Annotated in this window: 60 protein-coding genes (1 of these 60 running past the window's edge); 25 read left to right on the forward strand and 35 right to left on the reverse strand. The window is 33.0% G+C overall.

What is annotated here, in order from left to right:
* Positions 1-282: 282 nt before the first annotated feature.
* The 3 genes from ACFSR1_RS03510 to ACFSR1_RS03520 form a co-directional block, all read right to left on the reverse strand.
* Complete coding sequence (locus ACFSR1_RS03510) at positions 283-510, reverse strand: hypothetical protein (RefSeq protein WP_378289692.1); 228 nt, start codon at positions 508-510, stop codon at positions 283-285.
* A gap of 15 nt (positions 511-525) precedes the next feature.
* Complete coding sequence (locus tag ACFSR1_RS03515) at positions 526-987, reverse strand: hypothetical protein (protein WP_378289694.1); 462 nt, start codon at positions 985-987, stop codon at positions 526-528.
* Between the two features lie 190 nt (positions 988-1,177).
* Positions 1,178-1,798, reverse strand: coding sequence for a hypothetical protein (locus ACFSR1_RS03520; RefSeq protein ID WP_378289696.1), 621 nt, complete (start codon positions 1,796-1,798; stop codon positions 1,178-1,180).
* Between the two features lie 283 nt (positions 1,799-2,081).
* Between ACFSR1_RS03520 and ACFSR1_RS03525 the strand changes: the two genes are divergently transcribed.
* Positions 2,082-3,137, forward strand: coding sequence for an IS110 family transposase (locus ACFSR1_RS03525; protein ID WP_378289697.1), 1,056 nt, complete (start codon positions 2,082-2,084; stop codon positions 3,135-3,137).
* A 339-nt stretch (positions 3,138-3,476) separates the two neighbouring features.
* On the opposite strand, the gene ACFSR1_RS03530 is transcribed toward ACFSR1_RS03525, so the two are convergent.
* The 5 genes from ACFSR1_RS03530 to glyA form a co-directional block, all read right to left on the reverse strand.
* Positions 3,477-4,061 carry a hypothetical protein gene (locus ACFSR1_RS03530; RefSeq protein WP_378289699.1) on the reverse strand — a complete coding sequence of 195 codons (585 nt, stop codon included), beginning with the start codon at positions 4,059-4,061 and terminating at the stop codon, positions 3,477-3,479.
* Positions 4,062-4,313: 252 nt separating this feature from the next.
* Positions 4,314-5,279 carry an SH3 domain-containing protein gene (locus tag ACFSR1_RS03535; RefSeq protein ID WP_378289701.1) on the reverse strand — a complete coding sequence of 322 codons (966 nt, stop codon included), beginning with the start codon at positions 5,277-5,279 and terminating at the stop codon, positions 4,314-4,316.
* A gap of 80 nt (positions 5,280-5,359) precedes the next feature.
* On the reverse strand, positions 5,360-6,238 hold the full coding sequence (locus tag ACFSR1_RS03540) for a DUF4238 domain-containing protein (RefSeq protein WP_378289703.1): 879 nt from the start codon (positions 6,236-6,238) through the stop codon (positions 5,360-5,362).
* 207 nt (positions 6,239-6,445) lie between these two features.
* A complete protein-coding gene (locus tag ACFSR1_RS03545) occupies positions 6,446-7,030 on the reverse strand; it encodes a hypothetical protein (RefSeq protein ID WP_378289705.1) in 585 nt (194 codons plus the stop codon).
* Positions 7,031-7,279: 249 nt separating this feature from the next.
* Positions 7,280-8,554 carry a serine hydroxymethyltransferase gene (gene glyA, locus ACFSR1_RS03550; RefSeq protein ID WP_378289707.1) on the reverse strand — a complete coding sequence of 425 codons (1,275 nt, stop codon included), beginning with the start codon at positions 8,552-8,554 and terminating at the stop codon, positions 7,280-7,282.
* 204 nt (positions 8,555-8,758) lie between these two features.
* Between glyA and fahA the strand changes: the two genes are divergently transcribed.
* Together fahA and ACFSR1_RS03560 are read left to right on the forward strand one after the other, a co-directional pair.
* Positions 8,759-10,039, forward strand: coding sequence for a fumarylacetoacetase (gene fahA / locus ACFSR1_RS03555; protein ID WP_378289709.1), 1,281 nt, complete (start codon positions 8,759-8,761; stop codon positions 10,037-10,039).
* Between the two features lie 105 nt (positions 10,040-10,144).
* Positions 10,145-11,332, forward strand: coding sequence for a hypothetical protein (locus tag ACFSR1_RS03560; RefSeq protein WP_378289711.1), 1,188 nt, complete (start codon positions 10,145-10,147; stop codon positions 11,330-11,332).
* A gap of 72 nt (positions 11,333-11,404) precedes the next feature.
* Here the strand turns inward: ACFSR1_RS03560 and ytxJ are convergent, their stop codons facing one another.
* A complete protein-coding gene (ytxJ, locus tag ACFSR1_RS03565; RefSeq protein ID WP_378289713.1) occupies positions 11,405-11,800 on the reverse strand; it encodes a bacillithiol system redox-active protein YtxJ in 396 nt (131 codons plus the stop codon).
* 200 nt (positions 11,801-12,000) lie between these two features.
* On the opposite strand from ytxJ, the gene clpB reads away from it, so the two are divergent.
* Positions 12,001-14,601: an ATP-dependent chaperone ClpB gene (gene clpB / locus ACFSR1_RS03570; protein WP_378289715.1), complete on the forward strand. Its 2,601-nt coding sequence runs from the start codon at positions 12,001-12,003 to the stop codon at positions 14,599-14,601.
* A 212-nt stretch (positions 14,602-14,813) separates the two neighbouring features.
* Complete coding sequence (locus ACFSR1_RS03575) at positions 14,814-15,467, forward strand: hypothetical protein (RefSeq protein WP_378289717.1); 654 nt, start codon at positions 14,814-14,816, stop codon at positions 15,465-15,467.
* A 3-nt stretch (positions 15,468-15,470) separates the two neighbouring features.
* Here ACFSR1_RS03575 and ACFSR1_RS03580 read toward each other — a convergent pair whose 3' ends face one another.
* Positions 15,471-17,441 carry an endonuclease gene (locus ACFSR1_RS03580; RefSeq protein WP_378289719.1) on the reverse strand — a complete coding sequence of 657 codons (1,971 nt, stop codon included), beginning with the start codon at positions 17,439-17,441 and terminating at the stop codon, positions 15,471-15,473.
* Positions 17,442-17,614: 173 nt separating this feature from the next.
* On the opposite strand from ACFSR1_RS03580, the gene ACFSR1_RS03585 reads away from it, so the two are divergent.
* The 6 genes from ACFSR1_RS03585 (at position 17,615) to ACFSR1_RS03610 (ending at position 22,197) form a co-directional block, all read left to right on the forward strand.
* On the forward strand, positions 17,615-18,211 hold the full coding sequence (locus ACFSR1_RS03585; protein WP_378289721.1) for a TetR/AcrR family transcriptional regulator: 597 nt from the start codon (positions 17,615-17,617) through the stop codon (positions 18,209-18,211).
* Positions 18,212-18,263: 52 nt separating this feature from the next.
* Complete coding sequence (locus ACFSR1_RS03590; RefSeq protein ID WP_378289723.1) at positions 18,264-18,749, forward strand: acyl-CoA thioesterase; 486 nt, start codon at positions 18,264-18,266, stop codon at positions 18,747-18,749.
* 55 nt (positions 18,750-18,804) lie between these two features.
* The gene (locus ACFSR1_RS03595) at positions 18,805-18,930 is read left to right on the forward strand and encodes a hypothetical protein (RefSeq protein ID WP_255424795.1); all 126 of its coding nucleotides are present in this window, start codon (positions 18,805-18,807) and stop codon (positions 18,928-18,930) included.
* 286 nt (positions 18,931-19,216) lie between these two features.
* Positions 19,217-20,482 (forward strand): cellulase family glycosylhydrolase, encoded by a 1,266-nt coding sequence (locus ACFSR1_RS03600; protein ID WP_378289725.1) that lies wholly within the window; start codon positions 19,217-19,219, stop codon positions 20,480-20,482.
* 72 nt (positions 20,483-20,554) lie between these two features.
* The gene (locus ACFSR1_RS03605) at positions 20,555-21,673 is read left to right on the forward strand and encodes an esterase-like activity of phytase family protein (RefSeq protein WP_378289727.1); all 1,119 of its coding nucleotides are present in this window, start codon (positions 20,555-20,557) and stop codon (positions 21,671-21,673) included.
* 2 nt (positions 21,674-21,675) lie between these two features.
* A complete protein-coding gene (locus ACFSR1_RS03610) occupies positions 21,676-22,197 on the forward strand; it encodes a SixA phosphatase family protein (RefSeq protein ID WP_378289729.1) in 522 nt (173 codons plus the stop codon).
* On the opposite strand, the gene ACFSR1_RS03615 is transcribed toward ACFSR1_RS03610, so the two are convergent.
* Positions 22,194-22,946 carry a DUF6503 family protein gene (locus ACFSR1_RS03615; protein ID WP_378289731.1) on the reverse strand — a complete coding sequence of 251 codons (753 nt, stop codon included), beginning with the start codon at positions 22,944-22,946 and terminating at the stop codon, positions 22,194-22,196. The genes ACFSR1_RS03610 and ACFSR1_RS03615 overlap by 4 nt on opposite strands.
* A gap of 230 nt (positions 22,947-23,176) precedes the next feature.
* Between ACFSR1_RS03615 and ACFSR1_RS03620 the strand changes: the two genes are divergently transcribed.
* Both ACFSR1_RS03620 and smpB read left to right on the forward strand, forming a co-directional pair.
* Positions 23,177-23,533, forward strand: coding sequence for a DUF3887 domain-containing protein (locus ACFSR1_RS03620; protein ID WP_378289733.1), 357 nt, complete (start codon positions 23,177-23,179; stop codon positions 23,531-23,533).
* Positions 23,534-23,627: 94 nt separating this feature from the next.
* Positions 23,628-24,089 (forward strand): SsrA-binding protein SmpB, encoded by a 462-nt coding sequence (gene smpB, locus ACFSR1_RS03625; protein WP_378289735.1) that lies wholly within the window; start codon positions 23,628-23,630, stop codon positions 24,087-24,089.
* Between the two features lie 74 nt (positions 24,090-24,163).
* On the opposite strand, the gene ACFSR1_RS03630 is transcribed toward smpB, so the two are convergent.
* Entirely contained in the window at positions 24,164-25,186 is a 1,023-nt protein-coding gene (locus ACFSR1_RS03630; protein ID WP_378289737.1) for an ankyrin repeat domain-containing protein, read from the reverse strand.
* A 51-nt stretch (positions 25,187-25,237) separates the two neighbouring features.
* Entirely contained in the window at positions 25,238-25,885 is a 648-nt protein-coding gene (locus tag ACFSR1_RS03635) for a protein-L-isoaspartate(D-aspartate) O-methyltransferase (protein WP_378289739.1), read from the reverse strand.
* Positions 25,886-26,029: 144 nt separating this feature from the next.
* On the opposite strand from ACFSR1_RS03635, the gene ACFSR1_RS03640 reads away from it, so the two are divergent.
* From ACFSR1_RS03640 to miaA, 10 genes are all read left to right on the forward strand, one after another.
* Entirely contained in the window at positions 26,030-26,998 is a 969-nt protein-coding gene (locus tag ACFSR1_RS03640; RefSeq protein ID WP_378289741.1) for a Gfo/Idh/MocA family oxidoreductase, read from the forward strand.
* A gap of 123 nt (positions 26,999-27,121) precedes the next feature.
* A complete protein-coding gene (locus ACFSR1_RS03645; protein WP_378289743.1) occupies positions 27,122-28,009 on the forward strand; it encodes a 3-hydroxybutyryl-CoA dehydrogenase in 888 nt (295 codons plus the stop codon).
* Positions 28,010-28,069: 60 nt separating this feature from the next.
* The gene (locus ACFSR1_RS03650) at positions 28,070-28,684 is read left to right on the forward strand and encodes a M23 family metallopeptidase (protein WP_378289745.1); all 615 of its coding nucleotides are present in this window, start codon (positions 28,070-28,072) and stop codon (positions 28,682-28,684) included.
* A gap of 14 nt (positions 28,685-28,698) precedes the next feature.
* Positions 28,699-29,817, forward strand: coding sequence for a redoxin domain-containing protein (locus ACFSR1_RS03655; protein ID WP_378289747.1), 1,119 nt, complete (start codon positions 28,699-28,701; stop codon positions 29,815-29,817).
* Positions 29,818-29,831: 14 nt separating this feature from the next.
* Positions 29,832-30,977 (forward strand): redoxin domain-containing protein, encoded by a 1,146-nt coding sequence (locus tag ACFSR1_RS03660; RefSeq protein WP_378289749.1) that lies wholly within the window; start codon positions 29,832-29,834, stop codon positions 30,975-30,977.
* Between the two features lie 23 nt (positions 30,978-31,000).
* Positions 31,001-32,239 carry a DUF1015 domain-containing protein gene (locus ACFSR1_RS03665; protein WP_378289751.1) on the forward strand — a complete coding sequence of 413 codons (1,239 nt, stop codon included), beginning with the start codon at positions 31,001-31,003 and terminating at the stop codon, positions 32,237-32,239.
* Positions 32,240-32,520: 281 nt separating this feature from the next.
* Positions 32,521-33,186: a YggS family pyridoxal phosphate-dependent enzyme gene (locus tag ACFSR1_RS03670; RefSeq protein WP_378289753.1), complete on the forward strand. Its 666-nt coding sequence runs from the start codon at positions 32,521-32,523 to the stop codon at positions 33,184-33,186.
* Between the two features lie 67 nt (positions 33,187-33,253).
* The gene (locus tag ACFSR1_RS03675; protein ID WP_378289912.1) at positions 33,254-34,624 is read left to right on the forward strand and encodes an exonuclease domain-containing protein; all 1,371 of its coding nucleotides are present in this window, start codon (positions 33,254-33,256) and stop codon (positions 34,622-34,624) included.
* Between the two features lie 37 nt (positions 34,625-34,661).
* Positions 34,662-35,498 carry an ion transporter gene (locus ACFSR1_RS03680; RefSeq protein WP_378289755.1) on the forward strand — a complete coding sequence of 279 codons (837 nt, stop codon included), beginning with the start codon at positions 34,662-34,664 and terminating at the stop codon, positions 35,496-35,498.
* Positions 35,491-36,408, forward strand: coding sequence for a tRNA (adenosine(37)-N6)-dimethylallyltransferase MiaA (gene miaA / locus ACFSR1_RS03685; protein ID WP_378289757.1), 918 nt, complete (start codon positions 35,491-35,493; stop codon positions 36,406-36,408). The genes ACFSR1_RS03680 and miaA overlap by 8 nt, the downstream gene beginning before the upstream one ends.
* Before the next feature lie 25 nt (positions 36,409-36,433).
* On the opposite strand, the gene ACFSR1_RS03690 is transcribed toward miaA, so the two are convergent.
* The 22 genes from ACFSR1_RS03690 to ACFSR1_RS03795 all read right to left on the reverse strand — a co-directional run bounded on the left by ACFSR1_RS03690 (position 36,434) and on the right by ACFSR1_RS03795 (position 56,965).
* A complete protein-coding gene (locus ACFSR1_RS03690) occupies positions 36,434-37,147 on the reverse strand; it encodes a response regulator transcription factor (protein WP_378289759.1) in 714 nt (237 codons plus the stop codon).
* A 3-nt stretch (positions 37,148-37,150) separates the two neighbouring features.
* Complete coding sequence (locus ACFSR1_RS03695; protein WP_378289761.1) at positions 37,151-38,719, reverse strand: sensor histidine kinase; 1,569 nt, start codon at positions 38,717-38,719, stop codon at positions 37,151-37,153.
* Positions 38,720-38,803: 84 nt separating this feature from the next.
* Positions 38,804-39,385, reverse strand: coding sequence for a dephospho-CoA kinase (gene coaE / locus ACFSR1_RS03700; RefSeq protein ID WP_378289763.1), 582 nt, complete (start codon positions 39,383-39,385; stop codon positions 38,804-38,806).
* Positions 39,386-40,345 (reverse strand): CdaR family protein, encoded by a 960-nt coding sequence (locus tag ACFSR1_RS03705; RefSeq protein WP_378289764.1) that lies wholly within the window; start codon positions 40,343-40,345, stop codon positions 39,386-39,388.
* A gap of 5 nt (positions 40,346-40,350) precedes the next feature.
* The gene (locus ACFSR1_RS03710) at positions 40,351-41,355 is read right to left on the reverse strand and encodes a glycosyltransferase (protein WP_378289766.1); all 1,005 of its coding nucleotides are present in this window, start codon (positions 41,353-41,355) and stop codon (positions 40,351-40,353) included.
* 140 nt (positions 41,356-41,495) lie between these two features.
* On the reverse strand, positions 41,496-42,314 hold the full coding sequence (locus tag ACFSR1_RS03715; RefSeq protein ID WP_378289768.1) for an enoyl-ACP reductase FabI: 819 nt from the start codon (positions 42,312-42,314) through the stop codon (positions 41,496-41,498).
* A gap of 78 nt (positions 42,315-42,392) precedes the next feature.
* The gene (gene recN / locus ACFSR1_RS03720; protein ID WP_378289770.1) at positions 42,393-44,054 is read right to left on the reverse strand and encodes a DNA repair protein RecN; all 1,662 of its coding nucleotides are present in this window, start codon (positions 44,052-44,054) and stop codon (positions 42,393-42,395) included.
* A 76-nt stretch (positions 44,055-44,130) separates the two neighbouring features.
* Positions 44,131-45,018 carry a type IX secretion system protein PorD gene (porD, locus tag ACFSR1_RS03725; RefSeq protein WP_378289772.1) on the reverse strand — a complete coding sequence of 296 codons (888 nt, stop codon included), beginning with the start codon at positions 45,016-45,018 and terminating at the stop codon, positions 44,131-44,133.
* Positions 45,011-46,225: a bifunctional phosphopantothenoylcysteine decarboxylase/phosphopantothenate--cysteine ligase CoaBC gene (coaBC, locus tag ACFSR1_RS03730; protein ID WP_378289774.1), complete on the reverse strand. Its 1,215-nt coding sequence runs from the start codon at positions 46,223-46,225 to the stop codon at positions 45,011-45,013. The genes porD and coaBC overlap by 8 nt, the downstream gene beginning before the upstream one ends.
* A 2-nt stretch (positions 46,226-46,227) precedes the next feature.
* Complete coding sequence (locus tag ACFSR1_RS03735) at positions 46,228-46,560, reverse strand: DNA-directed RNA polymerase subunit omega (protein WP_027393591.1); 333 nt, start codon at positions 46,558-46,560, stop codon at positions 46,228-46,230.
* Positions 46,561-46,575: 15 nt separating this feature from the next.
* The gene (locus ACFSR1_RS03740; protein ID WP_378289776.1) at positions 46,576-47,367 is read right to left on the reverse strand and encodes an outer membrane protein assembly factor BamD; all 792 of its coding nucleotides are present in this window, start codon (positions 47,365-47,367) and stop codon (positions 46,576-46,578) included.
* Positions 47,368-47,484: 117 nt separating this feature from the next.
* A complete protein-coding gene (locus tag ACFSR1_RS03745; RefSeq protein ID WP_378289778.1) occupies positions 47,485-48,411 on the reverse strand; it encodes an ion channel in 927 nt (308 codons plus the stop codon).
* 10 nt (positions 48,412-48,421) lie between these two features.
* Positions 48,422-49,297 carry a 4-hydroxy-tetrahydrodipicolinate synthase gene (gene dapA / locus ACFSR1_RS03750; RefSeq protein WP_378289780.1) on the reverse strand — a complete coding sequence of 292 codons (876 nt, stop codon included), beginning with the start codon at positions 49,295-49,297 and terminating at the stop codon, positions 48,422-48,424.
* 1 nt (position 49,298) lies between these two features.
* Positions 49,299-49,823: a DUF6913 domain-containing protein gene (locus ACFSR1_RS03755; protein ID WP_378289782.1), complete on the reverse strand. Its 525-nt coding sequence runs from the start codon at positions 49,821-49,823 to the stop codon at positions 49,299-49,301.
* 162 nt (positions 49,824-49,985) lie between these two features.
* Entirely contained in the window at positions 49,986-50,537 is a 552-nt protein-coding gene (locus tag ACFSR1_RS03760; protein WP_378289784.1) for a hypothetical protein, read from the reverse strand.
* 217 nt (positions 50,538-50,754) lie between these two features.
* Positions 50,755-51,450: a hypothetical protein gene (locus tag ACFSR1_RS03765; protein ID WP_378289786.1), complete on the reverse strand. Its 696-nt coding sequence runs from the start codon at positions 51,448-51,450 to the stop codon at positions 50,755-50,757.
* 19 nt (positions 51,451-51,469) lie between these two features.
* On the reverse strand, positions 51,470-52,165 hold the full coding sequence (locus ACFSR1_RS03770) for a hypothetical protein (RefSeq protein ID WP_378289788.1): 696 nt from the start codon (positions 52,163-52,165) through the stop codon (positions 51,470-51,472).
* Between the two features lie 123 nt (positions 52,166-52,288).
* Positions 52,289-52,972 carry a lysoplasmalogenase family protein gene (locus ACFSR1_RS03775; protein WP_378289790.1) on the reverse strand — a complete coding sequence of 228 codons (684 nt, stop codon included), beginning with the start codon at positions 52,970-52,972 and terminating at the stop codon, positions 52,289-52,291.
* Positions 52,972-54,966: an NAD-dependent DNA ligase LigA gene (ligA, locus tag ACFSR1_RS03780; protein ID WP_378289792.1), complete on the reverse strand. Its 1,995-nt coding sequence runs from the start codon at positions 54,964-54,966 to the stop codon at positions 52,972-52,974. Before ligA ends, ACFSR1_RS03775 begins: the two co-directional genes overlap by 1 nt.
* A gap of 51 nt (positions 54,967-55,017) precedes the next feature.
* A complete protein-coding gene (locus tag ACFSR1_RS03785; protein WP_378289794.1) occupies positions 55,018-55,608 on the reverse strand; it encodes an LOG family protein in 591 nt (196 codons plus the stop codon).
* Positions 55,605-56,477 (reverse strand): peptide chain release factor N(5)-glutamine methyltransferase, encoded by an 873-nt coding sequence (gene prmC / locus ACFSR1_RS03790; RefSeq protein WP_378289796.1) that lies wholly within the window; start codon positions 56,475-56,477, stop codon positions 55,605-55,607. The genes ACFSR1_RS03785 and prmC overlap by 4 nt, the downstream gene beginning before the upstream one ends.
* 2 nt (positions 56,478-56,479) lie before the next feature.
* Positions 56,480-56,965, reverse strand: coding sequence for a GNAT family N-acetyltransferase (locus tag ACFSR1_RS03795; protein WP_378289798.1), 486 nt, complete (start codon positions 56,963-56,965; stop codon positions 56,480-56,482).
* A gap of 94 nt (positions 56,966-57,059) precedes the next feature.
* Here ACFSR1_RS03795 and ACFSR1_RS03800 point away from each other — a divergent pair, with 94 nt between their 5' ends.
* Together ACFSR1_RS03800 and ribD are read left to right on the forward strand one after the other, a co-directional pair.
* A complete protein-coding gene (locus tag ACFSR1_RS03800; protein WP_378289800.1) occupies positions 57,060-57,524 on the forward strand; it encodes a hypothetical protein in 465 nt (154 codons plus the stop codon).
* A 1-nt stretch (position 57,525) separates the two neighbouring features.
* Positions 57,526-57,671, forward strand: the 5' portion of a protein-coding gene (ribD, locus tag ACFSR1_RS03805) for a bifunctional diaminohydroxyphosphoribosylaminopyrimidine deaminase/5-amino-6-(5-phosphoribosylamino)uracil reductase RibD (RefSeq protein WP_378289802.1). The gene runs 898 nt beyond the window's last position; only the first 146 of its 1,044 coding nucleotides appear in the window; the start codon lies at positions 57,526-57,528; its stop codon lies beyond the right edge, outside the window.

Raw genomic sequence — 57,671 nt, forward strand, 5'->3', positions numbered from 1 at the left:
TCACTTTTTCAATTGATCTAAAACAGTATTTTTTAAATGAGCGAGGACTATAGGTTTCAGCTTTATTTTCTTTCAAGAGTGTTGCTTTCGCACTGCTGATTACATCCTTAATTATTGTTTACAACGCCAAATATATGAATCGGAGCAAGGCAAGTATACCTGAATCAATTGATCTATCTGCGCATTTTTATTTCTTATTAAACTTATAAAAATTTAGCGCCACTGCAAAAAAGAAAAAACCTTTTGATCTAGCACTAAATTGCTCTAATTTCATATATAATGTTAGCCACTGGCTTTTTCCGTTACTTTATTCACTTTTACATAAAACCAAGGTGAAGATTCAAATCCGTTTTTCTCGTCATTCATATATTCCACCATTTCAGTCCATTTATCATTTTCATTAATCAGTCCGTATTCGTTTATTTCAATTCCGAATTTTTCTATTAGGTCATTTGCCAAATCGTGGCAATGAAAACTGTGAAATTCACTACTATCTTCAATTCCGATCAAGTCGTATCCTAAAGTTTATTCGTCATTATTTTCGGGAATTCCAGTTTTTAGATTTATTGAAAGTCCGATTTCTCCGAGATTTGTCTTTTCAGGATTGAATATTTTTAGTAATTCATTTCTTTCTGATTCTGGAAAGTTTATACTCAAAATTTCACTCTCTGAATTGGGAAAAAATGAGTTTTTGTATTCAGTTAGAGTTTTTAAATCAGCAAATGTGCAAATCCATCCGATTTTGTTTTCCTCCATTTTTTTGTCCGTCCAATTTTGAACTTCTTTTATCAGTTTCTCGTTAAGATTAAAATCTGATTTTGTTTCTGAATCAATTTTTTTTCCGTTTTCAGTCCACGAAATTGACCAAGCGTCAAAAAATGAATCATTTATACAAGTGCTACAAGTATATAATTTTTTTCCTTCGTAAGTTCCAAAATTAGAATCACGAAGTTTAATTAAATAGTATGCTCCAACATAGTATTTCAAACTTTTTTGTATTGTACCTAACGTTTAATATATGTGTCGTAGCGGGGCAAAATGTTACCTTGCTTTTCGATTTTTCTGCGTATTGGTTGCTAATTTTTCCATTCTGCAAGCATTGCGCCTTACCAAAAATACAACAACTATTCGATTCATCACTTAACTGCTATGACATCATATATCTTGTTGTGCATAGTTATTTTTTCCAAATTCCAAATTCGTCCCGGATAATATTTATTATCTCGCACATATAAATCAATTCATCATTATCAGGATAATGTTTTAGATAACTTTCTGGATTGGAGTATTCGAAATGATTGATTTCTTCTTGTTGTTTAACACTAACTATGAATCCAGTTCCATCAGTGATCATAACTTTTTCTTTAGATGCTAAATATTCTTCGTAAACTTTGCCTCTGATTGTATCTATAACTTTTTTTACATCTCCACGCTTAACCATTTTCCATTGGATTTTTCTCATATCTGATAAATCCAAAATATGACTACGAACGAAGTTTTGAAAAACGAATTCCAAATCACTTTTTGATTTTAGCATTTGCTTTTCCGTCCGCAGTTCAGCTGCTCCATCAACTTTTGCGTAATGCTCATAAAATTCCGCTGTCCATTTATCGGATTTATCCTTAAACATTCTAAAAAGAGAAGAATAATTAGTTATTCCACCGCCTTGATAAATTCGAACTTCAGTTTCGTAAGTTAACGAGTCAGTTAAATTAAGATCAGAATTAATTTCGGAAAGATTTTGAGAATAAAAATTAAGACTTAATAATAGAATCAAAAATAATATTATGTTTTTCATCGATTGAATTAGTTTATCCGAAACTAAGTTTATTGAGTCAATTAGGTAAATCAGAATGAGTAAACCATTCTCTTGAGTTAGTCAACTATTGTTTTTTACAATTATGCACAACGGTTGGGCTATGGTTTCGTTACGGAATGGTACGCGAGTATCATTCCGCAGTAACCATAAAAATAGCAAAAAGGCTCGAAATTCCGATTAGGAATTTCAGCCGTAATGAACTATAGCATCAATGAAAAAGCAGTAAGTCCAGTATCTTTAAAGTTCACAAAAACAATAAGATATGAAAACTGAACTGACTACCCAATCAAATTTATACATTGGTATTGATATTCACAAGCGAAGTTGGAAGATACATTGCTCCACTGATTTATTTTCTGGTAAATCGTTTACCATGCCTCCTAAGCCAGAGGTTCTATTAGAATATGTTACTAAACATTTTCCAGATTACAGAGTTACAACTGCTTACGAAGCTGGCTGTTGTGGTTACTATGCCCATCGAAAATTTGAGAGTTATGGTTGGAATTCCTTAGTAGTAAACCCAGCAGACATTCATCGAAAAGGCAAGGAGAAATATACAAAAACAGATAAAATAGATGCCCAACTGATTAGTAGAGAATTAAAAGATGGAAGACTAGAAAGTATTCATATTCCTGAATTAAAACAGGAACATCTTCGGAGTCTTTTTAGAAGGCGTAATGATTTGGTTAAGGATTATAGACGCGTAAAGAGCTATATAAAAATGCAATTATTATATTTTGGTATTACTATTCCTGAAGAGTTTGATAATGATCATTGGAGTCATAAATTTCGTTATTGGGTAGATGGAGTTGTTTTTAGATATTCTACAGCTCGTGAGACCTTAGATAGTAGGATGCGTTATTTTAGATTTATAGATAAAGAAATACGAGATGTATCAACTAGGCTACGAGCTTATTGCCGCAAACATTATAAAAAGGATTATTATTTGTTGAGGAGTATCCCTGGTATTGGAGGTGTTGTAGCTTGTGGTATTATAAGTGAATTAGGGGATTTACGTCGTTTTAACAGTATTAAACATCTAGCAGGTTATGTCGGGTTAGCTCCTGGTATCCATCAAAGCGGAGACCATCAAAGGAGTAGTGGAATCACAATGAGAGCCCATCGATTGATGCGAAGCTATTTTATAGAAGCCTCTTGGCAGGCTATACGTACAGACCCAGTAATGCAAGGCTATTATCGTAAACATTTAGGCAAAAATGTAAAGACAATAATCATTAAGGTGGCTCGCAAATTATTGAGTCGAACCTTAGCAGTAATCAAAACAGAGATACCTTACTCTGTAGGAGTCATAGAATAATTAACAGATAACAAAGCTCACAAAGAAGTAGTAAAGCCTGTATCACAAAACAACGTGGGTGAATCAGTATTATTGATATCACATTTTTATAGCAAGTGAACAGGTTTATTATAGCTTATAATCATACAGATGCTGGTGACGGCTCTAGAAGCTGATCACATATAGGATGCGGAGCAAGTTATAAAGTATTTAAATGTTGACAATTTGCAACAAAAGGAAGAGAATTGCCAACATTTAAACACTTCAAAGTAATCATTATGAGATAATTAAAATATAAATATTAACTTTGAAAAACTGAGCTAGTGCTTTTCCTATGAACCATTGTTGGCAAATCGTTTTTTATTTCTTAATCAATGCATTTTCTGTACCGAAAAATGATTCTATGGTTTCACTCGATATTTTATATTTATTCTTGAAATATTTTTTCAGTTTTTCTCCATATTCAATCAAATCCGTGTTAATCAAATGCGATGCACTTGGTAAAGATTTTCCTAGGATTGTATATTTACCATCAATATCGGGTATTTTAATATTTTTCACAAACTCTTCTTCTGTTGGAAAACACCCAACAGCCTGATAGATTGTTGGATAAACTTTTCGATATTTTAAGTGTCCTCTTACTCCAATTTCCATTTCAATTGGTCCATAAATACAATTAATTGCAGGTGTAATATTCCTGTATTCATCAAATCTTATTTTATCTATTTTTTCAAAGTCATTTCTTAAAGATAAATTCTTGTCTTTTTCATTCGGATTAATAAAACTCCAATCATATGTGTCATCATAATTCGAATACATTTTAATAATTTGAATTAAATCTAATAATGAATATGACATAGGTAAATCCATCTGTATAAAAACGTTTCCTTGAGCATAGTTTTTAATCGAAATAGTTGCTGTTTTAGCAATTATATATTTTGACATAAATTATTCTTTTTTTTACCAGTAAATCATCTTATTTATCAACATTCTCAAATGTTTGCCAACGTTTAGCTATGAGTAGTGCGGGAGCTGAAAATCACTGGTTTTCGTACTAGCACTGAGCCAAAGTTTATGTTTTGTTTTTATCTTTTCTAAAATACCAAATTTAATACTTTGGCGACAAATCAAATAGGTAATAACCTTTCGATTAAACTCAAACCCCGCATTATCGTATAGGTGTTGTTATATGCTGTTTTAGTCATACCAATAAAAGTAAAATTTATTTGGTTTTTCGTTTTCTAAATCTAATATGTAAAATGCGTCAACATAATCGTGTTTGCTTCTTATAGCATTAATTTTAAATCCTTTTTTACAGTCTTCTTTTTTTGCTTGTATGGGAAATAGTTTACAAATTTCTTTATACGAAGTTGAATTATCTATTCTCATTCCAGAATATTCTAAATAATTATTCTTTATTTTAAAATCTATCGATACAAATCCAACTTCACCATTTAATTCTTCATATTCAATTCCATTTTTATAATAAAATTTAACTTTGAAATCTTGATAAATCCATCCACCGTCACCGAGTTCAAAATATTGGTCTGTATCTTCAATGATGTACAAAATACCATTTTTATATTTTCGCTTAATTTTATAAGAATAATCATCTTTAACAACATTAAATGATCTTATACTATCGGGTTTTCCAATATAATTTAATAGTCTTTTTAAAGATGTATGAGCTTTTAACTTACCATTAATTAAAAAATCTGCATCATCAATACCTTTTGGTTTTAGCTTAGATGATAATTTTTTTAATGATTTTATATAACCATTAAAAGCATAGCCTATTTGCCCATTTAGTAATTTTATTTTAACCCAGTTGCCATTAATTTCACCATCCTCTTTATCAATAACCGTTTCGGTTTTGTCGATAAGATTTTCAATAATCTCTATAGGTTCTAAATATCTTAAAATTGCAATACGTTTGGAATTAACTGATGGTTTTTCTCTTAATGAAAGCCTGTCAGCAATTGTGTAAAAATATTCTTTTTCATATTTAATAGTAGGTTTTTTATTAACGGGAATTTTTCTATCAATTTCAACAACCGAATCAGAAATATTTATACTTTTATTATAATCCGTTATTCTTTGGTTTTTGTCTTTACAAGATAAAAGTGTTATAAATATAATTAAGAATTTAATTTGATATTTCATTTTAGTTCTTCTAATATATGCTAACGTCTCTTGTATGGTGCGTTTGCATCCCGAAGGGTGCATATGCATTATACAAATTGTTATGTAACTTTTATTCTTTTAAATATGTCTTCTTTAAGTCCTTCAACTGTAATGTTAAACCTTTCAAAATTCTCCTCCAAAATATTTATGTGCTTTTCGTCAGTACAGCTAACATATTTGACTGCTTGTTTAAATATTAAGGTATCTACCATCATTCTTAAAAGTGGAGGGAAATCTTCTCTACGATCTGTTTTCATAAATAATCTTGTACCCGATAGAGGGAATAAATAATCATCTTTATAAACTTCAGGGTTTTGTTTTTCGAAAATTACGGGGTTATCAGAACATAAAAAAGGTAGTTCGTTAGAACTCTCTATTATAGTATAAGGAGTTCTGCAATTGTAGTTATAACCTCTTGTAGAATCCATTAATGAATTATGAAACTTGTAACCTTTTAAAAAGATTTCCGAATTTTTGAATTTTTCTTCTATTTCAGGGTCACTTATTCCAAGTTCATCAACCATAGACACTCCCAAACTATTTAAATCATTATTTTTTATTATTTTTTTGAGTTCTTCTCTTTTATGGGGCAGTCTCCAATACATTAAACTGACAAAATGATTTAGAGCAGGCATATCATTTTCGTCCACTCCGTGCCTGGTAGAGTGGTCCTCAGAATTTATTTTATTAATGAGCTTAGCTACATCATTGTCAAACTTCTTGTAATATTTGGATTCTAAAGAGTCATCACTATAATCTCCGATAGAAATAGTGTTGTCATTCTTTTTAAAGAAATACGATTCAGGAGAAAAATCCTTTCCGTCTTTTACAAATCTTTTGTTTTGGACGTCATAAATCTTAAATTTATTAGATTTCTTAGTGAATCCTTTAAGATAGAAAACTGGTAAGTAATGATGTCGCCAAGATATTTTTGTCATTAATTTTTTTATGTTACATAACGTTTAATATATGTGTCGTAGCAGGGCAAAATGTTACCTTGCTTTTCGATTTTTCTGCGCATTGATTGTTAACTTTTACTTTTTGCAAGCATTGCGTCTTACCAAAAATACATTAACCTTTCGATTCATCACTTTGCTGCTATGATCACATATATAGTGTTGTAACACGTTTTTTATTAATCATACTTATGGAAGTAACCAAAATCTCCATCCACCAAAATATTTATGATAATTCTGTTCAAAGGTCAATAAACTTGATGCTTTTGGTAATTTATTTTCAACGGCATAATAATTATACACTTGTTTATTACTAAACTCAATTATTTCGTTAGACCTCATATTTAAAACAAAATATTCATTCTTGAAATCATAAAAAAAATGGTTTTGATCAAATTTTCCACAGAAAAATTCATCTTTTGTTAGAAATCTTGAAATACTGATTTCATTTGCGTCTTTATCCTTGTATCCTTTTAAGTTAGAAAATTGCCAATTTGTGTTATCCACTATATTCCAATAACCAATTGGAATTCTTGGGCCATCACCAAGTCCATGATTTCCCCAATATGTAAAAGAATATATAAGTAATAATGCAGAGATGATCAATCCAAATCTGAACCAACTGGATTTCTTATTATCTATTATTTTTTGGAGATAATGATTTTTTTTTAAATTGTTTATCATCGTCATGATAGCAATTAAAATCAAAGAATAGATTGATGCTAAAATTCCAATTTTAAAAAGCATAAATATGAGGTGCCCTAAAACTTCCATTTCATTCTGTTAAATGTGTTACAACAATGCTATAAAAGCAATTGTGTTTATTTTTATTATAACAACCGTTTACAAACGTATAATAAACGTATAATAAACGTTTAATGCGACGGTTACATTTTGTTTTTCGTTTTAAAAATAGTATAAAATTTCCCATATAGCAAAATGATATATACCTTGGGACTTTGCTAAAAACAAAATGCACGACCAAAAAGTCGTGCATTTCAATACATATATCTTAGTAATAAGTTATACTACAAACAATGGTTTATCTGCCATCATAGCATTTACATCATTTGCAATATTGTGTAATTCCTCTTCATTTTCTACATTTTGGATCACCCTGTCAATAAGCTCTACAATTTCTAACATAGCATCCTCTTTTAGTCCACGCGTGGTAACCGCTGCAGTACCAATACGAATCCCAGAGGTTACAAACGGTGATTTATCATCAAACGGTACCATATTCTTATTTACCGTAATCTCAGCAACGCCCAATGCTTCTTCTGCTTGTTTTCCTGTTACTCCTTTATTACGCAAATCGATCAACATCATATGATTATCTGTCCCCTGAGAAATAACCTCATACCCTTTCTTTACAAAGGCCTCTGCCATTGTAGCAGCATTTTTCTTTACCTGGATGATATAGTGTAAAAACTCATCGGTTAATGCTTCTCCAAAAGCAATCGCCTTGGCTGCAATAATATGCTCTAAGGGTCCTCCTTGATTTCCCGGAAATACAGCACTATCCAATAAAGAAGACATCATACGTTTCTTTCCACTCTTCAGAGTAATGCCAAAAGGATTTTCAAAATCTTTCCCCATAATAATCAATCCTCCTCTTGGGCCTCTTAATGTTTTATGAGTTGTTGTAGTTACCACGTGACAATGAGGAACAGGATCAGCAATAATACCTTTAGCAATCAAACCTGCAGGATGTGCTATGTCTGCTAATAAAAGAGCTCCTACGCTATCCGCAATCTCTCTAAATCTTTTGTAATCGATCTCTCTGGAATATGCAGATGCTCCGGCTATAATTAATTGTGGTTTTTCTGCTGTGGCAATTTCCTGAATTTTATCATAGTTTAATCTACCTGTCTCCTTCTCTACTCCATAAAAAACCGGGTTGTATAATTTACCCGAAAAGTTAACCGGTGATCCGTGTGTTAAATGACCTCCGTGAGAAAGATCAAAACCTAAAATTTTGTCTCCAGGTTTTAAACACGCGTGGTATACTGCTGTATTTGCCTGCGATCCAGAGTGTGGTTGTACATTTGCATATTCTGCACCAAACAGTTCTTTTGCACGGTCTATAGCAATTTGTTCTACTACATCTACCACAGAACAGCCTCCATAATAACGTTTGCCGGGATACCCTTCTGCATATTTATTAGTTAATACCGAACCGGCTGCTTCCATCACCTGTTCGCTTACAAAATTTTCTGAAGCGATTAATTCTAATCCATTAATCTGACGCTCTTTTTCGTCCTGAATTAAATCAAAAATCTGTTCGTCGCGTTGCATGTTATTTAATTTATAAAATAGATGTCCAAAAATAGGAACAATCCATAAAATAAGTGGATGGAATATTAATTAATATGAACATTTTCTTCACAATTAGAAATATCACATTTTTTAAGTAACTTTCACATAAATAAAATATGTAAAACGTTCTAAAATTATATATTTGATGATAAGAACTACCAACAACTTATTAAAAAAACGATAATGCCCATAACCGCAAATAACCCAAAAAGAAAAACATGGATTAAAACTCCTACGAATACTGATTTCCCAATTCAAAATATTCCTTTTGGAGTTTTTCTCACCAGAGATGATGTCATCACTATCGGAACGAGAATTGGAGATACCGCTATTGATCTGGGAGCACTACATCAACTTGGCTATTTTGAAGGAATTCCGTTAACAGATGATATCTTTTTACAGGATTCTTTAAATGATTTTATTTCTGACGGAAAAAAAACCTGGAGACTTGTACGTAATCGGATTGCTGAAATTTTTGATGCAGAAAACGATGCACTAAAAAAAAATAAAGAACATTGCAAAATAGTCTTGTTTACACTAGACGAAATAGAAATGCAATTGCCGGTAACTGTTGGAGATTATACGGATTTCTACAGTAGTATTGAACATGCCACCAATGTGGGAACTATGTTTAGAGATCCTGATAATGCATTGCTTCCTAATTGGCTGCATATACCTGTTGGATACCACGGACGTAGTAGCTCTATTATTCCGTCAGGGATTCCGGTCCATCGACCACAAGGTCAGAAACTGATCAATGGTACCGAAAAACCAATTTTTGGACCATCAAGGTTAGTAGATTTCGAATTAGAGATGGCTTTTATTACTACAGATGCTAATCAGCTTGGAGAACCCATTCCTATTGAAGAAGCAGAAGACTATATTTTTGGGTTGGTATTATTTAATGACTGGAGTGCCAGAGATATCCAAAAATGGGAATATGTTCCTTTAGGACCGTTTCTTGCAAAGAACTTTGCTTCATCAATATCCCCTTGGATTGTTACACTCGATGCTTTAGAACCGTATCGTGTAGCTGGACCAAAACCTCTAAAAGAGCAATTACCATATCTTCAGTATACCGGTAAGAAGAGTTTTGATATTAATCTGGAAGTTGCGATACAACCCGAAAAAGCTAAAGAGACCATTGTTTCTAGAAGTAATTTTAAGCACATGTACTGGAATATGTCTCAGCAATTAGCACATCACACGGTTAATGGATGTCCCGTAAACTCTGGAGATATGATGGGTAGCGGAACCATTTCTGGACCAACTCCGGATTCATATGGTTCCATGTTGGAATTAAGCTGGAGAGGAGAAAAACCTGTACAACTAAAAGAAGGTGGTAGCCGTAAATTTATAGAAGATAACGATACTGTTATTATGAGAGGACATTGCGAAAAAGACGGTGTTAGAATAGGTTTTGGAGAAGTATCTACCAAATTACTACCTGTTTTTAAGAAATAAAAAACATCATAATATATTCAAAAAACCTCAAAATAATCTTCTTTGAGGTTTTTTTGTTACCTTTTGGCACCAAAATTGAAACAAGTACCCCAAACCTATTGCACTATGAAAAGAATTTTACTTTTATTATTTGTTACCGTATTTACAATTTCTTGTGGTGGTAAGAAGAAAACTTTTACTGCATTAAATACAGGAAATTATGATCAGGCGATTAATACCTCTATTAGTAAACTAAGAGGAAACAAAAACAAAAAGGGAAGACAAGATTACATTCTTATATTAGAAGAAGCATTTGTAAAAGCTGTAGAACGTGATATGAATGCTATCGCTTTTCTTGAAAAAGAAGGGAACCCTGCAAATTTGGAGAGAATCTATAATTCTTATAGCACCCTAAAAAGCAGACAAGAACGAATTCGTCCTTTGTTACCTCTATATCACGTTGAGCAAGGACGTAATGCTAATTTTTCTTTTGACAATTATGACCAAAGGATACTAGATACCAAAGAAAAATTATCTACTTACTTATATAACAATGCAAAGTCATTACTTTCTAATGCAAGAAGAAAAGCAGATTATCGTAACGTTTATGATGACCTGGTGTATTTGAATAAAATCAGTCCTGGATATAAAAATACCAAAGAGTTAATTGAAGAAGCTCATTTTAAAGGTACTGATTTTGTAAAGGTAACTATGAGGAACCAAACCAATGTCATTATACCAAGAAGACTAGAAGATGATTTATTAAACTTCAGCACCTATGGATTAAATGATCTTTGGACAGTATATCATAACTCTCCTCAGCGTTCTGTAAAATATGATTATCTGATGGAAGTTTCTTTTAGAGAAATAAACATCTCTCCGGAACAGATTAGAGAAAGACAACTAGAAAGAGAAAAATTAGTTAAAGACGGTTGGGAATATCTGTTAGATGAGAATGATGAATTTGTGCGTGATGAGGAAGGCAACAAAATCAAAGTTGATAAAATGGTAACTGTACGATGTGAATACTATGAATTTATACAATTTAAAGAGGCACAAGTTGTTGGTAATGTACAATACAAAGATCTTAATACGAAACAATTGCTCGATGCTTTTCCGCTTTCAAGCACTTATGTTTTTGAGCATGTGTATGCTAACTACAATGGCGACAAACGCGCGTTAGATGATGATTTGATTCGATATTTAGGGTTACAGGCAGTTCAATTTCCTACGAATGAGCAAATGGTATATGATTCCGGGCAGGATTTAAAAAATAAATTGAAAAGTATCATAACAAGGTATCGTTTTCAGTAGTAAAAGATTCACTAAACAAAGAGGCTGCAAATAAATTTTGCAGCCTCTTTGTTTTTTAAAGTATATATGCTGTTAAATAAACTGATGTAAAACCTGTGGTGTAATTGCACTATGAGAAGCGTGATGCACTGCTACTCCGTTACGAACTACAATAAATTGAGGAGATTCGTGATACACCTGAAATTTTGCAGCTATTTCTGAAGAAACATCTCTATAATTTAATAAATCAAGATAAAACAAATCCACCTGATTTTCTGAAAGATCAAAACTACTTTCAAAATTTCTAATCGCCATTCGGCTAATACCACATCGTGTAGAATGCTTAAAAATAGCTTGTGTTTTCACTTTTGAAGCCTCTGCAATAGTTTCTAATTGCTCTATTGACTTTAGTTCCTGCCAAGGCAAAGCTTGTTTCTCTTCTTTTGGATCTTTATCATCCGACCCAAATATTTTTCCAAATAATCCCATATTCTCTTATTCTTAAAATCATTACAAACTTAACCAAATGATTTCTATTAATTGATAATTATCAGGTTTTGTCGAAATAGAATCAGTAACTTTACAATACGTCAAAAAGTCAGTAAAACCAAGTCTTAAGAAGACATTTTGACGTGTTTACAGAATAGGAACGTTATTTGATTTTATCGTATCAAAGAAAAAAAACAGATATGAATTTTAATAATTTCACCATAAAATCACAAGAGGCTATCCAGCAAGCACAGCAGCTTGCTCAAGGTTATGGCCATCAGCAAATAGAGAATGAACATATTTTCAAAGCTATTTTTAATGTAGACGAAAACGTGCTTCCTTTTCTATTAAAAAAGCTTAACGTAAATATTTCAATTTTACAACAGGTACTAGATAGCACGCTGGAAAGTTTTCCAAAGGTAAGCGGAGGAGAAATACAATTATCACGTGAAGCTGGGAAATCGCTAAATGAGGCGAGCATTATTGCCAAAAAAATGGATGATGAATATGTATCCATCGAACATCTGGTCATTGCTATTTTTAAATCTAAAAGTAAGATTGGTCAAATTTTAAAAGATCAAGGTGTTACAGAAAAGCATCTTAAAGAAGCTATTAATGAAATACGCAAGGGAGAACGTGTAACATCTCAAAGCGCCGAAGAAACCTATCAATCTTTAAACAAATATGCTAAAAACCTAAACGAACTTGCAGAAAACGGTAAACTGGACCCGGTTATAGGTCGTGACGAGGAAATTCGCAGAATTCTTCAAATTCTATCGCGCCGTACTAAAAACAATCCTATGTTGGTAGGAGAACCAGGTACCGGTAAAACGGCGATTGCTGAAGGTTTAGCACATCGTATCATTGCAGGAGATGTCCCGGATAATTTACAGGATAAGCAAATTTATTCTTTAGATATGGGAGCCCTTATTGCTGGTGCAAAATTTAAAGGAGAATTCGAGGAACGCCTTAAAGCCGTAGTAAAAGAGGTTACATCCAGCGATGGAAACATTGTATTGTTTATCGATGAAATCCATACGCTAGTTGGCGCCGGTGGCGGGCAAGGCGCAATGGATGCCGCAAACATTTTAAAACCTGCGTTGGCAAGAGGTGAATTAAGAGCTATTGGAGCCACTACCCTAGATGAATATCAAAAGTATTTTGAAAAAGATAAGGCATTAGAACGACGTTTTCAGAAAGTTACCGTAGATGAGCCTGATACAGAAAGTGCGATTTCTATCCTTAGAGGAATCAAAGAAAAGTATGAAACACATCACAAGGTTAGAATCAAAGACGAAGCGATTATTGCAGCGGTAGAATTATCTCAAAGATATATCACTAATAGATTTTTGCCGGATAAAGCAATTGATTTGATGGATGAAGCTGCTTCTAAATTACGAATGGAAATTAATTCTAAACCAGAAGAGTTAGATGTATTGGATCGTAAGATCATGCAATTAGAAATCGAGATAGAAGCGATCAAACGTGAAAATGATGAGTCTAAATTGAAATCACTAAATGCAGATCTTGCCAACTTTAAAGAAGAACGAAACGAGATTTTCTCGAAATGGCAAAGCGAAAAAGAAGTGGTAGATGCTATTCAAAATACGAAGAAAGATATAGAAGAATACAAACTGGAAGCAGAACGCGCTGAACGAAATGGTGATTACGGAAAAGTAGCCGAATTACGTTACGGAAAGATTAAGGATGCTCAGGAAAAACTGGAAGTGTTACAGGAACAACTTAATCAACAACAAAGTAAATCCTCACTAATCAAAGAAGAAGTTACCAATGATGATATTGCGGAAGTTGTTGCTAAATGGACCGGAATTCCTGTTACCAAAATGTTGCAAAGTGATCGTGAAAAGCTTTTGGTTTTAGAAAAAGAACTACAAAAACGAGTTGTAGGACAAGCCGAAGCCATACAGGCGGTTAGTGATGCGGTGAGACGAAGTCGTGCAGGACTACAAGATCAGAAAAAACCAATAGGTTCGTTTTTGTTCCTAGGAACTACAGGAGTTGGTAAAACAGAATTAGCAAAAGCACTGGCAGAATATCTATTTAATGATGAAAGTGCTATGACACGAATTGATATGAGTGAATATCAAGAACGTCATGCTGTAAGCAGATTAGTAGGTGCGCCTCCTGGGTATGTTGGTTATGAAGAAGGTGGTCAATTAACTGAAGCCGTAAGAAGAAAACCTTATTCTGTAGTACTATTAGATGAAATCGAAAAAGCGCATCCGGATACTTTTAATATCCTGTTACAAGTATTGGACGAAGGGCGATTAACAGACAACAAAGGGAGAACGGCTGATTTTAGAAACACCATTATTATTATGACCAGTAATATGGGAGGTCATATCATTCAAGAAAAATTTGAAGCAGTCAAAGATGTAGATACTGCGATGGAAAGTGCCAAGATTGAGGTCTTAGGATTATTAAAGCAAACCGTTCGTCCGGAGTTTCTGAATAGAATTGATGATATCATTATGTTTACTCCTCTAACTAAGGAAAATATTCATGAAATTGTAAAGCTTCAATTAAAACATGTTTCTAATATGTTAGCACAGCAAAACATTACTCTGGATGCTACAGATGAAGCAATTTCTTTTCTGGCAGATAAAGGCTTTCAACCAGAATTTGGTGCAAGACCAGTAAAACGTACTATACAAAAAGAAGTGCTAAATTCTTTATCCAAAGAAATTCTTGCAGGAAAGGTTTCAACCGAAAGTATTATTTTATTGGATGAGTTTGATAGCAATTTAGTATTCAGAAATCAAAGCGATCTAGTGCTTTAGATGACGATACTGTTAATTAATTCTTAAAGAAAAAAGGTGGGTTTTTGTTAAAAACCCACCTTTTTTTACACTTTTTAATGAACCTTTAACAGTCATTAATCTTTCAGATAATCAGATTATTACGGTAAAACCGTAGTTATTAACAAACATATTCTTACATAGTTGATAACTAATTCTTACAAGAGATAAAGTTTTAAGTAAATTGGTATGCAATGAAACCAACTTTAATATTATCTCTTTGTATCCTTTCATCGACCATATCTCTTGCACAAAGTAAGAGGGAAATTTTAGCGGATATCAAAAGTAAGTATTTACTTATCCGTGAACTTGTAGATAATAATACACTTCGACAATATTATTCGGATTATACCTGTGATGAATCTGTTGAGAAAGGAACTCTAACGTTTTATTATAATAGTCGCGAACTAAAGCATATTGTACATCAATATACACAAGGATATGTATCCTATAAAGACGAATATTATATTTGGGATGATCAACTGTTCTTTGAGTTTTCTACACACAAGATTAAATATCATGATTATGAGAAAAACAAAAAGAAAAAAATTCAGAAAGTAGATGTAGTATTGACACTAGAGGAGCGTTTCTATTTTCACAATTTTGAGCCCGTAAAATGTCAATTCAAAGATTTTGAAACCCGAAGTAACAGATTAAAAAACCCAAAAACTAATTACGTAAGAAATCAGACTGCAGATTGTAGTCAGGCTACTAGAATTATTGAAAAATACAATGTACTTCTAGAATATCAAAACGCCAACATTGAAGATGAATGTTCACTTCCAAGAAGCATTTCGAGGATAGTATCAGATGATATCCTTCATAGTACTCTAAATAAAAAACAATAAGCCTTATTTAATCACAATACGTTTGACCACTGACGTATTGTTATAATTGATTCGCATCATATACAATCCCGAAGATAGATTCAGATCAACCCTGGTAGTTTCTTGGAAGGGTTGACTGGATAACAATTTATTTCCCAGTGTATCAAAAACCTCAAATTCTCCTTGCTTACCTTTTGCAAACACTATGATATGATCATTGGCGGGATTTGGATAAATAGAAATTTCAGATTTTTCGTTCTCATCTACGGATAACGTATTAGACCAAGTCTGTCCCACATTATTCCCCCAGATATACTCTACCAAATTAGGTTGATCGATAAATGGATTTCGATTAAATTGCCAGGTATAAATAATATTATTTCGATTCATTTCAAAATCATCAGGAGGATCATTTCTATGCCAATCTAATAGAGTGGTTAAATCACCAAGTTCTGAAATTGTATTGTCCGTATCTTCCGGAAAACCATTAACGACTTGTAAAGCATTATACCTTATTACAAGAAAAAAAATGCCTCTCGCAACATCACCTTTCCAACTCCCTTGATTCGCTGTTGGACCATTGTATTCTCCATAATGTTTATTTCCTCTGGAACTATTTTCATTAGAATCTGTGGCTCTCAGACCATGTGCATCTGAATTAGCGTGGCGCAAAGAATCCGCATTTGTGGTAAAAAATCCGGACATACCATCTGCTATGTCATCAAATTCTCTGTAGTCTCCAAATTCTCCTCTCGATCTTGGATATGTATGTTCTCGATTCCAGCTATCACTTGCATCTGTAAATCCTGCAAAGTCCAACTTCGCACGATTTTGTTCTGTGTACAATAACCAAACTTGATTACTATTTTCCGGGCTTTGATCTGCACTACTCAGAATCTCAACAATATCTGCATAAGAATGAGTTCTTACCGTTGCAGGATCTGCTACAATATCCTGAATTGCTTGTACCAAAGCAGTATCTGCTAATCCTTCTAAAGGATCGTAATAATTTACCGGTGCAGTATTTACAACATTACCAAAAGTTGGATTCAATGGAGTTCCCCAGGAAGCTACCGTAAAATCGTTATCCACAATTCGTACTTCTTTATTGTCATTAAGGCGCACAAAACCTGAAGGAATGGTCCCAAAAACAATTTTCATAACCTCATCTCCTTCATCATCTGTGTCATCAATAATCTGAATCGTATTGGTAGTGGTATTTGTACCTGTAGGAATAGTTACAGAGACACTACCTGAATAATCTGAAGTAGTAAAACCTTGATTAGTAAGTATAAAATCAAAAGTAAGGTCGCTTGTAACACTTGTCTCAGTGGTAAAAACAATATCAATACTATCTCCTTCGTCATATTGATCTTGTGAAGTAGTAATTAAAATTCCATTAAACTGAACCCCACTTCCATCATTTAGAGCTCCAGGCGTCGGAGTTTTTACTTCGTATGTACCATCATTTTTTCGTTGAATAGATTCTGTAGTTTTATTGTTATTTTCATCTTCATTGATTTGTTCCATTAATCCTAACAAAGTCATAAGGCCTGTATCATCCGGATCATCAGTATCGTGTATTAATGCATCCAATAAATTAGTTGTAGTTGCTTCTGTACCCTCCGGAAAATCGACATCATTACCTAAATAAATTGCCACTGCATCAGCTCCATTCTGTATAGTATTTTCGAATAATAAGAAATCTGGTACCGGTGAAACTTCGGGGCCACCTATTAAGAAAATCCCATTAGCATCTGTAGTATAACCATCAAGATCGAGTGTAAAGTAACTGGAATCACCTCCACTAGTAGAACCATTAAACAATACTAAAACTAATCCATCTAAAGAAAAATTAGGCGTATCGGATTTTAATTCTATGAATTCTTGTGTATCTGTACCAGGAGTATCCGAATCTAATTCATTAATCACAACCTGTGCGAAAGAAAATTGAAAAAATAGTATAGTAAGAACTAAAAGGTAGGTGTTTTTCATAACAATAAAATTAGCGTTACAAGATAGGTATAATCTGTATTTTATGAAGTTATCTTTATATTAAAATTCGATTCATCAAAAAGAGTAAAAAACATTACACAATGTTAAAAGTCTATTATAAATTATACCAATCGGTATAATTTAACTATATTTGAAGTATAATTTTTTCATAAATGCTTACCAAAGCTAAAAAAACTACAGATTTTATAATTCAGACGGTTGCTCCTATTTTTAACAAAAATGGATATGCAGCGACCAGTTTGAGTGATATTACCAAAGCTACCGGATTGACAAAAGGTGCTATTTATGGAAATTTTAAAAATAAAGAAGAATTAGCAATTGCTGCTTTTACGATGACAGTAAAGAATATGCTAAGACGTATAACCGATCATCAATCACTTAGTGACTCTCCGATTGAAAAATTATTTTTAGTTACCGATTTCTACCGTAATTACTACAATTATAGCCAGGAGTTGGGCGGTTGTCCTGTACTAAATATGGGCGTCGATGCAAAACATCAAAATGTTGCTCTTTTCAAGTACGTGCAATACACAATCGATAAAATACAAAATAATGTTGCCCGTCTTATTGATGATGGAAAACAAGAGGGAGAAATAATACCGGAAACTGACTCCGTTCTCTATGCAAAACGGCTATATACTATGATAATTGGTGCGATCTTTATGACCCATACGATGGAAAATAACAGTTATCTATTGCAAACAATGGATCAAATTGACACTATGATTCAGAATGAACTAAAAATTTAAAAACATTTTTTTTGAACTAAAATATACCGATTGGTATAAAAATAAAAACATTATGACTACACTACCGAAAATATTAGAAAGTAAAGCTAAAATCAGATTTCAACATTGTGACCCTTTTAATCATCTTAATAATGCAGAATATATTAATTATATGATTAACGCAAGAGAAGATCAGATCATAAATTACTACAATCTGGATCTTTTTAAAATGGCTCAAACACAAGGCATTAGTTGGGTTGTTGGCTCCAATCAAATTGCATATCTACGCCCGGCATTTTTAATGGAAGATATTATTATTGATTCACAACTTTTCTCTTGTACCGAAAATGAATTACACGTAGAAATCCGTATGTGGAATCACGATAAAACTGAGTTAAAAGCTGTGATGTGGAGTTCTTTTGTACATTTTAATTTACTCAAACAAAAACGCTGGAACCACACCCCCGAACTAATGGAATTATTCAATTCTATACTCAATCCTTTAGAAGAAAAAGCATTTAACGAAAGAATTACTCAATTAAAACCACAAAAAGTGTAACATATCCTTTTCTGAAGAGTCTTATATATACATCAATCAACAAAACCTAACCAGTATGAAGTCTTCTGGAGATCTTGGCTCCTCTCAAAAAAAGAGAAGTTCATATTTTTTTATTGGATTTTTTATTATAGCTATTCTTTCTATGACCATTGTCGCATGGCAATTGGGCGTATTAGGATAATACTAAGAAATATTTTTCAAAAAACTCCTCTAAAATAGCATAAGCCTACTATTCGTTTCTACTTGTATTAGGTCAATTTTGTGTATGCTATTTTTCACTTCAATATTGTGCTTTCTAATAGCAGAAAATTCTCTCCTTACTGTCCTTACTTTATTTTTTAAACCTGATTAATTCTAATTTCGTCGAAAAACTTCTGTTTATAATACTAAATACTACCTTCCAACGTTTTTGTAAAATCTGGTCAACCAGTGTAAACGATATTTACTAAACTCCTCAAATTCAGATTATGAAACTTAACTTTACATCTAAAAATCAATTTGTCTTATCAATATGTACGCTTTTTGTCATATCAATTTTCAATTCTTCGGTATGCGCTCAGACAGTCGTACAAAAATATGGGAGATTACAAGTAAACGGAAGCCATGTAACTGCAGAAAACGGAGATAAGATAAGTCTCGCCGGAATGAGTTTATTCTGGAGTAATGCTGGCGATGGCGGTGATTTTTATAATAGTCAAACGGTAAATCATCTAGCCGATGATTGGAAAAACCCTATCATTAGAGCAGCTCTAGGTGTTAAAGAAACTTGGGATGGAGGAACCGGATATATTGATAACACTGTAGCCCAAAAAGCTAAAATCAGAACCGTTATCGATGCAGCCATTGCTAAAGGTGTTTATGTTATTATAGACTGGCACACACATGCAGCAGAAGTATATAAAGATGAAGCAGTAGCATTCTTTACTGAAATGGCAGAATTGTACGGAAGTTATGACAATGTTATTTATGAAATTTACAATGAACCCATTAACCAATCCTGGAACGATGTTAAAAATTATGCTACAGATGTTATTGCCGGAATTCGCTCTAAAGATTCAGATAATTTAATCATTGTAGGAAGCCCAACCTGGTCACAGGATGTAGATAAGGCTGCTGCAAATCCTATCACCGGAGATCCTAATCTAGCATATACGCTACATTTCTATGCAAATACACATAAGCAATTTTTAAGAGATCGCGCATTAGCTGCAATGAATGATGGCATTGCACTATTTGTAACAGAATGGGGAACCACTGATGCAAGCGGAAATGGTGGATACAATCCACAAGAATCTGAAATCTGGCTAAATTTTATGATTGAGAATCATATCAGCTATGTAAACTGGACCGTTGCTCACAAAAATGAAGATTCGTGTGTTGTGAGCCCTGGCTTGGGTGTGCAAGGACTCATAAACGGAAATTTAACAACATCAGGAATATTTATCAGAAACCATCTAATTGCAAGGGCCGAAGCCTTAAGTATTGATGATTTCACGATTAATAACGTAAAACTTTCACTAGACCAAAATCCAGTGAAGGATGTTCTATCAGTAAATTCTACTATCGTGATTGATGATCTTACTATTTATGATATGAGTGGAAGATCTGTTTTTTATAAAAGTGTGAATCAGGATCATCCGCAGGTTAACATTAACAACTTACATTCAGGCAACTACATTTTAAAAGTGGGAGCTAATAACACATCTACTACAACAAAATTCATAAAGCTATAGATTCATAAAAATCTTATAAAACTTATATTTGTAAAGCCTCTAAGAACTATATTAGAGGCTTTATTATTTCATATGATCAATAAAATCATTTTACATTGTATTTGTGCACTGATTCTAAGTCAAATTTTGACTTCCTGTACCAATATCACCCAAAGTCCTTTTAAAATTGATTATCTAGATGAATATGTGATCTATAACGATTCCATTTTTGAAGACTCTCGAATTGGAGGACTTTCTGGAATTGAATACCATAAAGAACAAAATGCATATTATATTGTCTGCGATGATGCTAAAAACCCAAGATTTTACAAAGCATTTATTTCAATAGAAAATAATAAATTCACTACAGTAACCTTCGATCAACTAATCAAAATTAAAGATCAAAATAATCAGTTTTTAAATAAGAACATAGCTGATCTGGAAGCTATCCGAACTTTTAGGGAAAATAAATTCGTATTTACCAGCGAAGGATCCATCAAAAACAATTTTAATCCTGCTATTTTTGTTACGGATGCTGCTGGAAATTATCAAAGTATATTTCAACTTCCGTCCTACTTCTTGGTAGATAATGTTTCAAAAAACAAACCCAGACATAACGGAGTTTTCGAAGGGTTAGTAAATGATATAAATAACAAAGGATATTGGGCAGCTATGGAACTTCCGTTAGAATATGATGGCAAAGAACCTACGCTTAACGAATCCGGAGCTCCTGTAAGGATTACACATTTTAGTACAAATACGAATCAAGCAGATTTTCAATTTACATATCCTCTTGACAAACTTACTAAAGACCCCAAAGATAAATTTGGAGTAAATGGTGTAACTAGCTTATTACAACTTAATGAAAATCAATTCCTTATTATTGAACGAGGATATGCAGCAGGTTATGGAACACAAGGAAATACAGTAAGACTATATTTGTGTGACATTCAAGAAGCAACAAATACTTTGAGTTTCGATTCTTTACACAACCAAAAATATCAATCCGCTACCAAACGATTGCTCTTTGATTTTGAAACGATTAGAAATCAACTAACCGATCAAATAGTAGATAACATAGAAGGAATTACGTTTGGTCCAACATTAACAAATGGTAATCAATCACTAATTCTAATATCTGATAATAACTTCAACCCCATTTCCGAACAAATTAATCAATTGATATTACTCGAACTTTCTAATACTCCATAGTCATGAAAATTAAATATATTTCAACTACACTTTTAGTATTACTTCTGGTTTTATTCTCTGGCTGTGCTAAGAAAACTGTAGAAAATAAAAACACTACTACCTATATTTTAGTTAGACATTCTGAAAAAGATCTTAGCGATCCTACTAACGGAAATCCAAACCTAACTGAAGCAGGAAAAAAAAGATCAGAAAACCTTGTTAATATACTTGCTAATATTAAAATTGACAAAGTATATAGTACAAAATATGCCAGAACATTACAGACTGCCGAACCCATAGCTAAGGATAGAAATATTGAAGTCACTAAATACGACCCGAAAAAATTATATGATGAGGAGTTTCAAAAACAGACAACAGGAAAAACTTCTGTAATAGTTGGGCATAGTAATACAACTCCCGCATTTATCAATAAAATAATCGGTCAAAAGAAATATGATGACATCGATGAAAAAGACTATAGTAAACTTTTTATTATCAAAATTACGGGAGATGTAATTACAGATACTGTGCTTAATATTGATTAACAACAGTCTTCTTCTAGATAAACATAGATATTCTCTAACTCAATTTTAGACAGTAGTTTTAATTGTTCTTTTTCAAATAATACATCTAATTCAGATAAAGGTGTAGAGAGATCTTTCACTTTATAATTATTGTAGTCTACAAATCGAATTCCGTTAATCACTCTTGCATTATAGGCTTCTCTAAATCGAATACCTCCTCCATCCACTGCATATTTGTAAGCCAGGTAATCAACAGTAAAGTTCTCTTTATGCACCCAGTACATAAATTCATCTTCAAAATCAGTTCCACCACCTTCCTGATCAAAAGTAACTTTAACTTTATAATAAGATGAGCCTTTTATTTTAGACTCACCTATAAGTTCTTTATTCACGGCAGGTGCATTTAACCCATAGGGTAAGTTTGCAAAATAATGCACAGAATTTACGCCATCACTAATTTTAGCAACCATAGAATCCACAACTTTTACAAGGCAATTTTCTATAGATCTGGATAACCCATCGTTACTTACAATATCGTGAACTAAGCCATCCTTACCTGCTATTAATCTTTCTAATTGATAACGTCCATTATTACGTGTGCTTCTATATTCTTTCCCTCTAAAAGTAAAATGAATCTTTGCTTCCTCAAACTTAGATCCTCCTGCTTTCTCAATAGCCCTGTCAATAATTTGTTCTGCAGAAAACTGGAAGGAAATTGTTGTGAAAGAAGCCAAAAACACACTCAATATTAAAAATAAAAACTTCTTCATAAATTGTCTATTAATCAGAAAACTAAAATAATGGTTACACCACTAATAGTTGTAATAATTTTGTTAAACTAAAGCATACATTATTTAATACTGCTCGCATCAAATAATTGAATCCACTTAGTCATTTATCAATAAGAAAACTTTCAAAAGACTATCCAATTTTAAGCCTATTTTTTTTTAAATTTTCAAAAAGATAATTATTTTGCGATTCCTAAATCATTATGAATACTATGAAATATATTTTACTACTTCTGGTTTGTATAGCAACACAACCATTATTAGCACAAGATGCTGCGACCTACGAAAAAACAACGAAAGCTTTTCAGGAAAATTTTAATGCGCAGAATATAGATGCAGTCTTTGATTTATACGCCGCAGAAATGCAGGAAGAAATGACCAAAGAAGGAGTTACTCGTTTTATTAAAGGATGCCACTCTCAATTTGGAAATTTAAATACACTGACTTTTATAGAATCAGCAGAAGGAATCAACAGTTATACTGCGGCTTTTGATAACATCAGCCTGGTCATGGAACTAAAACTAAATGCTGATGGTAAAATTGCAACAATTCAATTTCAGGAACCTTAAAAAGTTTTTACTATAATATAAATCACAAAGCTTTCTTTAGGGAAAGCTTTTTGTATTTTTGTACTCTTTGCAAACCTTCTTTTGCACACAAATTATGAATCAGAACAGAATCAATATACTTAATAGAAAAGCCAAATTCGAGTACGAATTTTTGGATAAATACACCGCTGGAATCAAACTCGTTGGCACAGAGATTAAAGCTATTAGAGAAGGGAAAGCCAGTATAGCAGAAAGTTTCTGCGAATTTCATAATAACGGAGAACTCTTTGTGATTAATATGCACATAGAAGAATATTCTCATGCTACTTATTTTAACCATAATCCAAAAAGCGAACGAAAGTTATTGCTAAACAAGCAAGAACTAAAAAAACTGGAAAAAGAGGTTAAAAACTCAGGGCTAACTATTATCCCTACTCGATTATTTGTAAATGATCGTGGCTTGGCTAAACTGGATATTGCGCTTGCCAGAGGTAAGAAACTTTATGACAAACGAGAAACTATCAAAGATAGGGACAACAAGCGTGCTTTGGATCGAATTAAAAAGGACTATAAATAAAATAGATAAATCTACCTGAGTTTACGACTTAAGGATTTAATTTTTATTTTAGAATAGAATATTCTTTTCATTTTCTATTCTCCATCTGCTAAAAGCTCGTTTATCATTTCTTTTATCGTAGAAGTATCTGCTAAAGACAAAAGTGAATTAATTTTATCACATTTTTTAATGTCATAAAAATTAACTAAATATTTTATCAATTCCATCTCCTCTGATAGAACAGCATGATGAAACGCAGTGAAGTTATCAACATCAGCTAAATACAAATCTGCTCCAGAGTCAATAAAAAACCTAATCAAATCTTTATTTCCCTTTTTTACACTTGATATTAATGGCGTTGATAATCTGTACTCTTCACTATGAGCATTAATATTTGCACCTTTATCAATAAGAACTTCTGCTAACTCTAATGATTGAACCATAATAAGTACAGGATCATCTTCTGATATTTGTTCTATTCCTTTATCAAACAACAAATCAACAAATTCTGAAAAATCTTCATTAACTGCATTTTGCAAAGGAGTTGGAGATAAACCTACTATACCATTTGGATCTGCACCTTGATCGATTAATAATTGAGCACTTATTAATCCAGGTAATGTATGGTATTCTTTTTTCCTATCTCGCGTTCGATACGATTCAGTGCAAAAATTCAAAAAAGGAGTATTATATTCTTCATTTAAATTAACATCAATACCCGTATTAATTAAAAACTCAACAATGTTTAAATTATCACGTTCAATAGCTGTTTTTAGAGCTGACTGTAAACCTTCATTAGCTCCATTTTCAACTAAATATTTCACTAAATTTTCATCTCCTTTTAATGCTGCTTGCTCAATAGGGTAAAAAATGTCACACTTTACATTTACATCTACCCCGTATGATACTAAGAGTTCTAAAATATCAAGTTTTTGATCTTCTTTCCAAGAAGAAATAACTCTATAAAGTATTGTTTCAAAAGGATAATCAGATTCTTGATAATTAATATTAGCTCCTTGTTCTAATAATATTTTAATCTTTGAAATATCATCAGGAGTATATTTTCTTTTATCAACAAGCTCAAATAATTCATTTGTAATTTCATTATTATATTTCATCGAATAGGTTTTAACTTTTCAAAATAAACATTATGAAAAATTCAAATCTTTTTAATTCTTATCTTCTAATAAAGGCACAAAGCGGAACTCCCCAAACTCATGTTTTTCAAATTTAGTTTCAGTTTTACGAATAAATAAGGTCATGACCTGCGGATCATTACCCACAGGAATCACTAACCTACCTCCTATTTCTAACTGAGCCAGTAAAGGCTTTGGAACATATGGAGCTCCTGCAGTGACAATAATACCTTTATATGGTGCATATTCAGGTAATCCTTTATAACCATCTCCAAAAGATAGATGTTTAGGGCGATATCCTAACTTAGGTAAAAACAACTTTGTCTTTTTAAACAGTTCCTGTTGTCTTTCTATACTAAACACCTTGCAACCTAGTTCACACAAAACAGCTGTTTGGTAACCAGAACCCGTTCCGATTTCTAATACTTTATCTCCACGTTCTACCTCTAATAGTTCTGTTTGAAAAGCAACCGTATATGGCTGAGAAATAGTTTGATCAGCTCCAATTGGAAATGCTTTATCCTGATATGCGTGATCGTCAAAACCAGAATCCATAAATAAATGTCTAGGTATCTTACTAATAGCAGCAAGAACCGATGGGTCTTTAATTCCTTTGCCGATGATTATGTCGACTAGCTGTTTTCTTTTACCAGCATGTTTTAGTGTATCTTTAGATTTCATTAGGGTAGATTAACAGGCTAAAATTACATAAAGATTTTAAAGAATAAAGAACAATTTTAGCATTAAACTGATTATTTTACATTTTAGATAGAATTAAGATTTAGAATTTATAAATAATACTATTTTTGTGTAAAATCTTGAATTATGCTCAAAGCCGGAGTACTTGGCGCAGGACACCTTGGAAAAATTCACCTACGTCTCCTGGAACAATCCGAAAAATATGAACTTGTTGGTTTCTATGATGCCAGCGAGACACAAGCAAAAGCTATTGCAGAAGAGTTTGGTTACCAATTATTTAATTCTGTTGAGGAATTAATTAATGCTGTAGATGTTGTAGATATCGTAACACCTACTTTTGCACATTTCGAAGTTGCGAAACAAGCTATAGAAGCCGGGAAACACGTTTTTATAGAAAAACCAATTACCAATACGGTTGAGGAAGCAGAAAAGCTAATCGAATTGGCCAAAACTCATAACGTAAAAGGACAAGTAGGTCACGTAGAACGTTTTAATCCTGCATATACCGCAGTGGCTAATAAGATTGATAATCCAATGTTTATCGAAGCGCATAGACTGGCGGAGTTTAATCCTCGTGGAACCGATGTTCCTGTTGTATTAGATTTAATGATTCACGATATCGATGCGATTCTTAGCGTGGTACATTCTGATGTAAAGAATATTAGCGCCAGTGGAGTTTCTGTTATTAGCGAAACCCCAGATATTGCTAATGCCAGAATTGAATTCGAAAATGGATGTGTTGCCAACCTTACCGCAAGTCGTATTTCCTTAAAGAATATGCGAAAAGCAAGGTTTTTTCAGAAAGACGCCTATATCTCTGTAGATTTCTTCGAGAAAAAATGTGAAGTCGTAAAGATGAAAGATGCTCCGGAAAAACCAGGTGATTTTGATATGATTTTGCAAAATGCAGAAGGTGTAAAAAAACAGATCTATTTTGATAACCCTGAAGTTCCCTCGAATAATGCAATACTGGATGAGTTAGATACCTTTGCAGAAGCCATAAATAATAACACAACTCCAATCGTTTCCTTAACTCAAGGTAAAAAAGCATTAGAAGTAGCGTTACAGATCATAGCATGTTTTCGTAAGGCTTAATTGAATAGTTACCGTCTTCTCGAGCGGAGTCGAGAGATGCTCACACTATATATCTAATTCATTTCGACTCCGCTCGATGTGATAGTCCACAATAATTTTTCAAAAAAAAACACACATACACACATGAAAAACGTAGCAGTAATCGGTGCCGGAACCATGGGAAATGGTATTGCACATACCTTCGCTCAAAAAGGTTTTAAAGTTCAATTAATTGATATTTCTCAACAATCTTTAGATAAAGGATTAGCAACCATCACTAAGAATCTTGATAGAATGATTGCTAAGGAAAAAATTTCTGAAGCTGATAAAGAAGAAACCTTAGGAAATATCTCTACCTATACCAGTATCAAAGAAGGAGTTGAATACGCAGGATTGGTTGTAGAAGCAGCTACCGAAAATGTTGATTTAAAACTAAAAATATTTAAAGATCTAAGTGAAGCTTGTCCGGAAGACACTATTCTTGCTACTAATACTTCTTCTATCTCAATTACTAAGATAGCAGCAGTTACCGATAGACCGGATATGGTGATTGGTATGCATTTTATGAACCCCGTTCCAATTATGAAATTGGTAGAGATTATTAGAGGATACAACACATCTAATGAAGTTACGAATACGATCATGGAAATGTCTAAAACTTTAGGAAAAGTTCCTGTAGAAGTAAATGATTATCCCGGATTTGTGGCAAACAGAATTTTGATGCCAATGATCAATGAATCTATCGAAACGTTATATAATGGAGTTGCCGGAGTTGCCGAAATAGACACCGTTATGAAATTGGGGATGGCGCATCCAATGGGACCATTACAATTAGCTGATTTTATTGGGTTAGACGTATGTCTTTCTATTCTTAATGTGATGTATGATGGTTTCAAAAACCCTAAATATGCTCCTTGTCCATTATTAGTCAATATGGTAATGGCAGGCAAACTCGGAGTAAAAAGTGGTGAAGGTTTTTATGACTACTCAGAAAGCAGAAAAGCTGAAAAAGTAGCAAAACAGTTTGGTTAGTAGTTGATAGTTAGTAGTTGATAGTTGATAGTTGATAGTTGATAGAAAAATAATTTATTCATGAAAATACTTTGGGGTATCATAATTATTTTTTTGACTTCTTTTTCAAGTAAAAAACAACTTATATCTAATAATACAACCAATTATCTAAAGGAACCAATTGAAAATCAGGATAAGTACACCAAATATGATTCCCTTTTTAGCAAAAATAAAGAGTTTATTGCTAGAGGTTTTGATTTTCCGGTTGGTAAACCTAATGCGAATGGATATTACAATGCGCAGAAATTTCAAGAAAACAACCACCTAGGTGATGACTGGAACGGTGTTGGTGGCGGTAATTCTGATCTTGGCGATCCGATCTATGCCATTGCTAATGGATATGTATCTTTTTCAGAAGATATTGGCGGTGGCTGGGGAAATGTAATTCGTATTATTCATCAATATAAGGATAGATATTATGAATCCGTGTATGCGCATTGCCAAACCATAAACATAAAACAGGGGGATTTTGTTAAAAAAGGGCAAACCATTGCTACTATAGGAAATGCCAATGGTATTTATTATGCACATTTGCATCTGGAACTAAGAGATGATATCTTTATGGATATTGGAGGTGGATATTCTGAAAATAGCAAAGGCTATCTGGATCCTACCAAATTCATAACTACTAATTAACTTAACGTGCCCATATGAAACTTAAACTTTTTACAGTAATTGTTTTATTAACTATCCTTTTTTCTTGCAACAAAAAAAATAAAGCCTCTGAAAACTTAAAAGAAAGAGTAAATGGATATACAATTTCGGGAACTATACCAGATATTCCCGATAGTACGTTGGTTTATTTAAGCAAACCCGTAGGAGGTACCCAAACTTCCTGGATAATAAATAATTCTTTTGAATTTCAAGGTTCCGAGGATGAACCCACCATTGCGTATCTGGTGATAGAAGGATATAGAAACGGAGGATTTGCTCCGGTTTGGTTAGAAAACACGGATATAACCATCAACGCAAACAAAAATGCCGTAAAAAATGCGGACATTATCGGTTCACCAACTCAAAAAGAACAGGATGTTTTCAATAAAAGGGTGGATAAAATTTCCAATGAGCAAGTGAAGCTATATTCTTTGATGGGGAATGACCAATTGCAACCTCAGCTAAGAGACTCTATTTTGATAGCTATTGATTCATTAGAAAAGCAACGCATTACCGTTTCTAAAGATTTTATTAAAGAATTTCCGAAGTCGTATGTAAGCACAAATATATTGGCTTTAAGTAAAATGATCTGGAACAAACAAGATATCCGTGATTCATATGCTCTGCTTTCTGAAGAAATAAAAAATTCAAAACAAGGTAAGACCATAGCGTATTTTTTATCATTACCGGATAAACCCGAAATTGGCCAAAAATATGTAGATTTTATGCAAGCCGATCAAAATGGTAATGAGGTAAAACTATCAGACATTAAAGGAAAATATATACTTGTAGAATTCTGGTCCTCTTGGTGTGTACCTTGTAGAAAATCAAACCCGAAATTAGTAGAAAACTACCGCCAATATAAAGATCAAGGATTCGAAATAATTGGTGTATCTCTGGATGAGGACAAAAAAGCCTGGATAAAAGCTATAAAAGATGATGATCTTCCCTGGACCCAGGTATCAGATCTGAAAGGATTTAATAATGAAGCTGCTTTGATCTACGGTGTTAATGCAATTCCGGATAATTTTATAATAGATAGTGAGGGGGTTATAGTAGCCAGAACGTTGAGGGGCATTCTGTTAGAGGACAAACTTAAAGAGTTATTTAATTAAAAAAACGTTAAAAAATGAATAGTAAAAAACATTATACCCTGCTAAGTCTTCTTCTGATAATTGGCTTACTCGTTTCTTGTAACAAAGAAAAAAAGACTAATAATATTGTCGAATCTAAAATTGCGTCAGACGAATATCTAATTTCAGGAACCCTAAAAAATATAGAAGACAGTACCTGGATATTTATCAATAAAGACAACGAAATAATAGATTCCACACGAATCATTAATGAAAAATTTGAGTTTAAAGGGACTTTAGATGAGCCTTCTTCCTTTTTTATGATGGTCGGTAAAACAAAACCTGAATATTTTGTTTTATGGGCAGAAAACCTAAAAATGAAAATCGAAGGAGACAAAGGAAATATAAGAAATGTGAGCATTACCGGCAGCAAATCACAAAATGAATATAATATCTTAAAGCAAAGAACAGATAGTTTAGAATTAGTATTTGAAAATGTAATTAGTCAATTGCAAAATCCAGATCCTGATAAAATGACCAACGAAATTAGAAACAATCTAATAAAAGAGCAAAATGATATTTTAACTAAAATAGAAGAAATCAATCAGAAATTCATACTTGATTTCCCCAATTCTTACGTCAGTGCGAGTAATCTAAATGATTATGCTGCTAGTTGGGGCAGAGAAAAGGTTGACGAACTTCATATTCCACTATCCGAACAAATGAAAAATTCTTCCTACGGACAAAGTATCAAACACTTTTTATCTCTTCCCGAAGTACCAGAAGTTGGAGAAAAATTCATTGATTTTGAACTAACCGATTTAGATGATACTCCATTAAAAATTTCAGACAATAAAAGCAAATACACGTTGATAGAATTTTGGGCTTCTTGGTGTTATCCTTGCCGACAAGAAAACCCCAAACTAATAAAAACATATAATCAATATAAAGATCAAGGATTTGAAATCATAGGAGTTTCTATTGATCAACGTAAAGAAGACTGGATAAAAGCCATAAAAAAAGATTCATTACCTTGGAAACAAGGTGTGGATTTAAAAGGTTTCAAAAGTGATATTGCATTAACCTACGGAATTAATGGAATTCCAGACAACTTTTTGATCGATGAAGAGGGAAAGATCATTGCAAAAACGTTGCGAGGCAATCAATTAGAGAATAAATTAAAAGAATTGTTTAAAAACTGATCCCGAAACCACCAACCAAAAAAATGGCAAAAATACATCCATTCAAGGCAGTTCGCCCCACAAGAGATAAAGTGAGTTTGATCGCTTCGAGATCTTACCAAAGCTATACTCCTGTAGAAAGAGATTCGAGGATGGATTATAACCCCTATTCTTTTTTACATATCGTTAATCCAGGTTATAAGTATCACAAAGAAATTTCGGGAGAAGAGCGCTATAAACTAGTTCGCAATCGATATCTGGAGTTTAAAGAAGATGAGATTTTTACGCAAGATGAAACTCCTTGTTTCTATGTATATAAAATTATGAATCGCGAACAAGAATCTTTTTGTGGTATCATCGCTGCTGCAAGTGCAGAAGATTACGAGAATGACATCATCAAAAAACATGAAGATACCTTAACAGATCGGGAAACTACATTTAAACAGTACCTAAAAACTGTTGGGTTTAATGCAGAACCTGTACTCCTCACCTATCCTGATAATGATGTCATTGCTAATATCATTGCCAAAGTTATTCAGGAAAGAGCGGAATATGAATTTACTACTACCTACCGCGATACACATTACCTATGGAAAGTTGATGATCAAAAAAGCATTAAACAAATACAATCAGCTTTCGCAACAATGAAAACGATCTACATCGCAGATGGTCATCATAGATCAGCTTCATCTTATTTATTGGCAAAGGATTTAGCATCCAAAAACCCCGAGCATAAAGGAACAGAAGCCTATAATTTTTTTATGAGTTACCTGATTCCCGAATCAGATCTAAAAATATATGAATTTAACAGACTTGTTAAAGACCTGAATGGCTTATCAAAAGAAGAGTTTTTAATCCACTTAGATGAATGGTTTCGAATAGAGAATCGAGGTATTGAGGTCTACAAACCGTCCAAACCACATCATTTTAGCATGTATCTGGATGGGGAGTTCTATTCTTTATATCTCAGAAAAACCATTTATGAATTTACCGATGCGTTAGAAGAATTGGATGCGCAGATTTTGTTTAAAACCGTATTAGACCCTATTCTTGGTATTAAAGATCTTAGAACGGATAACCGAATTGAATATTCTCACGGTAAGAACGATATCGTCTATGTAAAAAGCAAAGTGGATCAAGGAGAATTCGAGGTGGGGTTTGGATTATTTCCAGCTTCTGTAGATCAAATGAAAAAAATTGCTGATCAAGGACTAAAAATGCCTCCAAAAAGCACCTATATAGAACCAAAGCTTAGAAGCGGTATTACGATCTATGAGTTTTGAGATTGAAACATTAGCAACAATTGCTGAGATCTTCTGATACAATCGTTTTTAAAATTTTCGCTGTTATTTTGGATTCCGGCCTACGTCAGAATAACAACTTTTCTTGTTATTTGGTTCGTGTCATTCCAGCGTAGGCTGGAATCTATTTTGCCTAATAAAATGATGTTTTTAATCAACCACGCATTTAGCGGTATACAAAAACATTTTTTCAATATAATTACCCTTTACTAAAAACAACTTTAAAGATTAGATTTTTATTAATTTAGGTATCTTTGCATCTTATGAGTTCTATAAAGGAAAACCTTAAACAAATACTCGAGACAATTCCTAATCACGTTACTCTGGTAGCAGTATCCAAAACCAAACCCGTTTCGGATTTACTGGAGGCCTATCACGCTGGACAACGAGTTTTTGGTGAAAATAAGATACAGGAAATGACCCAAAAATGGGAAGAACTCCCTAAAGATATTTCCTGGCATATGATAGGACATGTACAGACGAACAAGGTAAAATACATGGCTCCTTATGTAGATACTATTCATGCAGTGGATAGTCTAAAACTTTTAAAAGAAATCAATAAGCAAGCTATCAAAAATGACAGAACGATTAATTGCTTATTACAGATCAAAATAGCGGAAGAAGAAAGTAAATTTGGACTTAGTGATACAGATGCGATTGCCTTACTAAACGCTGAGGATATAAAGCCGCTGTCCAATGTGAAGATCATTGGATTGATGGGAATGGCAACTTTTACTGACAATCAGGAGCAAATCAAAAAAGAATTTAAACACATACAGTCTCTTTTTGAAAAGCTTCAACCTGATCATCCGCAGCTAACATCCTTATCCATAGGTATGAGTGGAGACTACCAACTTGCAATTGACTGCGGTAGCACTATGGTGCGTATAGGAAGTTCAATTTTTGGGGCAAGAAATTATAGTCATTAAAAAATGTTACTTTAGGCAAATAATAAATAAATTTACAAAGACTAGACTACCCCGCCAGAAAAGAATGATGTACGCGATTTTAGATATAGAAACTACCGGAGGAAAATACAATGAAGAAGGAATTACAGAAATCGCTATCTACAAATTCGATGGTCATCAAGTGGTGGATCAATTTATCAGTTTGATCAATCCGGAAAGGCCAATTCAACCTTTTGTGGTAAATCTTACCGGAATAAACAATAAAATGCTTCGTAGTGCGCCCAAATTTTACGAAGTGGCCAAAAGAATCGTAGAGATTACGACGGATTGTATTATCGTAGCGCACAATGCCTCTTTTGATTACAGAATATTACGAACTGAATTCGATCGACTTGGCTTTGATTTCGAAAGACAATCACTCTGTACCGTAGAGCTTTCTCAAAAACTGATTCCGGATCAGAAATCCTACAGTCTCGGAAAACTGGTTCGTAGTTTAGGGATCGCTATTTCTGATAGGCACAGAGCCACAGGAGATGCTCAGGCAACAGTAAAACTTTTTAAATTACTTCTCTCCAAAGATGTTGAGAAGAATATTCTTAAAGAAACAGTTCGATTAGAAACAAAACGAAAGGTAGATGATAAACTACTCAAACTTATTGAGAATGTTCCTTCTTCAACCGGAGTCTACTATATGCATAGAGAGGATGGTACTATTATATACATTGGAAAAAGTAAAAACATAAAAAAACGAGTTACCCAACATTTTACCAATGACAATAGAAAATCAAAAAATATTCAGGCAGAAGTAGTTAGTATAACTTATGAGATCACAGGAAGTGAATTATTGGCATTGCTAAAAGAAAATGAAGAAATAAAACTTAACAGACCTAAATATAATCGAGCGCTTAAAAGAACCAAATTCGATCAGGCACTATATCAGTTTACTGATGATCAAGGATATATGAATCTGACAGTGAAAAAAATTGACAGGCGTAAAACAAGTATTACTACGTTTACCAATAGACAACAGGCTAAATCTTTTATGCAACGCTGGACAGAAGAGTATAATTTATGTCTAAAATTAATGGGGCTGGATCAAGGAGAAGGAAATTGTTTTAATCATTCTATAAAACAATGCAATGGTGTCTGTATTTTGGATGAATCTGTACAGGTGTATAATAACCGAGTACAAGAACTTATATCTAACCATTCATTTGGCAGTAAGGACATGATGGTTATTGATCGTGGTAGAGATATTGATGAGCAAAGTGTGATACTCATAGAAAATGGTGAGTTTAAAGGAATAGGATATTTCAACCTAAACCACCAGATCAATAATATTGATATCCTAAGAACCATCATAACCCCAATGCATCATAACCCCGATGCGCAGCACATCATTCAAAGCTATGTTAGACAACATAAAAAACTAAAAGTAGTTGCCTTGAATAAAGATTAATTTCAAAGTTTTAGTATTTTCGTTAAAACAATCAATTTTGAATCAAAAGTTACATACAAGAAACTGGAGAGATAAGCTACACGAAATTATTTATGAAGCGGATACTCCGTTAGGAAAATTTTTTGATGTAATCCTTTTAATTCTTATTTTGCTTAGTATCATTTTTGTAATGATGGAAAGCGTTAAAGGCCTTCATGAAAAAACATACCAATTTTTATATTACTCAGAATGGATAATTACTATATTCTTCACTTTTGAATATATTGCAAGAGTTATATCCATTAAAAAGCCTGCAAAATATATATTTAGTTTTTACGGTATTATCGATTTTGTTTCAACCATACCATTATATCTATCATTTTTTATGGTTGGATCCAGTGCTTTATTAACTGTTAGAGCTCTCAGATTACTACGCATATTTAGAATTTTGAAGATTTCGAGATATATTGGAGAATCCAATAAATTAGCAAAAGCTATTAAAGATAGTAGGGCCAAAATTCTGGTTTTTTTATTTGCCGTTGTAGTAGTGTGTATCATTGCTGGTACATTGATGTATATTATAGAAGGAGAAGAAAGTGGTTTTAAAAGTATCCCCATAAGTGTTTATTGGTGTATTGTAACGTTAACAACGGTAGGTTACGGTGACATAGCACCTGTAACTCCTATAGGTCAACTTCTTGCTGCTCTTATTATGATTATGGGATATGGCATTATTGCTGTACCTACAGGAATTGTAAGTGCAGAATATGCCGCAGGCCAAAAATCTGCAATTGTGAATGTCAATTCTCAGGCTTGCTCCAATTGCAATGCCAGAAAGCATCAAGATGGAGCAAAATTTTGTCATAACTGCGGACATACGTTATTCAATGACTAATACACTAATCGTAATTATAGGACCTACCGCAATAGGAAAAACAAGCTTAAGTATTGAACTTGCCAAACAATTTCATTGTAAAATTGTTTCTGCAGACAGCAGACAATTTTACAAAGAAATGTATATCGGTACAGCAGTTCCAAGTAATGACGAGCTACAACAAGCAAAACACCATTTCATTCAACATATAAGCGTACAAGACAGTTATTCTGTAGGTGATTTCGAGAAAGATGCGTTAAACACACTCAACAAACTTTTCAAAAAAAACAAATATGTTGTTTTGGTTGGTGGCTCTGGATTATATGTAGATGCCGTTACTAAGGGATTAGATCATTTTCCTGAAGTTTCTGAAGACATAAGAACAACACTTAGGAAACAATATGACAAAGAAGGGATAGAAAGTTTACAACAACAGTTAAAGGTATTAGACCCTACAACTTATGCAAAAGTAGATCTTCAAAATACGCATAGGGTCATGAGAGCTTTGGAAATATGTATTGGTAGCGGAAAACCTTATTCATCATTCATCACTAAATCATCGAAAAAAAGACCTTTTAACATTGTTAAAATTGGACTTACTGCAGAAAGAGAAATTATTTATAACAGAATCAATGACAGAGTTGATATAATGATCAAGGAAGGGTTGCTTGATGAAGTAAAAAACTTGCTTCCATTCAGATCATTGAACGCTTTAAATACTGTAGGATATAAAGAAATTTTTGAGTTTTTAGAAGGGAATTGGGATTTAGATTTTGCTATTTCAGAAATTAAGAAAAACACCAGACGTTTTGCCAAAAGACAACTAACATGGTTTAGAAAAGATCAGGAAATAGAATGGTTTGACTATCAACACAACCTCGATTCTGTAGTATCATATATAAAAAAAACCGCTACAGAATATCAGCAGTAGCGGTTTTATATAAAGTTACCGTTATTTATGATTCGTCACTTCGTACCACAAGTCTGAATCCTTCTCCGTGGATATTAAGGATCTCCACATTTTCATCTTTCTTCAAATATTTTCTTAGTTTGGCTATATATACATCCATACTTCGAGATGTGAAATAGTTATCATCTCTCCAGATTTTAGTAAGTGCCAGTTCTCTTGGCATTAAATCATTTAGATGCAACGCTAACAAACGTAATAACTCATTTTCTTTAGGTGAAAGCTTTATTGGCTCTTCCTCCTTAAATGTAAGAAATCTAAGCTTAGAGTTCAAATGGAACCCTCCTATTTTAAACTCAAATTGTTTACTATCAGCAACAGACTCTGTACTTTTACGTTGCATGATTGCCTGTATTTTCATTAATAGTACTTCACTATCAAAAGGTTTATTAAGATAATCATCCGCTCCAACTTTGTATCCTTTTAATACATCTTCTTTCATTGCCTTTGCAGTTAAGAAAATGATTGGAACTTCTTCATTTTTATCTCTGATTTCTTTTGCTAAAGTAAAACCGTCTTTGTAAGGCATCATAACATCCAGAATGCACATATCGTAGTCATCCTTTTTGAATTTTTCGAAGCCTTCCATACCATTTTTAGCGTGTACAACATCATATTCATTCATTACAAGATAATCCTTTAGTACTGTACCAAAATTAGGATCATCTTCTACAAGCAAAATCTTTTTGTTTTCTGTTTCCATATTTTAAGATATTAACGGTAATTTAGTTATAAATGTGGAGCCTTTTCCCCGTTCACTCTCCACCCATATTTGACCATGATGGTCGTCTATTATTCTTTTCACGTATGTTAATCCAAGTCCGTGACCTTTTACATTGTGTAAGTCTCCAGTATGTTCTCTAAAGAATTTCTCAAAAATCTTTTTCTGGGCGACTTTGCTCATACCAACTCCTTGATCCCGAATTTTCAATACAATACTATTCTTTACATTTTCTGTATAAATATCAATTTTTGGTACTCCTTCAGAGTATTTAATCGCATTGTCTAATATATTTACAATCACATTTGTCATATGACTTTCATTAGCTAATATACTTGACTTAAGTGCTCCTAAATGAGTTTTCATATACCCTTCTCTATTCTCTACAATCAACGAAACATGAGTAATCGCATCTTCGATTATATCGTGCAATTCAAGTCGTTCTTTCTTTATATTTAACTCATTTTTCTCTAATTGCGATATTCTTAATACATTCTCCACTTGGGTTAACATTCTTTTATTCTCCTCACGGATCATCGTCATATAACGCTTTACTTTATCCTTATCATCTGCTATTTTCGGGTTTTTAATAGCGTCTAATGCAAGGTTAATAGTAGCTATAGGCGTTTTGAGCTCGTGAGTCATATTATTAATAAAGTCTGTCTTTATTTGCGATATTTGTCTTTGTTGTAATAATTGAGATAATGCACTCGAATATGCTACTACAATTACCAACGTAAAAATTATCGACAAAATTGCCATTCCTTTTATAGTCGATAATATATACCTGTTCTTACCTGTAAAATTTACATATAACTGATATAAGCTCGACCCATCTTCATTATTAACAAAAAGAGGAACTGCAAATGTATTACCATCACTCTCATTTTCACTAAAATCATCAGAACGTACACGAGTAGCTAATGCGTTACTATATATAGCATACTCAAAATCCACCTTCATGTCTCGCTCAGCCAATTCTTTTTTGAGCAATCTCTCAACTTCTTCCTTTTTTACTCTTCTGTGAATAGGGATAAAATTTGCCAATTGATCTATTACAATTTCATAATCTCTTCTTTGTAGATCTGTGAGCGTACTTAATCTATTTAATTTTGACTTAGACCACTTTTTAGATTGATTACTTTTTTCATTGTCATCAATTAATTCTGCATTTCGATTTAATATATCTTTTAACCTTACGGTATCTATATTAAAATCGATAAACGAAGAAAATAACTTAGAATCTTCTTCCAAAACGCCATCACCAAAAGCAAAAGAGCCTTTATCAAAACCTATGTCCAAGAGCTGCTGTATTGTCTTATTATCTGGTTCCTTAATACTGTCTAAAATCTCTTGTAAGGGATAATACATTTCCTCAAATTCCCTATACTCAATCTTGTTAGAAACAGAAATCAATATTTGTTTTGCATTGAAAGAAAACTGTTCCCTGTTATTCTCTACTGTATTCTGAATCCAATATCCCTGAACAAAAATAATCCCGATTAATGACAAACTCATCAAAAGGATCAGCAATGCGAATAACCTTTTATTCATAGGTCAAAAGTAAGACTTTAACATTTAGCTACTTTAGGGTTTAACCAAATGTTAACAAAATGAAAGATTGAAAAAATAACACAATCAAAGGATTATTTTATTATGAATTTTATTAACATGAAGCCAAGTTTCTTCTAAATTCACATTATTTATTACAAAATCGGCTAAAGGAATCTTTTTAGTATCCTCCCATTGATTACGTAACCTGTCAAGAATCTGCGATCTTGTAGTATTATCTCTTTTTAAAACCCTTTCTATTCTTACTTCTTCTGGAGCAGTAACAAGGATTGTATAATCACATTTTTTATACCCTCCGTTCTCAAATAAAATAGCGGCTTCTTTTATTACGTATGCAGATTTCTGTTTATCCTTCCAAGCAGTGAAATGATCGGCTACCGCAGGATGCACAATCTGGTTTAATTTATCTAAAAGTTTTGCGTCATTAAAAACCTTATTCGCAATAAACGCACGATTCAGGCCTTCTTTACCATATGCCTTTTCCCCTAAAAGATGGATAATCTGTTTCTTCACAACAGTATCTTCATTCATCAATTTCTTAGCTTCATCATCCGCAGTATAAACGGGAACATCAAACTTTGCAAACATTTTCGCAACTGTTGATTTTCCGCTTCCAATACCACCGGTAAGTCCTACTATTTTTGTCACCTAATTAAGAATTACAAATTGAACCTGTTTATCCTGTAACCGTACATCGTGAATTGAGGAGGGCATATCATTTAATTCTAATATCAGAAAAGAGCTCTCATCTGCGACTTTGTTGTAATCAGCAATAACCTTAAAATCTCTCTGATTTATTTCATTATATTTATCCAGCCCTACTCGATAAACTACTTTAACTTCTTTTGGAAAAATTTTTATCTCTTTACCTTCAGGAATATTGATAAGTGTTATTGGAACTTCCTGACTTCCTTCTGTAAATTTGCTGACCGTAATACTCGCTTCTACTTCTTTAGGAATAACTTTTACTCTTGTTGGCAAACTATCTATTTTTATAGACAATGATGTTTTATAATCCGTATTCAATGCTTCTAGCTTCAAATTTTGGGTCACCACATAATTGATAGTATCTACAATTCTTTTAGGACCACTGATTACGATAGAATCAGGCGATAACACAACTCCTTCATCACTCCCATAACCCGGAACATACTGTATTTCTTTTAACAATCGTATTGGAATTTTCTTTTCTAAATTGATATCTAATTTCACCATTAATGTATCTTTCTGAACAGAAAGAACCCTTCCTTTAAAATTTAGTTTATCTTTTAAAGATTGGTTTGCATTACTAATATCAAAATAGAAGTCTCCTCCTTTAGATTCTGTTGCGTTAGCAATATCAAATTCTAATCTAGGCCTACTCCAGCTATGATTTATAAGCCTAAAACCATTTCCATTGAGTGTTAACCTGATAGTTTGATCACTATCTTCATCCAAAATTCTATCTTGAGGTACGTTGACATATAGAACATCACACTCTACTTCCTGCGTATAATTTTTAGAAAACTGTATAAAAAGCCATAAAACAGAAGTAAATGCCAGAAAAAACAGAAAAGTTTTGACATTATTTCTTTTTAAGGAAAATCTACTCAATTTATTTTTGGACATAGGCATTATTTTGAAAAAAATAACTTTTTAAACTGTTGTTCCGGAACCTTTTTCAACAGATGAATATAATAATAAGATTTTAGGAATCCTTTCCCATAACCATAAAATTGCACAAATACAGCAACAACCGACTGCACGCCTATAGACAAACTATTATATCTGACAGTAGCACTTATCAAAATGGTCAAAAAATACAAGCACCACAACCCAAGAAAATACCAATAGCCTAATACTGCAGTTAGTATTGAAAATAATGTATATGCCAGAAAAAGACTAGGAAACCAATAGGTGATCTTTGATGTTTCTGGATGCCATGAATTAAGGATCGGTCTTACCAATCCAAATTTATTCACCTGTATATAAAACTTATTCCAAGAAATTCTTCGTTTATGAAATACTTTAGCATCTGGTATCAATGCCGTTTCATAACCCAGTTTCCAAAGTCGTATGGTAAGATCCGGATCTTCTCCCGGATGAATATTTCCAAATCCTTGTGATGCTTCAAAAGCTTCTTTAGATATCCCCATATTAAAGCTTCGAGGTTGAAATTTACCTAATGTATTTTTCCTACCTCTTATACCACCAGTGGTAAGATACGAGGTCATACTAAAACTTATAGCCTTTTGGAGGTTAGAAAAATCCTTATGTGCATCATCTGGACCTCCAAAACAATGAACAAAATTTGTGGACAAGAATTGCTCAACTCTTTGTAAATAGTTAGCAGGCAGTATGACATCACTATCCAGAATAAGAAAATAATTACCTTTTGCTTTGCGCATACCGTAATTACGAGAATCGCCAGGACCGGTATTTGGTTTTTGATAATAACTAATTTGTAGTCTATCCTTATATATTTTGATAACATCCTCTGAAGTTTCAGAAGAGCCATCCTCTACAATTACTATTTCATATGATTTGTCAAATTCCAGTGAAATCATGCTACTTAGCAACTCATCTATTTCGTTTGGTCTATTATATACAGGAATAATAAAAGAAAAAGAAATATTCATAAAACAAAGGTAAATAAACCAAAGAATCCTACCACTTGATGAAATTAGGATTTTAATCGCTTATAAAAAGTCATTATATAAAGTTAAAAAGCTCAACTCGGGTAGAATTGAGCTTTGATAAGGTATATTGAATAAATAAATTATTCTTCGTCTACAAACTTTTCCATCACCATCTGACTCACTCCCATATTGGAGAAACCACCGTCGTGATATAGATTCTGTAGCGTTACTTTTTTAGTTAAATCTGAAAACAATGTAATGGTATAATCTGCGCAATCGTCTGCTGAAGCATTACCTAACGGAGACATTTTATCTGCATACTCGATAAATCCATCAAATCCTTTTACTCCTTTTCCTGCAGTGGTTGGAGTTGGAGATTGAGAAATAGTATTGACTCTTACTTTTTTATCGCGGCCAAAGAAATAACCAAAACTACGAGCTATAGATTCCAGATATGCTTTATTATCTGCCATATCATTATAATCAGGAAATACTCGCTGAGCAGCCATATAAGTAAGTGCTACTATGCTACCCCACTCATTCATCGCTTCTTTTTTAAACAAGGTCTGCATTGTTTTATGAAATGAAAGCGCTGATACATCCCAGCCTTTTTCACTCCAATCATAATTTAAGTCCGTATAATGACGTCCTTTCCTTACGTTTACAGACATTCCTATTGAATGCAGGACAAAATCAAGCTTTCCACCTAATATCTCCACTGATTTTTCAACAAGATTTTCCAGATCTTCTAAAGAGGTTGCATCTGCAGGTATAATTTGAGAATTTGTTTTTTCTGCCAATTCCTTAATCGCACCCATTCGCATTGCAACAGGAGCGTTTGTGAGCACAAAAGTTCCTCCTTCTTCAAAAACACGTTCTGCTGTTTTCCAAGCTATTGAGTTTTCATCAAGTGCACCGAAAATAATACCTCTTTTACCTTTTAATAAATTGTATGACATTTAATAGTACGTTATAAATGATTTTATATGTGGTAAAGATAACAAAACGACCCAAACCTAAACTACACTATGACAATTTTAGTTTGGATGACACAGTAATGATTTAGCATGAGTTAATGCAGAATCAGAAATATCCTTTCCTCCTATCATTTCTGCTATTTCTCTAACTCTATCATCCTCATTAAGCAACTTTAACCTTGTCACTGTGGAGTCATTTATGTCTTCTTTAAATACTTTATACTGACTTTGTCCATTGGCAGCAATCTGTGGTAGATGCGTGATGCTTAGAACCTGTAAATTCTTACTCATAGCCATCATAAGGTCTGCCATCTTATGTGCTACCTCTCCGGAAACTCCTGTATCTATTTCATCAAAAATGATGGTGGGTAATTGTGTGTACCTGGATAATATCGCTTTGATACCAATCATTATTCTGGAAAGTTCTCCACCAGAAGCTACTTTTTTCAATTCTCCGTAAGATCCTCCTTTATTGGCAGAAAACAAGAATTCTAAAACTTCCTTTCCGTTGGAAAAATACTTTTCCTGTAAGGTTAAGGAAGTTTTAAAAGTGGCATTAGGCATACCTAATGACCTTAGAATATCTTCTAATTCTGAAACTAATTTTGGTAGTGCTTTTGTTCGCTTCTTATGAATCCTTCCTGCCACTTCATCCAATTGTTTCTTGGTACTCAGAATTTCTTCTCTAATATTCTCAATATCTTGGGTAAGCGACTCTGTTTTCGAAACTTTTTCCTGAAGCTCTTCTTTTATCTGTAAAAGCTCTTCTGTAGATGATGTTCCGTGTTTTGTCTGAAGATTATGAATCATCTGTAATCTTTGACTCACCTCTTCTAATTGTTCCGGATCTGCTTCTAATCGCTCTAACTCATCTTGTAATGAACCATTGATATCTTCTAACTCGATATACATACTCTGAATCCTGTCAGAGAGTTCTTTTAGTGTTCCAGAATACGGAGCTACCTTAGAAATATTGGTTTTTATCGTATTTAAAAGATCAGAAATTCCAACCTCTTCTGAAGAAAACAAAGAAACTGAACCCGATAATCGCTCCTGTATTTCTTCAATATTAACAAGGGTTTCGTAACGTTCTTCTAAATCAGATAATTCACCCGGTTTTAACTTTGCTTCTTTCAGTTCGTTAAGCAAAAAAGAATTATAATCATGTTCTTTTGTCAACTCTTCTTGGCTTTCAAGTAAATCCCTTTCTTCTTTCTCTTTGGCTTTTAGTAAAGATAACCCTCGCTTGTAGGATTCTATTTCTCTACTGGATTCTGATAGCGCATCCAATACTTCGAACTGAAAATCATTTGTAGTAACTTCTAATGTTTGATGCTGGCTATGGATATCGATTAAACGTGGCCCTAATTGGTTCAAAGAATTCAGCGTAACGGGAGTATCATTTATGAACGCTCTCGACTTCCCTGAAGGTAAAATCTCTCTTCTTATAATCGTCTCAGCTTCATAGTCCAGATCTTCTTCTTCGAAAAACGCTTCTAGATCATATTTTCCTATATCAAAAACACCTTCTATGGTACATTTTACCGCACTATTTTTGACGCTGCTAAGATCTGCTCTTTTACCAAGCAAAAGTCCTAACGCTCCAAGAAGCAAAGATTTACCTGCTCCTGTTTCTCCGGTAATAGTAATAAGACCGGTATCAAAAGAAACCTGTAGCTGTTCTATTAAAGCGAAGTTTTGGATCGAAAGACTTCTAAGCAAGGGATAGTGATATTTTGTTATTTATTAGAGATGGTAAAGATAGTATAGTTTTAAAAAGATTTCAAAAAAGAAAAACTTAAAACTTTACTTCTGCCCAATTGCTTGCATAGGTCGGAGCTATCCTATTAAGTATCGCCATGGTTTCAGCAATATTTAATGCTGGTCCTCCAGAAAGAATTCTTGCCACCTCATCAGCTTTTGCATCAAAAAACACTCGCATTATATAAGAATTAGGTCTTGTTTTATGCATTTCTTCTAGCGTTTTCATAGACTCTACAATAGACTCTTTTCCTTTTTTTAAATCATTACTCATAATATCGAGACCTTCTCGATGATAGGTATACAAAGTTGACCTATAGCCATCAAAAGTTCCTGATAATAAATCATCATTTAATCTAAATCTTGTCTGAGGCCCATCTTGTCCATTCCAACCCAATGTGTTACTTCCTTGTGCATTACCAACAATATTTTTAGCTTCCTGATGATATGCTGTACCCGAATTTAACTTAAAGGTATCTGCATCTACTCCAAGAATAGTGTATAGATAAAAAGCTACAACAGAAATAAGATTTGATTGAAAATTATTAGGATTATAGTTTAACGGTTGAAATTCTAAATACTTAAAATTAAACTGTTTATCATTTATATTTAGAATGGTCGTTTTGTAGTTGGATCCGTACACAGGTCTGGACGCCTGAACCTGAACGGTTGCTGTAAAACTATCGTTAGCATTACCGAGAATGTTTATAAAAAAACTACAATCAATTCTTTCTTCTGTACGGTATTCTAATTCAGTCCATTTAGTATTATTGATGAATTCTGTAACAGATCGTTCTAATGTCTTAAAAACCTGTAAATTCGGGTTTCCGGTTTGCTCAGCATTTACTACCACCGTGGCATTAAACTCCTGAGCGTTAAGTGTGATACCACATAAAACTGTAACAAAAAGAAAGAATTTATGCATTGCGTAGTTCATTAATTTCATTAAAAATATCCTGAGCAACCTCTACTTTGGTTTTTAGTTCAAACGCTTTAATTTCCAATTTATGATTAATCAAAGTCACTTTATTCGTTTTCCCTTTAAAACCTGCTCCTTTATCGTTAAGAGAGTTTAAAACGATCAAATCAAGATTCTTTTTCTTTAGTTTATTTTTTGCATTTTCTTCTTCATTTTCAGTTTCCAAAGCAAATCCAACCAGAAATTGGTCTTTTTTTACGGAGCCCATCCATTTAAGAATATCCGTTGTACGTTCTAATTCTATGGCAAAATTACTGTCGGATTTTTTTATTTTCTGATCCGATATCATTTTAGGTCTATAATCTGCTACTGCTGCAGAAGCGATCGCGATGTTACATTTATCAAACTCTTTAGTAACCGCTTCATACATAGAAGCTGCACTAATAACAGATATTACAGTAATTAAATCATGATCAACCTTTAAGGATGAAGGTCCTAAAATAAGTGTTACCTGTGCTCCAAGAGTAGCCGCAGTTTTGGCCAATTCGATACCCATTCTTCCTGTAGAATGGTTTCCAATAAACCTTACCGGATCAATTGCCTCATATGTTGGACCAGCAGTTATTAAAACTTTTTGTCCTTCTAAAGGTAATTTTCCAAGGATATCGTTTTCTATAAAGCTTACAATGTTGGATGGCTCAGCCATTCTACCTTGCCCTACTAAACCGCTTGCCAGTTCTCCTGATTCTGCCGGAATCATTATGTTTCCGAATTGCTGAAGTTTATTAAAAGTTTCGTTTGTAGATGGATGATTATACATATCCAAGTCCATTGCGGGAGCAAAATACACAGGGCATTTGGCGGATAAATACGTAGCTAATAACAGGTTATTACTGTTACCAGTTGACATTTTAGATAAGGTATTCGCTGTAGCCGGAGCTATAATCATTAAGTCCGCCCAAAGGCCTAGTTCTACATGATTATTCCACTCTGCGTTTTCATCTTCTTCATCATAAAATGAGGAATGGACAGGGTTTTTGGACAGAGTAGAAAGTGTAAGCGGCGTTACAAAATCTTTTGCTGCAGGAGTCATCACTACCTTTACCTCAGCGCCTGATTTAATAAAAAGACGCACTAACGTAGCTGTTTTATAAGCAGCAATACCAGCGGTAACACCTATTAAAATTTTTTTACCGCCTAATATTGATGACATACTTATAGAGATTCAGAATCTGTCTTTGTATTTCTGAAGTATATTTTACCATCTAACCATTCTTGTGCTGCTAAAGAATGAGGTTTTGGTAATCTTTCGTAGAATTTAGAAACTTCAATTTGTTCCTTATTTTCAAAGATTTCTTCCAGACTATCATTATATGTCGCGAATTCGTCTAATTTTTCTAAAAGTTCCTTTTTTATGTCAGTATTTATCTGATTGGCTCTTTTAGATATTACAGAAATTGCCTCATAAATGTTACCTGTAGGTTGATCTACTAAATTCTTATCAATTGTAGTTGTATTTACAGGGGCATTACTTTTTTTCAAATCCATCTTCTCCTATATTTTCTATTTAAATTTTTCTAATCTTGATTTTATATCTTCTGAAATTTCTTCAGCATCGGCTGTAAATTCACCTTCTTTATAATATTTTTTATAGTTATTGTAAAAATCATTAGCTACTTCTAGCCTTTCTTTTACCAATACCTCATAACTACCAATAGCTAACAGATACTGTGATTCTAGCTTGTAATATAAAGCTTTTTCTCTAAAAACAGATCCCGGATAATCAATAAGGTAATTATCAAAAGCCTTAATAGCAACTTTATAATTTTCCCTATGGTGATATCGCTTGGCTATTTCGAAAGCTTTTCTCTCTTTTTTATTTCTAAGCTCGGCTACTAATTTGTTAGCTTCTTCGAGATTTTCACTTTCCGGATATGCGTTTATATATGTCTGAAGTTTCTCTAAAGCTTCGTCTGTTTCTTTTTGATCTAAACTAAATCTTGGAGATAGATAATAATAGCTTTTCGCTCCTTTGTATGCGGCTTCTTCTCTCTTATCACTGTTAGGATATGATTTGGCAAATCTTTCGAACTGATATCCTGCCAGGTAGTAATCTTCAAGATTATAATAAGTATCAGAATAATAATACATTACTCTTTCTGCCTGTGGCTTTCCTCTAAACTGAGGAACGATCTGCTCAAAAAGACGTAACGCTTTTTTGTATTTCCCTTCTTTATATAACTCTTCTGCTAATTTATATTTAGGCCCTACTTCTTCTTCTTTTAGTACTTTTTGATATTCACTACAAGAACCAAGGGTAATAACAAAAATCAGCAAAAACAATAATCTCTTCATATCTTAAAAAACATCTGGCAAAAATAGATATTTCTGCCGTATTACAAAAACTTTAATTGATCTATTAAATAACTACATAAGGAGTAGATTGTTGCAAAAAAATAAGCAAAGAACAACTTACTTTCTTTTTGTGCTATTGGTTTTACCTAACTTATTGTGATCCAGAACTGTATAACCATCTTTATCATAATGAAAAGCAGGCACGAAGGCTTCGTCCAATTTTACATTTTTTAGTACATAAGAATGTATCTGATGTACCTCTTGCGCAAAGGATTCATCATAATAACTAACCAGGATCAACACTTCTCCGTTAAGTCTAACCAATTCATCCCTCTCAAATTCTGCTAAAGGACTTGATTTGTCAATTGGATGCACAATTGTCCAGGTAGTGGGCAAATATGTAATTTCACTTCTTTCTAAATCTAAATTGTAGAAATTATTTACATATTTTCCCGTTTTCAGTTTTTGAGAAAGTGCTAATGTTGCTTTCACTCTAGGTGTGATCATTACATTGGTACTTCTACCCATTAACCTAAACATAATAGCATCAGTTTCCTGATGCTTTCTAATTACCATAACATCGCTAAATTTGATACTTGGCTTGGGTTTAGAAAATCTCCCATACAACAAACCGGTTATAAAAGAAAAACTTAGCAAGCCTATGAGTGCTTCGAAAGAAGAAATCACTCCAAAGATAACACCTTTTGGTGCCATTGCTCCGTACCCTACAGTAGTTACGGTCTGTGCAGAAAAGAAGAAAGCTTTAAGAAAATCTCCAAAAAAACTTCCAGTGGGTTCTGCAATGGCCGAAATTCCAATTGCTGTGTATATAACAGCAAAAAATGAATTTATTAATATATAACCTAAGAATACCCACCCAAAAAACTCTGTCCAAGTAATACTTATCAAATAGTTATAACTCCTAGATATTGAAGTTCGTCTGTTTATATGTTTAATATTAAAAGAACCATCGGGATTAATAAAGCGTTTAGCTTGTTCATTTGAAGACAAACCAATACCCGGATCTTTTATTCTTTTAGCCATAAAAACCTACTTAGTTATTCTTTACAAATTCTTCTATTTTATTAGCTAAATCCTGGGAAACAGAAACTAGTGGTAGTCGAACGTGATCATTACAAATATTTTTCTGTTTTAAAACATTCTTGATCCCAGCCGGATTCCCTTCTGCAAAGGCATAATCCAAAACAGGTAATAACTTATAAAGAATATCGAATGATTTTTTATTTTCTCCTGCTAACCCCAAACGAATCATCTCAGAAAACTCTTTTGGAAACCCTTGACCAACAACACTAATCACTCCATCTCCTCCTGCTGTTACCAAAGGAAGTGCCAGCGCATCATCTCCAGAAATAACTAAGAAATCTTTTGGTTTACTCTTTAGAATTTTGAGAACTTGAGTAAAGTCTCCTGTCGCCTCTTTGATTCCCACAATCTTATCTAATTGCGCCAATCTAAGTGTGGTTTCGGCAGTCATATTCGTACCGGTTCTTGAAGGAACGTTATATAGCAAAACCGGTAATGAAGCATTATCATTGATTGTCTTATAGTGTTGGTAAATTCCTTCTTGAGTTGGTCGATTATACATAGGAACCACAGATAATATTGCATCAAAATCTGATACATCTGTATCTTTCATCTCTTGGATAATGGCCGCTGTATTGTTACCGCCAATACCGATTACAAGAGGTAATCTTTTATTATTTACTTGTGCAATATGAGCTGCTAGTTTCTTTTTTTCTTCTTTTGAAAGTGTTACTGATTCTGCAGTAGTTCCTAAAACCACCAAATACTCTACTCCCCCACTGATACAAAATTCGACTAAAGACCTAACACCCTCAAAATCTATTGAACCATCACTATTAAAAGGTGTTGCCAATGCTACACCAGTTCCTCTCAGAAAAGCACTCATATTATATTATCTGTAAAATTTTTAAATATTTTTTTAATTCGGAAATAAAAAGATTGTGGTCCTGGTTCGTTACACCTATAACCAAATCATTAATACGGTTGTCAATTTCAGAAAAACCAACCTTAAACTTAGCCTTTGATGCTGCAGCCACATAATCCAGTTCTAACTTACTTTCTGGATAAAAGTTTATCAGAACATCATATTCTTTTTTTATAAAATCATTGAGCGAATTACTTTTAACAGATCCATTTACACCAAAACTTTTATCATTATAATATGCTGCATCTTTATCATCAGAAATCTCTTTCTGATCCTCTTTATATCCCATTACCTTAAGTCGATCTGACTTTACTCCTAACTCATTTGCCAGCTTTAGTACTGATAACACATTTACCGATTGTGATGCATCGATGAGAACAGCCAGACTGTTTATACCAGATACCTCTTTTGCCTGAGACTTTCTTTTTTTAATGTGATATTCAATGCTTTTTTTTAGTGCATTTCTTTTAAGACCCTTTAAAATCATTTATAAAAAAGATTAAGAAACAAATGTAGCTATTTTACATTTCAAAAATACGCTGTAAACTACAAGAAAATTGAAAAACCAAAAATGTTTTTATGTTTTAGTTATTTAAATAACAATACCACTGTAATATGTTAATTATGTAATCTATCTATGTTGTGACTTTTAAAAATACTTTTCATTTTCAAATTCTGTATCGATCGGTTTTGCCTCCATCAAAAATCTAAGAAAAAAATATAACCCTGCAATTTCTGCAACATTAATGAGTGTGGTGAATACTCTGGTATGGTAATAAAAAAAATTAATTAACAACAATGCGCTTACGAAAAGACAGCAACTAGCAGAAATAAAAAGCCTAAAATTACCTTGGAATTTATCAATGATGTAAATAAAAAAACAGGTTGCCACAAAGATGAGAAGCACGATCAAAATCATAAAAAAGGATACTACTGAATCGATAAGATTTGGCAATACCAATTGAGAGATTGAAAAAATCAAATACGATATCAAAACCAAACTTATGAGTATTGGAAACGTAACTAATTTCTTTATTTGTATATCAGCAATGGTGATATAGTTTTTTAATAAAACAACACATAATGAGTAAAAGAAAATAATTGTTACCGCAACCAGATCGAAATACTTAGCAAAATCTAAATATATCAAAGTATCATTAAAGATAAGCACCAACATGCTCATCAAATAATATATATTCATTGTTTTATCATTTGCCACATGAATAAGTACTAAAGTAATTGGAACGAAAGGTTTGACATATAGCAAACAATGCTCTTCATAAAACACAGCAACCAGAATAACAATTAGAAAGGAAAACCAAAACAAAATATATGTCAACTTAAAATCCTTCAATACTTGTAAAAGTTTTTGTTACGTTTTTAATATTCCATCAAGGTATTAAAAATCAACAACTAAATTAAAAAAACTCTACATTGTCAGGTTTAAGATTGTCTTGCTCTATAAAAAATTTAATTAAAAAGTAATGGCCAAAAAACTGTAAAACATTCGTAATTACCACAAATATGTCCAGATGGATATATAATTTATTAAGTATTGTGAGGATATTAACGATTAGAAAACAAGATGCGGCTATCATTAAGGATGAACTCACAACAGTTTTACTATTGAGATAGATATAATAACAAAAGCCTATAAACAAAATAAACAGTACAATTAGTATATTAAGATATAGCTGATCATTATCGATATTTAGGGAAATCATATCGGCTACCGAGTATACCACATAAATTATCAACCCCATTGTTATCCCTAACTGAACCGTAAATACTTTCTTAAGCTGTATTTTAACCTTTTGCAGACTTTTCCACAATAAAACTAAATTCAAAGTATAATAGAATGACATCAGAATATTTATTGGCCTAAAATATCCTTTAAAATCAATGACGGAAAGTATTTCAGAAGTTAAAACCAGAAGTAAAGCAATTGGAACCAAATAATTAATTTTTTTTACCTCTACCAAGTACAAAAAGCAAACTGAGATAATTACCAGAGTTTTAGAATATATTAACCACACCTCCATAAAAATTGCGGTCAATAGCAACATAGCACCCGAAATAAACAATAATTGATATGCTAGTTTTTTTTTACTCAACAGTATTATAATTTATATTTTAAAATCCTTCAAATTCTTCAGACTTGAGGTACATATATTTAGTGATCATATAGTTCACTAAAAAAATAAGAGCAAGTGGTACACAAATTAATCTAATCACTTTAAGCTCATCTGACTCTAGATAAAATTCATCTATCAATAGTATGAAATCACTAAATGCAAAATTCAGCATTGCCAAAAAAAACCATAATGACTTTTCTGATCTAATATTTATATAATGCATTGCTCCTACAATTAATAAAACATAAAGCAATAATAAATGAAAAAAACCTATTAGATTTAAATCCCCCATCGGCTCCCTAATAACCGAATATGTAATAAAAAATATAACTGTGTACAAAGAACTTCCCATTACCAATGTAAAAACATCTCTGCGGTTATACTTAAAAGATTTATGATTATAGTACAAGAAATATAACAACAGTATATAACCAATTATACGAATCACCATTTCGTGTTTAACTGAAATAACATCACTAATGGAACTCATCAATTCTGAAACAAAAAACACGCAAAGAACGATGATATGAAGTGCTTTTACTTTTTTACTACTCCATATATAATAAAAGGCAATTGAAACAAATAAGCTTGGCTCACTGCAGGTATTTAAAATGGGGATTCTCAAAACAAATCCCAGTACCTGTAATACAATCAAAAAAGAAATTAAAAATTTTAGTAGTTTTCCTCCATTCATTAGATTTAGATTGCGCACAAAACCGGAAATATCCCCACATACACGCGATATTAAACAACTTTTCCTTTTGTTAATATACTAAATTTCAATCAAATAATCGAAAACTAAAAAATTATCAGATCGCTAACTCTTAATTTTTAAGGAATCTGCACTAGAAATTTTAAACTTTACCAAGAAAAAAACGGCTAACAATTGATAGATAGAATTTATGATCTTAAGCTCCAATGAAGGAACGTAAAAGCGATCTAATGCAAAACAAGCATCACTTATTACAAAATTTAAAATTGCAATAGCAAACCAAAGAGATTTAGGAGATCTTATATTAACATATTGAAAAATGCCTCCAATTAATAAAGAATAAAGAATGATTAGATACGCTATCCCAAAAGGTCTTATATCTCCCATATTTTGATTTGTAACTGCATATATTGCATACGCTATAACTGTCCAAAACAAAAAGAAGCCTGACATATAAATTATATCCGTACTGTTATAATCCAAGGGCTTATGATTTTTGTACAAATAATAAAATAAGATAAAATAGCATAGGGTATAACTAAGTAAGACATACCTAAAACTATTCTCTATACCTATTAACAAAAATAGGTCCCCGAGAAAACAAAGTAATAATACAACTACAAATAAGGCATCAACTTTTTGCACATTAAACCAATACAACATAAAAAACAAAGGCACAGTCATTGGTTTTGCATACAATTCGATAGTCGGGTTTTGCAGTATGGTACTTAGAACACATAAACCTCCTGTGATCAATAATAATATTTTTATGAGTGTTCTTATCTTCATTACCCAATCAAGTTAAGAAAATCATCTTCACTTATAATTGCAATTCCTAGTTTATTTGCTTTTTCTAACTTGCTAGGCCCCATATTATCTCCAGCAACAACATATGTTGTTTTAGAAGAAATAGAACTAGACACTTTACCTCCATTATCTTCTATTAATTTCTTAAGTTCATTACGAGACACTTTTTCAAACACCCCAGAAACGACAAATGTTTGGCCGTTTAATGTATCTGTCTGATTCGCTAATTTATCTGCAGAAATTTGTAATTGAACTCCATATTCTTTAAGCCTATGAACCAGTGACAGATTGGCTTCTGAATCAAAAAATTCTCTTACACTTTGGGCAATCTTAATACCAATTTCATCTACATTTACTAAATCCTCTTCGGTCGCACTAATAATGGCATCTATTGACTTATAATGCTTTGCCAATTTTTTTGCAACTGTTTCTCCAACATATCTAACTCCCAAGCCGAATAAAACCCTTTCGAAAGGAATTTCTTTAGATTTTGAAATCCCTTCTATTAAATTATCTGCACTTTTTTCTGCCATCCGTTCTAATGGAATCACCTGCTCTCTTTTCAAGTCATATAAATCTGCATAATTGGTAATCAACCCTTCTTTAACTAACAAAGCCACAGTCTCTCCCCCTAAACCTTCTATATCCAAGGCTTTACGCGAAATATAATGTTGTATTCTACCAACGATCTGAGGAGGACATCCATAGACATTGGGACAGTAATGTTGTGCTTCACCTTCTTTTCTGATTAACTCAGTATCACATTCCGGGCAAGATGTGATGTATTGAGTAGGAACAGAGTCCTTATGTCTTTTAGTAAAATCAACGCTTATAATTTTTGGAATAATCTCACCTCCCTTTTCTACGAAAACGGTATCCTTCTCTCTAATATCCAGTTTCTCAATCTGATCTGCATTATGTAATGAAGCTCTTTTTACCGTTGTTCCTGCTAATTGTACCGGCTCCAGATTCGCAACAGGTGTTATAGCTCCGGTTCTACCAACCTGATAGGTAATTTCATTAAGTCTAGTAACCGCCTGTTCTGCTTTAAACTTATAAGCCATTGCCCATCTTGGAGCTTTAGAAGTAAAACCAAGTTCTTCTTGCTGCTGAATGTTATTTACTTTGATAACAACGCCATCAGTCTCATAAGGTAAATCTCTCCTCTTTTCATCCCAAAGATTAATAAACTCCAGTACTTCGTCTATAGAATGCACTAAACGTGATTCTTCCGGAACTTTAAAACCCCACTTTCGAGCTTTTTCAAGGCTTTCGTATTGTGTCGAAATGCCTAATCGATCTCCCGCCAGATTATACAATAAACAATCCAGGGGACGTCTAGCTGTTTCACTACTATCCTGAAGTTTCAAGCTTCCGGAAGCTGTATTTCTAGGATTTGCGTATGGCTCTTCTCCAGCAGCTATTCGTTCTTGATTCATCTTTGCAAAACCTTCATATGGCAATACTATTTCGCCACGTATATCAAATTTTGGAGGGTAATCACCTTTTAATTTTAAAGGAACAGACTTGATTGTTTTTACATTGGTTGTCACATCATCTCCCTGAATTCCGTCTCCCCTGGTAACTGCACGAATCAACTCTCCATTTTCGTAGGTAAGACTTATAGAGGCTCCATCATATTTAAGCTCACAAGTATAGTTTATATTACCATCTACCAGTTTTTTAATTCTAGTTTCCCAATCCAGCAAATCTTCTTTAGAATATGAATTATCCAACGAATACATGCGTTGCTCGTGAACCACTGTATCAAAATTCTTTGTAACCTCTCCTCCTACTCGCAACGTAGGTGAATTAGCATCATAAAATTCAGGATGTTTTTCTTCTAACACCTGAAGTTCTTTAAGTTTCATATCAAACTCATAATCACTAATTGTAGCGGCATCGAGCACGTAATAATTATAATTATGTTGTCTTAATTCTTCTCGCAATTGATTGATTTGTTGTTCTATATTCATTGTTCTGGTATCAGTTTTCTGGTATCAGTGTTTATTTTATTGTTCTTTTATTTACGTTCTATCTGATTTTAACCACTTAGGGACTTGAGTTGGTTTAAATTCTTTCATCTTCTCTAACAAACGATCTATATTGTCATCAACCAATAATAACTCATAGTTATCCATTTTAAGAAAGCCATTACGCACCATAGTTTCTAAAAGCTGTAGTAAATGATCATAAAATCCATTAATATTTAGTAAACCAATGGGCTTTTGATGTAGTCCTAATTGCGACCAAGTAATAATCTCGAACAACTCCTCTAGCGTCCCAAAACCTCCTGGCAATGTAATAAACCCATCACTAAGTTCGTGCATTTTCATTTTGCGTTCGTGCATATTATCTGTAGTAACCAGTTCTGTAAGTCCCAAATGAACTACTTCTTTTAACTTTAGAAAATCGGGGATCACTCCTATAACTTTTCCTTTATGGGTTAGTGCTCCTTCTGCTACTTTACCCATTACACCTATTTTTGCAGCACCATATACCAGTGTAATACCTTGCTCAGCTAATTTTTCTCCTAAAAGCAATACTTCATCAATTACCTTTATATCATTTCCTTCACTGCTTCCACAAAAAACACAAACAGAAGTTAAGTTATTCATAAGTCATTTTTTTTAATTAAACTGGCTCTTATCATACGGTCATTATCGTATAAATCTTTACGAACTATTACAGATTCGAACCCTTGTTTTTCGATCATTTTCTTAGTTTCTTTTCCAAGGTATTGATTAATTTCAAAATACAACAAACCTTGAGCAGTAAGACTTTGCTTAGCTAGTTCGGTTATCTTTTTGTAAAAAATCAATGGATCATTATCTGATACAAAAAGTGCCAGATGTGGCTCATTGTCCAGCACATTGGGTTTTATCTCTTGTTTCTCGAGTTCTCTAACATATGGAGGATTGGAAACTATGATATCAAAACGCTCTTCTAAAAAATCTAACTCAAGTATGTTTGTTTGTATAAAATTGACTTTAACGTCATTATATTGAGCATTTTCCATTGCAATTTCAAGAGCTTCTTCAGAAATGTCTATTGCAGATACAGCTGCTTCTGGCAGATTTTTAGCCAGGGAAACAGCAATACATCCACTACCCGTCCCAATATCTAAAATTTTTAGTTTTCGCTCTCCCTTTTTATGCTCATAATCTTTTATAATCCAATCTACCAATTCTTCAGTTTCTGGTCTAGGTATCAGCACATTTTGATCAACTTTAAAATAAAGCCCATAAAACTCTGTATCTCCTATGATATATTGAATCGGATCTTGATTTATTAATCGATTTTTGGCATTAATAAAATGAAGTAATTGATCATTGGTAATAACAACATCCATGGACATAGCGACATCAACACGTTTCAATCCAAGAATTTTTTCAGAAAGTATATAAAAAAAAGAAAGAATTTCTTCTGATTCATACAATTCTGACAAAGAATCTTTAAAATTTATTCTAAGGTCTTTAATTTTCAAACCTACAATTCTTTTATCATCCACGCTTGGCAACTATAGTGTCCTGTATCACCCATTGGTGCATCCAAAGAGGTAAACCCCACTTTGGCGTATAACTTTCTAGCATCTTTCATATAAGGCATAGTTTCCAGATAGCATTTAGAAAAGCCCTGTTCTTTGGCAAAATTAAGGCACTTACTCATCATTTTAGAACCAAGTCCTTTTCCTCTAGCTTCTGGAAGAAAATACATCTTTTGAAGCTCGCATATTTCTGAACTTTCTTTTTCTAATTGAGCAATACCAGCTCCACCAATGATCTTTCCATTATCCTCTACAACATAATATTCTTTTCTGGGAGCATCATAGGTTTCATACATCATATCCAACGCTTCATCTTCATATGCAGTTCCTACTTTAGGAACCCCCATTTCTATTAAAACATCCCTAATCACTTGTGCTAATGCCTTATTGTCTTCTGGAGCAACAGAACGAATTTTTATGGTACTCATTATAATATAAACACTACTTTTGTTAATCTAAAATACTGATGATATCTTATCTTTTTAATCAGATGAAATATACATTAAATCTATACAGTAATCAATGAAGAAACTTTTTTTATTATCAACAATATTCGCAGTGATAACGAGCTGTTCTTTATCTAAAAAACCAGAGTTTAAATACGTTGCTAATATTGATGTTAAAAATGTCAGTATGCGCAATGTAACAATACAAGCTGATGCTGTATTTAACAATCCAAATAACCTAAACGGAACACTATCTGTAGAAGATATTCATGTTTTTGTTGATAACATTGATGTCGGCACCATATCTTCTCAAGAATTTGATGTTCCTTCAAAAAGAGAATTTACGATTCCACTAAAAGGTACCTTTTCCTTATCAAAAATTTACGAAGAGAATAAAAATAATCTTTTGGGTAGCGTATTAAAAATGGTACAAACCGATTCTCTCCTGATTCACTACAAAGGCAACATAAGATATCGTTTTGGAAGTTTTTCTTACCCTTATAAAATTGATAAAGAACAAAAAATATCCTTAAAATATTAAAGTGAGTGTACACGAGAAATACATAAAACGTTGTATACAGATTGCAAAAAACGCATTAGGCAGCGCTAGACCTAACCCGATGGTTGGTAGCGTTATTGTGCATAAACAAGCAATTATTGGCGAAGGTTATACCAGTGCTTATGGTGG

The sequence above is a fragment of the Aquimarina rubra genome (assembly GCF_042684305.1).
Lineage (GTDB): Bacteria > Bacteroidota > Bacteroidia > Flavobacteriales > Flavobacteriaceae > Aquimarina > Aquimarina rubra.

Coding starts and splice junctions, on each gene's coding strand:
- ACFSR1_RS03520 (WP_378289696.1), bottom strand. CDS start 1,798: ATGAAAAACATAATATTATTTTTGATTCTATTATTAAGTCTTAATTTT.
- ACFSR1_RS03525 (WP_378289697.1), top strand. CDS start 2,082: ATGAAAACTGAACTGACTACCCAATCAAATTTATACATTGGTATTGAT.
- ACFSR1_RS03530 (WP_378289699.1), bottom strand. CDS start 4,061: ATGTCAAAATATATAATTGCTAAAACAGCAACTATTTCGATTAAAAAC.
- ACFSR1_RS03535 (WP_378289701.1), bottom strand. CDS start 5,279: ATGAAATATCAAATTAAATTCTTAATTATATTTATAACACTTTTATCT.
- ACFSR1_RS03540 (WP_378289703.1), bottom strand. CDS start 6,238: ATGACAAAAATATCTTGGCGACATCATTACTTACCAGTTTTCTATCTT.
- ACFSR1_RS03545 (WP_378289705.1), bottom strand. CDS start 7,030: ATGGAAGTTTTAGGGCACCTCATATTTATGCTTTTTAAAATTGGAATT.
- glyA (WP_378289707.1), bottom strand. CDS start 8,554: ATGCAACGCGACGAACAGATTTTTGATTTAATTCAGGACGAAAAAGAG.
- fahA (WP_378289709.1), top strand. CDS start 8,759: ATGCCCATAACCGCAAATAACCCAAAAAGAAAAACATGGATTAAAACT.
- ACFSR1_RS03560 (WP_378289711.1), top strand. CDS start 10,145: ATGAAAAGAATTTTACTTTTATTATTTGTTACCGTATTTACAATTTCT.
- ytxJ (WP_378289713.1), bottom strand. CDS start 11,800: ATGGGATTATTTGGAAAAATATTTGGGTCGGATGATAAAGATCCAAAA.
- clpB (WP_378289715.1), top strand. CDS start 12,001: ATGAATTTTAATAATTTCACCATAAAATCACAAGAGGCTATCCAGCAA.
- ACFSR1_RS03575 (WP_378289717.1), top strand. CDS start 14,814: ATGAAACCAACTTTAATATTATCTCTTTGTATCCTTTCATCGACCATA.
- ACFSR1_RS03580 (WP_378289719.1), bottom strand. CDS start 17,441: ATGAAAAACACCTACCTTTTAGTTCTTACTATACTATTTTTTCAATTT.
- ACFSR1_RS03585 (WP_378289721.1), top strand. CDS start 17,615: ATGCTTACCAAAGCTAAAAAAACTACAGATTTTATAATTCAGACGGTT.
- ACFSR1_RS03590 (WP_378289723.1), top strand. CDS start 18,264: ATGACTACACTACCGAAAATATTAGAAAGTAAAGCTAAAATCAGATTT.
- ACFSR1_RS03595 (WP_255424795.1), top strand. CDS start 18,805: ATGAAGTCTTCTGGAGATCTTGGCTCCTCTCAAAAAAAGAGAAGTTCA.
- ACFSR1_RS03600 (WP_378289725.1), top strand. CDS start 19,217: ATGAAACTTAACTTTACATCTAAAAATCAATTTGTCTTATCAATATGT.
- ACFSR1_RS03605 (WP_378289727.1), top strand. CDS start 20,555: ATGATCAATAAAATCATTTTACATTGTATTTGTGCACTGATTCTAAGT.
- ACFSR1_RS03610 (WP_378289729.1), top strand. CDS start 21,676: ATGAAAATTAAATATATTTCAACTACACTTTTAGTATTACTTCTGGTT.
- ACFSR1_RS03615 (WP_378289731.1), bottom strand. CDS start 22,946: ATGAAGAAGTTTTTATTTTTAATATTGAGTGTGTTTTTGGCTTCTTTC.
- ACFSR1_RS03620 (WP_378289733.1), top strand. CDS start 23,177: ATGAAATATATTTTACTACTTCTGGTTTGTATAGCAACACAACCATTA.
- smpB (WP_378289735.1), top strand. CDS start 23,628: ATGAATCAGAACAGAATCAATATACTTAATAGAAAAGCCAAATTCGAG.
- ACFSR1_RS03630 (WP_378289737.1), bottom strand. CDS start 25,186: ATGAAATATAATAATGAAATTACAAATGAATTATTTGAGCTTGTTGAT.
- ACFSR1_RS03635 (WP_378289739.1), bottom strand. CDS start 25,885: ATGAAATCTAAAGATACACTAAAACATGCTGGTAAAAGAAAACAGCTA.
- ACFSR1_RS03640 (WP_378289741.1), top strand. CDS start 26,030: ATGCTCAAAGCCGGAGTACTTGGCGCAGGACACCTTGGAAAAATTCAC.
- ACFSR1_RS03645 (WP_378289743.1), top strand. CDS start 27,122: ATGAAAAACGTAGCAGTAATCGGTGCCGGAACCATGGGAAATGGTATT.
- ACFSR1_RS03650 (WP_378289745.1), top strand. CDS start 28,070: ATGAAAATACTTTGGGGTATCATAATTATTTTTTTGACTTCTTTTTCA.
- ACFSR1_RS03655 (WP_378289747.1), top strand. CDS start 28,699: ATGAAACTTAAACTTTTTACAGTAATTGTTTTATTAACTATCCTTTTT.
- ACFSR1_RS03660 (WP_378289749.1), top strand. CDS start 29,832: ATGAATAGTAAAAAACATTATACCCTGCTAAGTCTTCTTCTGATAATT.
- ACFSR1_RS03665 (WP_378289751.1), top strand. CDS start 31,001: ATGGCAAAAATACATCCATTCAAGGCAGTTCGCCCCACAAGAGATAAA.
- ACFSR1_RS03670 (WP_378289753.1), top strand. CDS start 32,521: ATGAGTTCTATAAAGGAAAACCTTAAACAAATACTCGAGACAATTCCT.
- ACFSR1_RS03675 (WP_378289912.1), top strand. CDS start 33,254: ATGTACGCGATTTTAGATATAGAAACTACCGGAGGAAAATACAATGAA.
- miaA (WP_378289757.1), top strand. CDS start 35,491: ATGACTAATACACTAATCGTAATTATAGGACCTACCGCAATAGGAAAA.
- ACFSR1_RS03690 (WP_378289759.1), bottom strand. CDS start 37,147: ATGGAAACAGAAAACAAAAAGATTTTGCTTGTAGAAGATGATCCTAAT.
- ACFSR1_RS03695 (WP_378289761.1), bottom strand. CDS start 38,719: ATGAATAAAAGGTTATTCGCATTGCTGATCCTTTTGATGAGTTTGTCA.
- ACFSR1_RS03705 (WP_378289764.1), bottom strand. CDS start 40,345: ATGTCCAAAAATAAATTGAGTAGATTTTCCTTAAAAAGAAATAATGTC.
- ACFSR1_RS03710 (WP_378289766.1), bottom strand. CDS start 41,355: ATGAATATTTCTTTTTCTTTTATTATTCCTGTATATAATAGACCAAAC.
- ACFSR1_RS03715 (WP_378289768.1), bottom strand. CDS start 42,314: ATGTCATACAATTTATTAAAAGGTAAAAGAGGTATTATTTTCGGTGCA.
- porD (WP_378289772.1), bottom strand. CDS start 45,018: ATGCATAAATTCTTTCTTTTTGTTACAGTTTTATGTGGTATCACACTT.
- coaBC (WP_378289774.1), bottom strand. CDS start 46,225: ATGTCATCAATATTAGGCGGTAAAAAAATTTTAATAGGTGTTACCGCT.
- ACFSR1_RS03735 (WP_027393591.1), bottom strand. CDS start 46,560: ATGGATTTGAAAAAAAGTAATGCCCCTGTAAATACAACTACAATTGAT.
- ACFSR1_RS03740 (WP_378289776.1), bottom strand. CDS start 47,367: ATGAAGAGATTATTGTTTTTGCTGATTTTTGTTATTACCCTTGGTTCT.
- ACFSR1_RS03745 (WP_378289778.1), bottom strand. CDS start 48,411: ATGGCTAAAAGAATAAAAGATCCGGGTATTGGTTTGTCTTCAAATGAA.
- dapA (WP_378289780.1), bottom strand. CDS start 49,297: ATGAGTGCTTTTCTGAGAGGAACTGGTGTAGCATTGGCAACACCTTTT.
- ACFSR1_RS03755 (WP_378289782.1), bottom strand. CDS start 49,823: ATGATTTTAAAGGGTCTTAAAAGAAATGCACTAAAAAAAAGCATTGAA.
- ACFSR1_RS03760 (WP_378289784.1), bottom strand. CDS start 50,537: ATGAATATATATTATTTGATGAGCATGTTGGTGCTTATCTTTAATGAT.
- ACFSR1_RS03770 (WP_378289788.1), bottom strand. CDS start 52,165: ATGAATGGAGGAAAACTACTAAAATTTTTAATTTCTTTTTTGATTGTA.
- ACFSR1_RS03775 (WP_378289790.1), bottom strand. CDS start 52,972: ATGAAGATAAGAACACTCATAAAAATATTATTATTGATCACAGGAGGT.
- ligA (WP_378289792.1), bottom strand. CDS start 54,966: ATGAATATAGAACAACAAATCAATCAATTGCGAGAAGAATTAAGACAA.
- ACFSR1_RS03785 (WP_378289794.1), bottom strand. CDS start 55,608: ATGAATAACTTAACTTCTGTTTGTGTTTTTTGTGGAAGCAGTGAAGGA.
- ACFSR1_RS03795 (WP_378289798.1), bottom strand. CDS start 56,965: ATGAGTACCATAAAAATTCGTTCTGTTGCTCCAGAAGACAATAAGGCA.
- ACFSR1_RS03800 (WP_378289800.1), top strand. CDS start 57,060: ATGAAGAAACTTTTTTTATTATCAACAATATTCGCAGTGATAACGAGC.